Genomic DNA, 43,881 nt, shown 5'->3' on the forward strand with positions numbered 1-43,881 from the left:
TCGGTAATCCCGTACATGTTGACCAGCGCCGGCAGCACGCCCCGCGCTCGCGCACCGTCCGCCCAGCGCGCAATCGATGCCGGGTCCAGACGCTCTCCGCCGAACACCACCGCGCGCAGCGTATCCAGCGTGTTGCCCGGATCCGCTTGCGTCAGCTGCACGAACGCCGACGGCGTCTGGTTCAGCACCGTCACCTTTTCATCGCGCAGCAGCGCATGGAACGCCGCCGGTTCGCGTGCCGTCCAGTGCGGCACGATCACCAGCCGCCCGCCATGCACCAGCGCACCGAAAATCTCCCACACGGAAAAGTCGAACGCGTAGGAATGGAACAGCGTCCATACGTCGCGTTCATCGAAACGGAAGCGCGCCTGCGTCGCGTCGAACAGCCGCGCGACGTTCGCATGCGTGACGCCTACGCCCTTCGGCACCCCGGTCGATCCCGACGTGTAGATCACATACGCCAGTTGTTCGGGGTGCGGCCGCGCGCATTCGCCCTCGTCCGCGTGCTGATGCGATGTGCCGCGCAACGCGGCCGCGTCGAGCGTCGGCCGTTGCGCGAACAGCGCCGCGTGCTGCGCGAGACTGTCCGCGTCCGTCACGATCGATTTCAGCTCGGCATCCGCGAGGATGTGCGCGAGCCGTTCCGGCGGATACGACGGATCGAGCGGCACATACGCCGCGCCCGCGCGCAGCACGCCGAGCAGCGACGCGACCAGCGCCGCCGAACGCTGCATCGACACGCCCACGCGCGTTTCCGCCGTCACGCCATGCCGCCGCAACTGCGCCGCGATCGCGCGCGACCACGCGTCGAGCTGCGCATACGTCACCGGCTCGCCGCCGTCGCTGATCGCGACCGCGTCGCCGTCGCGCGCGGCCTGCGCGGCGAAACGGGCCGCCACGTCGAGCGGCGCGGGCCATGCGGCCGCCGCGCCGCGCGCGCCTTCGTCGCGCGTGTCGGGCAGTTCGAACGATGCCAGCAGCGCATGAGGCGCAACGCTCCACTGATCGAGCAGCCCGACGAAATTGCGCGCGAGCCGCTCGATCGTCGCCGCCTCGAACACGTCGCTCGCATAGGTGAAGGTGAGGTCGAGGCCCGCCTCGGCGGTCTCGGCGATGTTCAGCATCAGGTCGAACTGCGCCTCGCCGTTGTCGACTTCCTGCACGGTCACGCGCAGAGCGTCGCCGAACGCCCGCTCCAGCGCATGGCGCTGCTGCTGGTTGACGAGCACCTGGAACAGCGGAGTCTGCGTGAGATCGCGCTCCGGCTGCACCGCCTTGACCACGCTCGCGAACGGCACGTCCTGATGCGCGTGCGCGGCGAGCAGCCGCTCGCGCACCGCGTCGATCAGCGCATCCGCGCGCATCGCGCCGCGCGGCTCGGTACGGATCACGACCGTGTTCACGAAAAAGCCGACCACGTCGGCCGCGCCCGGCAGGTCGCGGCCCGCCAGCGGCACGCCGACGCGGACGTCGCGCTGGCCCGCGTAGCGGTACAGCAGCGTGTTGAAGGCGGCGAGCATCGTCATGAACAGCGTCGCATGGCGCGTGCTCGACAGGGTCCGCAGCGCGGTCGCGGTCGCGGCGCTCACCGGCGCGTGCAGCCGGGCACCGGGCGCGCGGCGCGCACCGGTACGGATCCGGTCGAACGGCAGCGCGAGCGGCTCGCCCGGGTCGCCGTCGCCCGCCAGCGCGTCGCGCCAGTAGGCCAGCTGTCCGGCTTCGCGCTCGGGCGTCAGATGCGCGGCGTGGCTCGCCATCAGCCGTCGATAGGCGGCGATCGCCGCCGTGCGGCCGGCGTCCGCCGGCTGCGCGCCGGCCACCCGGTCGCGATACAGCCGGGAGAAATCGGCGAACAGCAGACCGACCGAACCGTCGTCGCTGACGATGTGATGCAGCACCAGATGCAGCACGTGCCGGTCGGCGGCGACGCGGATCAGCGTCGCGCGCACCGGCGGCTCGGCCGTCAGGTCGAACGGCTCGCGCACCCGCTCGGCCAGCCGCGCGACGAGCGCGGCTTCGCCGCCGTCGCCCGCGACGTCCCGCAGATCGAGCACGCGCATCGCGCTGCGGCTCGCGAGATCGATGCGTTGATACGGCACGCCGCCGTCCTCGCCGAAACGCATCCGCAAGGCCGGATGCAGGTCGCCCAGGTCGGCGAACGCATCGCGCAGCGCATCGACATCGAGGCGGCCGTCGAAGCGCAGCGCGCCGTTGACGTGATAGGCGGCGCTATGCGGATCGAGCTTCCACAGGAACCACAGGCGTTCCTGCGGTGCCGACAACGGCATCGGCGCAGCCGGATCCGTGACGGCCTCCGGCTCGGTGCGCGCGGAAGTAGCGGCCGCGTCGAGCGGCGCGACGTTCAGCGTCGCGGCGAAATCCGCGAGCACCGGGTGTTCGAATACCGCGCGCAGCGCGGGCGCATGGCCAAAGGCCGTGCGGACCGCCGAAATCACGCGCACGGCCAGCAGCGAATGGCCGCCGAGCTGGAAGAAGTCGTCATGCGCGCCGACCCGCTCGGCGCCCAGCACGTCCTGCCAGATCGCCGCCAGCCGCGTTTGCGCCGGGCCTTGCGGCGCGACGAACGCCGCGCGGCCGGCTGCCGCCTGCTCAGGCGCGGGCAGCGCGCGGCGATCCAGCTTGCCGTTCGGCGTCAACGGGAATCGCGCCAGCTCCACATACGACGACGGCACCATGTGCGACGGCAACCGCTCGCTCAGCCAGCCCTGCCACCGCGCCCCATTCCCTTCTCCCGGCTCGCCCGCCGGCACCACATACGCCGCCAGCCGCTTGTCGCCTTCCGCACCCTCCACCACCAGCACCGCCGCATCCCGCACTTCCGGATGCGCCAACAGCGCCGCCTGGATTTCACCCAGCTCGATCCGGAACCCCCGGATCTTTACCTGGTGGTCGTTGCGGCCCAGGTATTCCAGATCCCCATCCGTCAGACGCCGCGCCAGATCCCCCGAACGGTACAGCCTCGAGCCCGGTTCGCCGAACGGATTCGGCACGAACCGCTCCGCCGTCAGCCCCGGTCGGCCCAGATAGCCGCGCGCCAGCCCCGCCCCGCCCACATACATCTCGCCCACCGCGCCCACCGGCACCCGGTTCAAATCGCCGTCCAGCACCTGCAGCGTCAGGTCGTCCAGCGGTGCGCCGATCACGCTGCGCGCTTCGCGCAGCGCCGCTTCGTCCAGATCCCGGTGCGTCACGTGCACCGTCGTCTCGGTAATCCCGTACATGTTGACCAGCGCCGGCAGCACGCCCCGCGCTCGCGCACCGTCCGCCCAGCGCGCAATCGACGCCGGGTCCAGACGCTCTCCGCCGAACACCACCGCGCGCAGCGTATCCAGCGTGTTGTCCGGATCCGCTTGCGTCAGCTGCACGAACGCCGACGGCGTCTGGTTCAGCACCGTCACCCTTTCATCGCGCAGCAGCGCATGGAACGCCGCCGGTTCGCGTGCCGTCCAGTGCGGCACGATCACCAGCCGCCCGCCATGCACCAGCGCACCGAAAATCTCCCACACGGAAAAGTCGAACGCGTAGGAATGGAACAGCGTCCATACGTCGCGTTCATCGAAACGGAAGCGCGCCTGCGTCGCGTCGAACAGCCGCGCGACGTTCGCATGCGTGACGCCCACGCCCTTCGGCACCCCGGTCGATCCCGACGTGTAGATCACATACGCCAGTTGTTCGGGGTGCGGATCGGCAAATGCGTTCTCGATCGCGTCATCCGGCGCGGCACCCTCCGTACCGAACGGCTCGGCATCGAGCAGCGCGACACCCGGCAACAGCGCCGCGAAGCGCGCGCGCTCCGCGTTCGTCACGATGAGCGCATCGAGCCCCGCGTCGAGCGCGATGCCGCGCAGGCGGTCGTCCGGATACGCGGGATCGAGCGGCACATAGGCCGCGCCCGCGCGCAGCACGCCGAGCACGGCCGTCACGAGGGCCGGCGTGCGGGACATCGCGATGCCGACGCGACGCTCGCCGCGCGCCGTCAGCGCGGCCCGGCAGGCGTTCGCCACGCGCGCGGACGCGCGATCCAGCTGGCGGTAGGTCAACGACGCGGCCGCGCCGTCGTCGCCGGTGAACGACACCGCGGTCGCATCGGGCCGCGCGGCGACCTGCGCGGCGATTCGGGCGGTGACGGACGCGAAGCGGAACGAAGCGGCCGCGCCGGCCGTCGGCGCATCATCGCCGGCGAGATCGCGCAAGCACGCGTGCGGCGTATCGAGCGCGGCCGCGAGCCGGTCGATGACGCGATCGAAGTAGTCGGCGACGCGCACGATCCCGCGCTCGGCGAGCCGCGCGGCGTCCCAGCGCCATTCGAGCGCGAGCCCTTCGGCGCCGGTATCCAGGTGACGCGGCGCGACGACGAGCGTGAGCGGCAGATGCGTGCGGTTGTACGCGGCGATCGAGCGCACGCCGAGCGCATCGCGACTCGCGCCGAGCGCTTCGTCGAGCGGGAAGTTCTCGAACACGACCAGGCTGTCGAACAACGCGTCGCCGCTCAGGCCCGCCCACTGCTGAAGGCTCGCGAGCGGCGTATGCTCGACTTCGCGCAGTTCCGCGTTGCGGTTCTGCAGCGCGCCGAGCCAGGCCGCGAGCGGCGTGCCGGACGCGACGTCGACCCATAGCGGCAGGCTGTTGATGAACAGGCCGACCGTCGTCTGCGCGTCCGGCAGTTCGACCGGCCGCCCCGACACGGTCGTGCCGAACACCACCTGCCGGCGTCCCGACAGATGCGCGAGCACGAGCGCCCACGCGCCCTGCACCACGGTATTGAGCGTCACTTGCGCGTGCTGCGCGGCGCGCGTCAAGCGGGCGTGCCGCGCCGCGTCGAACGCTCGCGCGACGACGCCCTCGACGGACGCGCCCGCCGCCGCGTGCGGCGGGAAGTCGCCGCCGAGCGCGTCGGCGAGCCGCGCGGGCTCGTCGAGCGTCGCCAGACGCGCGCGCCAGAACGCGCCGGTATCCGGCTGCCGGCGCAGCCAGTGCACGTAATCCGCATAGCGGGCGCCCGGCGTGGCGTCGGCCGCGCGGCCCGCGGTCAGCTCGCCGTAGGCGCGCGCGACGTCGGTCGCGACCTGCGCGGTGCTCCAGCCGTCCGTCAGCGCGTGATGGTGGGTCCACAGCACGTCGTGCGCGCCGTCGGGGCGCGCGAACACGTCGATCCGCATCAGCGGCGCGACGGCCGGATCGAACCCGCGCGCGACGATCGCGTCGCGCGCGGCGGCAAATCCGGCCTCGTAGGACGAAGCGTCCGCCGCCGCGTCATGCACGTCGAACGGCACGCGCGCATGCCGTTCGACGACCTGCAGCGGTTCGCCGCCCGCGGGCCAGACGAAGCGGGTGCGGAGAATCGGATGCCGCGCGACGACCGCGTCCCACGCGGCGCGCATCGCGTCGAGCCGCAGTGCGCCGATGGTCAGCCGCAGCTGCGAGATATAGAGTCCGGGATCGTTGTCGAGCATGCCGTGGAACAGCAGGCCCTGCTGCATCGGTGTCGCCGGGTAGACCGCGTCCGCCGTGTCGCGCGTGACGCCGGCCTGCGCGAACCACGCCGCGTCGTCGGGCGACGCCGGCGCGAGATCTTGCGGCGCGCTCGCCGCCGCACGCGCATCGCCTACGGCGGCCGATGCCGATGCGGAAGCCGGCGCGCAAGCCGAAGCCGGCGCGGCGCTCGCCAGAGCCACCCGCACCGCCGCCTCGATGGTCGGATGCTCGAACATCTGCTTCGGCGTCAGCTTGAGCCCGGCGCGGCGCGCCTTCGTGATGATTTTCAGGCTATGGATCGAGTCGCCGCCGAGCGCGAAGAAGTTGTCGGTCACGCCGATCGCTTCGCGCCCCAGCACCACCTGCCAGATCTCCGCGAGCGTGCGCTCCGCGTCGTTGCGCGGCGCGACATGGGCGGCCGCGTCCACCGCGCCGGCGGGCTCCGGCAGCGCGGCCCGGTCGACCTTGCCGTTCGCCGTCAGCGGCAGCGCGTCCAGTACCTGCAGCGCCGCCGGCACCATATAGTCCGGCAGATCGGCCGCGAGACGCGCGCGCAGCGCATCGGCATCGAGCGGCACGGAGCCGGTCACATACGCCAGCAGCCGCAGCGGCCCCGCTTCGCCGTCCGCGCGGGCGATCACCACCGCGTCGCGCACGCCGGCTTCCGCACGCAGCCGCGCGGCGATCTCCTCGGGCTCGACCCGGTAGCCGCGAATCTTCACCTGGTCGTCGAGCCGGCCGAGAAACGTGAATTCGCCGTTCGGCAAACGGCGGCTCCGGTCGCCGGTCCGGTAAAGCCGCGCGCCGTGCCCGTCCGGGTCCGGCACGAAGCGTTCGGCAGTCAGCGACGGCCGGTTCAGATAGCCGTCGGCGACGCTCGCGCCGCCGATGCACAGTTCGCCCGTCGCGCCCTTCGGCGCCGGGTTGCCGTCCGCGTCGACGATCCGCGCGTGAACGTGCGCGAGCGGCGTGCCGAGCGGCAGCGTCGCGCCGCGGCTTTCGCCGCCGTCGCGGGTCAGCACGCCGACCGCCGTTTCGGTCGGCCCGTAGTGATTGATCAGCCGGCACTCGGGGCGCAGCTGCGCGATCCGCTCGGCGAGCCGGGTCGGCGCGGGCTCGCCGCCGATCAGCAGGCAGCGGCGCGGCAGCACCGCGTCGGGCGCCTGCGCCTGCAGCAGCGCATCGAGGTGGCTCGGCACGATCTTCAGCAGATCGACCGCGTGCGTGCTCATGTACGCGCCGAACGCATCCGGATCGGTCGCGACCTGCGCGTCGATCAGATGCAGCGTCCAGCCGTGCCACAGCGCGCCGAACAGCGACGTGTGGCCGAGGTCGGCGGCGGGCGTCGACAGGTAGGCCGCGCTGCCGATGTCCGCCGGCAGCCGTTCGCCGACGCCGCGCAGGTAGGCGCTCAGCGCGCCGTGACTCAGCACGACGCCTTTCGGGCGGCCGCTCGATCCCGACGTGTAGATCACGTACGCGGGCCAGACGAAGATGCCGTCGTCCGGCCCCGGCATCGGGTCCGCGCCGTGCCCGCCGTCCGCCGAACGGGTCGCTTGCGGGTCGACGACCGGCACGCCGGCCGGCAGCCAGTCGAGCGCGTCGGCGGCGAGCACCGCCCGCGCGCCGCAGTCTTGCGCCTGCCAGCCGAGCCGCGCGGCCGGCAATGCGGGATCGAGCGGCACATAGCAGGCGCGCAGCCGCCAGGCCGCGAGGATGCCCGCGACCAGCGACGCGCTGCGCGGCAACGCGAGCGCGACGCGCTCGCCGGGACGCACGCCTTGCGCGGCGAGCGCCGCCGCGAGCCGGCCGGACCACGCCCACAGCGCGCCCCAGGCCAGCGGGCCGTCGGCATCGACCAGCGCGGTCGCGGCGGGCTTCTGGATGGCGAACCGGGCAACGCGCGCGGGCAGGAAATCGGTGTCGAAATGAGTGACTTGCATGATGTCTGTAATCCGAATGCCGGGAGTCATGCCCGCGGCGGCGTGCCGGCCGCGGGCGCGAGACGGTCGGGCGCGGGCGCGTTCAGTACGCGTCCACGCCCGCGACGGACAGGCCGTCCGTGGTCTCTTCGTCGTAATCCTGCAGGCCGTATGCGCCGATCGCGCGCTCGGGATCCGCGACGATCTGCTCGAGCAGATCGACGTAATGGCGCGCGAACTGCGCGACGAACGCGTCGTCGTACAGCGCGCGCGCGTACATGAACACGCAGTCGAGGCCGTCGGCACCGCGGCGCAGCACGTCGAGCGCAAGCTCGAAGCGGGCGTCGCTCGCATCGGCGTCGACCAGCGCGCAGCGCGCGCCGTCGAGGTCGAGCGCGGTATCGAATTCGTCGTGCAGCACGAACTTGATCTGCGCGAGCGAATGCCCCGCTCCGCGCCGCTCGAGCGGCAGCTCGGCGACGACGCGCTCGAACGGCACGTCGCTGTTCGCCTGCGCATCGATGCTGTCCGCGCGCACCTGGCCCAGCAGCGCGGCGAAGCTTTGCGTGCCCTTCACTTGCGCGCGCATCGCGAGCGTGTTGACGAAAAAGCCGATCAGCCCTTCCGTCTCGAGCCGGTCGCGCCCGGCGACGGGCACCGCGACGACCACGTCCTGCGCGCCGCTGTAGCGGTACAGCAGCGCGTCGAGCGCGGCCAGCAGCACCATGAACAAGGTCGCGTGCCCGGTCCGCGCGAGCGCGTCGAGCCGTGCCGCGAGCGGCGCCGGAATGCGGATTCCCACCCGGGCGGCCAGCGGATCGTACGGCGTCGCGCGATCGTGCTCGGTCGGCAGATCGAGCGGCCCGTCGAGGCCGTCAAGCCGCTCGCGCCAGTAGCCGAGCTGTGCGTCGAGCGCGGCCTGGCCCGTGCCGGAAAAGCGTTCGCGCTGCCACGCGGCGTAGTCCCCGTACTGCACCGGCAGCGCCGGTAGCACGGGCGCTTCGCCGCGCCGCGCCGCGCGGTAGCCGGCCGCGAATTCGCGCAGCAGCACGTTGATCGACCAGCCGTCGGACACGATGTGATGCATCACGAAGTGCAGCAGATGCCGCTGCGGCGCGCGCGCGAACAGCGTCGCGCGAAACAGCGGGCCCTGCATCAGATCGAACGGCGCGCGCGCCCGCGCACGCAGCTGCGCCGCCAGTTCGCCGGGCGCCGCGTCGCGCAGCGTCACGGTCTCCCAGTGCCATGCATCGGCCGCGCGTTCGGCGGGCAGGATCACCTGGCGCGGCGCATCGTCGATGTCCGCGAAGCGGGTGCGCAGCATGTCGTGGCGGCGCACCAGCTGATCGAGCGCGCGCTGCGCGGCGGCCGCATCGAACGGGCCGTCCAGTTCGAGCGCGCCGGACACGTTGTACGCGGCGCTGTCCGGATCGACGCGCCACAGCACCCACAGACGTTCCTGCGGCAGCGACAGCGGCGCCTCGCGCAGGCCGCGCCGGGTCAACGCCGGCTGCCGCGCTGCCGCGCGCGCGGGCTGCGCCCACCACGCATCGAGCGCCGCGGCCAGGCCGCGCAGCGTCGGATGGCTGAACAGCAGCCCGAGCGGCACGTCGCGCTCGAACTGCGCGCGCAGCCGCGACGCGACCTTCAGCGCGAGCAGTGACCGGCCGCCGAGCGCGAAGAAATCGTCGGCGCTCGACGGCGGCGCGATGTCCAGTACGTCGCGCCAGATCTCGGCGACCGCCTGCTCGGTCGGCGTCGCCGGCGCGCCGCCCGCCTCGGCCGCCGCGTCGCGGCCGCCCTCAGCCGGTATGCCCGCAGCCGGTATGCCCGCCTCGCGCACCGCGAACGGTACGACCGTGCCGTCGCGCCAGGCGCTCACGCAGGCGCTGCGCTGCAGCTTGCCGCTCGACGTGCGCGGCAGATCGCCGGGTTCGAGCAGCAGGATCAGCGCGGTTTCATACTGGAAGGCTTCGCCGAGCGCATCGGCGATCGCCGCGAAAATCTCGGCCGGCTCGATGCGCCGCGCCTTGCCGCGCGGCACTTCGGCCGCGATCCCGATCCCTTCCGAACCGTCGGCCGTCTCGACCGGGAACGCCGCGATCCGCCCGCGCCGCAGCCACTCGACCCGGTCGGCCAGCACCGCTTCGAGATCCTGCGGATACACGTTCTCGCCGCGCAGCACGATCATGTCCTTGCGCCGCCCGCAGACGAACAGCCGGCCCGCGTCGGCGAAACCGAGATCGCCCGTGCGCAGCCAGCGGCCCGGAAAGCCGGGCGCGTCCGCCAGAAACACGGCGGCGCTCGCCTCCGGATTGCGCCAGTAGCCGCCCGCGATGCTCGGGCCGCTGCACCAGATCTCGCCGACCCGGCCGTCGGCCAGCCGCTCGCGCGAGCCCGGATCGACGATCGCGAACGCATGCTGCGACGGCGCCGCGCCGCACGCCACCACCGCCTTCGACTCGTCGCCCGCCGCCCGCACCGCCACCGGCTCGGCGCCCGCCAGCGCGGCCACAGCGAAGCGCGTCTCGGGCGCGCCCGCGCTCACCTCGACACCCGTGACATACAGCGTCGCTTCCGCGAGCCCATAGCACGGAAAAATCGACGCCGGCGCGAAGCCATGCGGCGCGAAACGGGCGCCGAACGCGTCGAGCGTCGTCTGGCGAATCGGCTCGGAGCCGCAGAACGCCACCCGCAGCGAACTCAGGTCGAGGCCGTCGAGCTGCGCATCGCGCACCCGGTCCGCACACAGGCGGAACGCGAAATCGGGACCGCCGGTCACGTTCGCCCGCTCGCGGGCGACGCCCTCGAGCCAACGAGCCGGCCGTTCGAGAAAATGCAGCGGCGAGATCAGCGTGACGTGAAAGCCGCACAGCACCGGCATCAGCAGGCCGCCGATCAGTCCCATGTCGTGATAGAGCGGCAGCCACGAGAACATCCGGTCGTCGGCGCGGCAGCCCATGCCGCGCGACATCGCGTCGACGTTCGCGCACAGGTTCGCGTGGCTCACCATCACGCCCTTCGGCGCGGACGTCGACCCCGACGTGTACTGCAGGAACGCCACCGCGTCCGGATCGCCGCGTTCGACGCAGAATTGCGCCGCGTCGCCGGCATCGGGCGACAGCAGCGCGATGTCGCCGAGCGCGTCGCCGAGCGGCGAACCGTCGAGCATCGGGCGCGATTCGTCGGGCAGCACCGCGATCCGCGCCGCGCAGTCGTCCGCCATCCGGCGCAGCCGCTCGACGTGCGCGCTGTGCCGCGCTTCCGGCGGATACGCGGGCACCGCGATCATTCCCGCGTACTGGCAGGCGAAGAACGACACGATGTAATCGAGCCCGGTGGGCAGCATCAGCAGCACGCGGTCGTTCGGGCCGCCCCGCGCGCGCAGGGCGGCGGCCAGACGGCGCGCCCGCGCATCGAGCGCGGCATAGCTCAGCGCGTGCACCTCGTGCTCGCCGTCCGCGAGAAAACGCACCGCGACGTGGTGCGGCCGCTGCGCGACATGCAGCCGCATGACCGCGATCAGATCGTTCGCGGGCGTTTGCGGGGCAAGCGCCGCTTCATTGACATCCGTGCCGGCGCCGGCCCGGCGCTGCACCTCGATTACAGACATCCTTCTCTCCTGAGAGTCGCCGCCCGGTGAACCCGCGGCCCGCCTGGCGGGCCCGCGCGGCGCCGCCGGACGGTGTAAACAGCTCGCCGCCGCCGGGTTGGCGACGGGGGTGCAATCCTCTTGATTGCGGGGAAAGAGCGGCGTCCTCTGCGTGACGCCTGCGTGTCCTGACTGCGTGCTTCCGGCGCGCCGCCGATGCGGCGGCGCGCCGCGCGCCGTCCGTTCAATAGGCGAAGCTGATCGGCGTGCCGCCGCGCGGATGCGGCACCGTGCCCATCGGCACGCCGTAGATCGCGCCGAGCATGTCATCCTCGATCAGCTCGGACGCCGTGCCGCTCGCGAGCAGCCGGCCGCTCTTCAGCGCGATCAGGTCGTCGCAGAAGCGCGCCGCCATGTTGACGTCGTGCAGCACCACCACCACGCCGAGGCCGCGCTGCTGGCTCAGGCCGCGCACCAGGTCGAGCACTTCGATCTGGTGCGCGATGTCGAGCGCCGAGATCGGCTCGTCGAGCAGCAGGCATTCGCTGTCCTGTGCGACCAGCATCGCGATCCACGCGCGCTGCCGCTCGCCGCCCGACAGGCTGTCGACCGCGCGATCGGCGAAACGCGCGAGGTCGGTCAACTGCAGCGCCTCGTCCACCTTCGCGCCGTCGACGCCCGTGAAGCGGCCGAGCGCGCCATGCCACGGATAGCGGCCGAGCGCGACCAGCTCGCGCACGGTCATGCCGTTCGCGGCCGGCTGCTGCTGCGGCAGATAGGCCACCTGGCGCGCGAACGCGCGGTTGTCCCAGTCGGCGAGCGCGCGCCCGGAAAAACGCAGCGTGCCGCGCGTCGGCGCCTGCTGGCGCGCGAGCAGCTTGAGCAGTGTCGACTTACCCGAGCCGTTGTGGCCGATCAGGCCGCAGACGCGCTGCCTGGGCAGGTTCAGCGTGAGCGGATGCAGCAGCGTGCGCTCGCCGACGCTGAACGTCACGCCGTCGAGCGCGTACATCGGTTCGCCCGGGCTGACCGGCTGGACAGGCTGGGCCGGCATGGCGGGATTGGCATTCATCGCGGGTAATCTCGGTCGGTCAGTGGGAAACGGGCGCGAGGCCCTCGGGGCGAGGCTGCGCATCGGCGCGGCCGGCGTCGAGCAGATCGCCGCGCCCCTGTTCGACGATCTGGCCGAAGTCGAGCTTGATGAAGCGGTCGGCCAGATGGAAGTAGCGGTCGTCGTGCGTGATCACGAGCACGGTCTTGCCCTTCGCCTTCAGGTCGGGCAGCAGGCGCTTGTAGAACACGTCCTTGAACAGCGGATCCTGGTCGGCGGCCCATTCGTCGAACACGTAGAACGGCCGGTCCTCCAGATACGCGACCAGCAGCGCGAGCCGCTTGCGCTGGCCCTGCGACAGGTTCAGCGTCGAGAACACGCCGTCCTTCACGCTGACCTTGTGGTCGAGCTGCAACGCTTCGAGCAGCTGCCGCGCATGCGCGTCGAGACCCTCGACGCGCATGCCGAGCAGGTTGTCGAACAGGAAGAAATCGCTGAACACGACCGAGAAGTGCTGGCGGTAGATGTCGCGCTCCGCTTCGCCGACCGGCTGCCCGTTCAGCCGCACTTCGCCGCTTTCCGGCACGTACAGGCCCACCAGCATCTTCGCGAGCGTGGTCTTGCCGCTGCCGTTGCCGCCGATCAGGTAGACGAGTTCGCCCGGCCGGAACGTCAGGTCGACCGGGCCGAGCGTGAATACGTCGTTTTCCTTCTCGCGGAAATAACGGTGCGTCGCGCCGGCGAGCGCGATGGTGTCGAACGACGCCGCGTTCGGCGCGTCGAGCGGCGCCTCGAGCGGCAGCTCGGCGTTGACCTGCTCGATGCGCTCCAGCGCGACGCGCGCGGTGCTGACGCTCGGCAGCGCCGACAGCACGGCCTCGATCGGCATGATCATGTAGACGAACACGATCGCGTAGCCGGACATCACGTGCGGATCGACCGAGATGTGCCGCGCGAACACGAACAGCGTGAGGCCGATGAACGCGAACAGGATGAAGTTGCCCCAGCTCGCCGCCGCCGCGTACAGCACGTAGCCGCGCGTGCGCTGCACGCGCACCGCCTCGACGTTGGTCGCGAGCGTGTCGTCGATGAAGGTGCGCTTGCGCGCGCGGTGCAGCTTCAGCTCCTTCGCGCCGTCGAACAGCGCGCGGAAATGCTTGACGAGATCGTCCTCGCGCCGGCGCGAGGCGCGCAGATGGAACATCGCCCGCGTATGCGCGAAGCGGAAGCCGCCCATCCCGAGCAGGATCGTGACGATCGCGACGAGCAGGATCGGCCACGACAGGTAGCCGAGATACAGCAGGCATCCGACGATCACCGCGCTTTGCATCGCGAGCGACGGCAGGCCGACGAAGAACACCACGATCGCATCGAGATCCTGCGTGAGCACCGCGAGCGAGCGCGCCGAACCCTGCCGCTCCAGGTGCGGATACGACGCGTCGCCGATGCGCCGGATCGTGCGCATCCGCAGCGTCGCCTTCGCCTGCTGGCCGAGCCACATGAACAGCGTCTGCGACAGCGTGCGCATCACGAGCACCACGACGCCGACCGCGAGGAACTGCCAGCCGAGCCGCGCGAGCCCCTCGGCGGAGCTGCTCAGCGCCTGGTTGATCAGCGCGAGCAGCGCCGCATTGCCGAACCCGCCGACCAGGCTCGCGATCAACGCGAGCACCAGGATCCATCGCGATTTCTTGACTAGATGCAAAAGTAGGGACATGTATTTCCTTGGAGGATTGCCGACGCGTCAGACGAGCGGACCGGGCATCGATGGTAGCGAATTCGCTCGCTGCCCGTCAGCCTCGGCCCGCCGGTCCGCGCCGCTCATTCGTCGCCGCCGTCCAGGCCGCCGATGCCGCTCGCGCTCAGCCGGTCCGGACCGTGGCGCGCATCGCCGCGCTCGAACACGCCGTGCGGCTCGGCGGGCGCGACCGGCCGCCAGTGCGTCGCCGCGCTCGCACCAGCATGCGCGTGCGCCGCGTCCCGCGAGCTGTGCTGGCCGTCCCAGTGCGCGTGCTTGAGGTGCAGCTGCGGCGGCGCCGCGAGTTCGACCTGCTGCGGCTGCGCGGCGAGCTTCTGGCGCCGCAGGAACGGGCAGCGGTCGTCCGCCGGGGTATTCGCGTCGTCGAGGAAATACTGCTTCCATTCGAGATTGCCCGGATCGCCGTAGAAACCGAGATCCGGGTGCGCGCCGATGTCGTCCCAGGTTTCGAGACGCTTGCGCACCTGGTTGCGCGCTTCGCGGCCGATCACCTTGTTCGTGATCGTGTCGACGAACACCGCGCGCGGCTGGAACAGCAGCACCATGCCCGGCCCCAGGTTGCGGCTGTGGCGCGCGCGGAACGACGGGCAGGCGCACACGACGAACATCTGCAAGCCCGCGTACGAGAACTCCCAGTCTTCGTGCGACGGGTCCGGCTGCTGGTCGGCGAGCGGATCCGGATCGACGTTGTGCAGATGCTGCAGGATGCTCCAGAACAGCTGGTGATACGTGTCGTGCGACAACGGCTCAGGATCCGGCTCGAAGAACACCGCGATGTTGTTCTTGCGGTATTCGGGCAGCGACGCCAGCTCCGCGAAGGTCTGCATCGTCGCCGGCAGGTCGCGGGTGTCGCGGCCGTTGACGAACGCGTAGAACATTTCGCCGCGCCGCTCCGCCATCGTGCCGAAGAAGCACGGATAGCCGGGGTCCATCACCTGCTCGCGCAGCGTCGCGTACGACGCGTCGAGCCATGCCGGCGGGACCACCGCGGCGCCCGTCGCGCGCCCCGCGATGATCCGGCTCTTCCAGTCGCTGGCCTCGAACTGCTCGACGTTTGCCGCGCCGCCGTTACTTGATTCCATCATTCGCTCTCACTATTCTGCCCACCGTTTCGCGCGCGTCGCGCGCACACGCCCCGGCGACCCGTCCGGGGATATCGACACTGCTTTCGTGGGGGAATTCGGCGCCTTCTAGTGAACATCGCGGCGAGGCGCATCGAATCGGACCATCCGGCGGCCGGAATCAGGCCGCGGCCGCCGCGGGCTGCTCGAGCTCCGCGACCAGCGTCTGCACCCAGTCGTCCGGGATGATCGGCTGGTGGTACGTACACTCGCCCGACACCACCGTCGAGCCGTGCAGCCGGCCGTCCGGGATCAGCACCATGTCGCCCTCGTTCATCTTGAGCTGCATGCCGACGTTGCCCCAGAACAGCATTTCGCCTTCCTGGATCGTGACCAGCCGGTGGTCGTTGTGCACGTGGGTGGTCGAGCACATCTCGTGCGGTTCGATGAAGGTCTCGCGATCGATGCCCGGGCATTCCGCGTCGATGCGCGTGCTGATCCGGTGCGCGAACTCGACGTAGCGGCGGATCGACGACAGCCACAGCAGCTGCTCGCCCAGATCCCAGCGGCCGCGCTCGGCCAGCCGTTCGGCCGCGACGACGCCCTGCACGAACTGGCCGTGCGCATTCGCGCCGAGCCCTTCGCCGACGCGCTGCAGCGCCCGCGCGCAGCGCGCGGCCAGCTCCGCCTTGTGAGCGGACGGGTCGGACGGGCGGCGGCCCGCCGGCTGCAGATGCGAGCACGCGCGCTCGAGCGCGAGGCCGAATGCGAGCCACTCGGCTTCCGCGCCGAAAGCCGCGCCGATCAGGCCGAACGCGCGGTCGGGACGGCGCGCGAGCGCGTACAGCAGATTGCATTTCGCCATGCTGGTCGGCAGATAGAACTGCCAGTACGCGTGCTGGCGGCGCGTCACGCCGCTCGCGGCCGCGACCCGTTCGAGGAGCGGGTCGTCCGGCAGCGGGCCGCGCAGCGTCGGCCGCTCGTCCGGCGGCAACATGTCGAAGAAGCCGCTGGCGGCGGCCTGCGCGAACGCGCGGCGCTTCGACACGGCGAGCGCCCAGCGCTGGACCATGATGAAGCGCAGCCCTTCTTCCAGATAGTCGTTGCGCATCAGCCGCGCGAAGGTCGCGTCCCAGAACGCCAGTTCGTCGTCGACGAGGCGCGCGAGCCGCGCGCTCACCGCGTCGACGCTTTCCGCCGCCTCGACGTCCTTGGCCAGGAATTCGAACGCGTACGCTTCGAGGAACGGGGCGATCTGCGCGCCGAGCACTTTCGTGCCGTCGTCGTAGAACGTCGCGAACTGCTGCCAGTCGGCGCCGTCGCCGCTGCGCGGCAGGCGCGCGACGTCCAGCTCGTAGATCGACAGCAGCGTGCGGTTCGACGCGAGCGCGGGCAGGCGGCTCACGTTGTGCTGCTGCACCGGCTTCATGAACTTCAGGAATTCGAAGTCCTCCGGGCGCAGCGGGCGGCGATGGAAATCGTCGTCCAGCAGCAGCTCGTCGACGGTCGCGCTGCGGAACGGCTGCGCGGCCGAGAACTGCTTGATCAGCGCGACGTGTTGCTCGCTGAGACCGTGGAACGGGGTGAAATCGAATAGCTGGGGCAAGGCTTGAGTCATGATCGGGAGGTCCTTATCCGGGTTGCCTGGATTGCCTGGGAATGGGGTGTTGCCTGAGTTACGGCTCGGCATGCGCGACGCCGGACGCCGTGGCGCCGGCACGCGCGCCGGACGCGCCCGTCATCGCCACGAGTACGCGCCGCCGGCCCGCGAACGGTGCGCGGCCGTGCGACATCAGCACGTTGTCGAGCATCATCAGGTCCGCGTCCCGCCACGGGAACGACAGCATCGTGTCCCGGTACGCGGCGCGGATTTCGTCGAGCATGCCGGTGTCGATCGGCGCGCCGTCGCCGAAATAGGTGTTGCGCGGCAGCCGGTCCTCGTCGACCACCTCGAGCAGCGTTTCGCGCAGCGCGTCCGGCAGGTTGGTCACGTGGAACAGATGCGCCTGGTTGAACCAGACGGTTTCGCCCGTCGCCGGGTGCCGCAGTTCCGACTGGCAGATCTGCCGCGTGCGCAGCGCATCGCCGTCGTCGAGCCATTCGTAGTCGATGTCGTGCGCGCGGCAATAGCGCTCGACCTCCGCGCGTTCGGTCGTGCCGAACACCTGCTCCCACGGCAGATCGAGCCCGTTGCCGTAGTTGCGCACGTACATCACCCGCCGCTCGGCGAATTGCCGGCGCAGCGCGGGCGACAGCCGCTGGTGGACGAGCCGGCTGTCGGCGACGGGCGTCGCGCCGCCCTGCTCCGCCGCGACGTCGCAGTAGAACCAGATCGTCGCGGGCCAGCGCAGCGTGTACGACTGCTCGTTGTGCTGGTCGATCCACTGGTCGGCCGGGTACTCGGTCGACGAATACACGCCCTTCTCGATCCGGCTGCGCGGCGTCGAGCCGAACTCGTACTTGAGCGGCTCGCCGAAGTGCGAGACGACCCGGTCGAAGCCGCCCGGGCCGAGCGCGTCGAAGCCGCGCAGCAGCACGCCGCCGTGCAGCCGGGCCGCCGCCGCGAGGCGCGCGTCGAGCGCGGCCAGGCAAGCGCCGTCGAGCGCCTGCGGGTCCGTGGCGGTGAACACCGCCAGGCGGGTGCCGTTGCGCTCCAGCGTGCTTTCGGCGAATCCCGTGTGATGCAGGGTCGATGAAGTCATGCGACATCCTTGGGCGGGGCCGCATCGGCTGCGGACGCGGCCCGCGCGCGATCGAGCGCCTGGACGAGCGTGTCGAGCACGGGTTGCGGCGCGTCGTCGAGATAGAAGTGGCCGCCGGCGAAGCGATGCACGGTGCACGGCCCGCGCGTTTCGGCCGACCAGGCGGCGACGTCGTCGCCGTTCGCCGTGGCCGGATCGTCGCGGCCGACGAACACGTCGATCGGGCAGGCGAGCGGCGCATGGCCGGGCGCGGCGGCGCGCGCCGCCAGATGCGCGGGATGCACGCCGCACAGATGAAAATCCGCGCGCAGCATCGGCAGCATCAGGTCGATGAAATCCAGGTCGTCGAGCAGCGCATCGGGCGTGCCGCCGCGGGTGCGCAGCCGCGCCACCATCTGCTCGGGCGTGCACGCGAGCCAATGCGTTTCGAGCGCCCGGCGCGTGGGCGACACGGTGGCCGATGCGCCGAACCATATCGGCGCGCGGCCGGCGCGGCGCCGCAGCGCATGGATCAGCTCGAGTCCGACCAGCGCGCCCATGCTATGGCCGAACACGGCGAACGGCGCGCCGTCCCGAATGCAGCCGAGCGCGTCGGCCGTCAGTTGGTCGATCAGCGCCGGCCAGGCGTCCAGCGCGGGCGCCGCGCGGCGGATGCCGCGTCCCGGCAATTCCAGCAGCTGCGGCCGGATCGACGGCGGCATCCGGCGCGTCCATTCGCGATACAGCGACACGTTACCGCCCGCATGGGCCAGACAGATCAAGGTGACAGGCCGGCCGCCGCCGGCCGGGCGATTCGCAACGTTCATGTTCAGGCCGCCGGCGATCCCGTGCCGGCGGCGCCCGCCTGCGCGTCGCCCGCGGCCATTGCCTTGCGCAGGCTCGCCGGACGCATGTCGGTCCAGACTTCGTCGATCCACTTCAGGCATTCGTCGCGTTTGCCGAACTTGCCCGCCGCGCGCCAACCGGCGGGAATCGCCTTGTAATCCGGCCAGATCGAGTACTGCTCTTCGTCGTTGATCACCACGACGAAGGTGGTGTTTTCGTCACCCCAGCTCATTTGCTCGCTCCGAAATAAAAATGACAATAAGTCCTATTCAATGATGAAGCGACAGTCGTCCCTTGCGGAAGACTGGCACGGCCCGGAAAACTTTCAATGTGTCAGTATTGAAGCGGAATTTAATCCGTTCAAATGAGAATCATTGTTGTTTCCGGGCGAATCTAAAACTGCACGCCACTTTGTGTCAAGAAATTTCACCTTTTAAGCAGGTGAAAATAAAAACGAAATATATTTGTATGTTTTTTGAAATACCAAAGCGGCCGACGCGATTAGCGGCGACAGCTTTTTGTAATAAATCAGCAAGCTTTCCATCTGACAGAATTAGCGGAGATTCGCGACAGAGGGATGACGATTGGCGGGAATCCGCAAATAATCAGCCGGTATAGACGGTCCTCAATAATGGGTAATGAGAATCGTTTGCAATATCGAGCGAATTGATGAATGATTCGGCCTGAGATTCGGGCGCGGCGCGACGCACGGCCGCGTGCCGTCGCGCACTCGGCGCTCGCCCGGAGCGTTTCGCCCGCCTCCCCGGTCCGTCTATCCGTTTCGCTCTGTGAAGTCCATCGATGAAATCTGCCGCCGACTCATCCGTCCAGCCTGCGATCGAGCCGGCCACCTGCCCGGTATTCGAACCGTATCCGCTCACGTCCCGCGATCTCGATACGCTGCGCCCGCCCGGTCCGGGCGAACTGCTGCTGTGGCGGTTCCGCTCCGAATGGCAGCTGATTTCGCGCGATGCCGGTCACCAGCGGCTGTCCCAGGCCGAATTGAAGCGGATGCGCACCCATCCGCACGCGGCGTTCGGCAAACGCTTCGCGGTGGGGCGCGCGGTGCTGCGCAGCCTGCTCGCGCCGATGACGGGCGAGGCGCCGGAGCGGATCGCGCTGATCGACGATGCCGGCGGACGTGTACGCTGTGCCGGCAATCCGCAGGCTCGCGCGCTCGACATCGCCGTCGATTACGCGGGGATCTGGATTCTGATCGGCATCGCGTCGTGCCCGCTCGGCATCGGCACCGAAGCGCCGCGCTCGATCGATCGCGCGATCGCGGCCACCCGGGCGGCGGCGCGGCGCGCGGCGCTCGCGATGGCGGCCGGCGAGCCGCCGCCGGTCGATGCCGCGCGGCTGGAACAGGAAGGCCCGGCGCTGTGGGTCGACCTGCCGCCGACCGGTTCGTGGCATCTGCTCGATATTCCGATGGCGGGAGAGCTATGCGCAACCGTCGCAGCGGCCGCGCGGGTCACGCGCATCACCGCGTTCGGCTGGCGGCATACGCATGCGCTGGCGCCAACGTCCGCGGCGCCGTTTCGGCAGGCTTCCGGCCGAGGTTTCTGACCGGATCGCCGCCCGCGTGGGCTCGGATGCGGCGAGTCACGCTCGTCACGCATCGCGTTGCCGCACGCCGCCCGGAGCCTCCCGACAGGCTGGCACGCCGCGCCCCGCCTTCCCGAAGCCATCGACATTCGCGACGACCTGCCCACCCCCGCGCGCTTCAGCCGGGCGTCACCCGGTGAAATCGTTCAGCCGCGCGAGCAGCATGCGCGCCTGCTCGACCCGGTCATCGCCGGTCGGTCTGAACGGAAACCGCAGCGGATTCAGGAGGCGCTTGAGGTGCGCGCGGCTGCTGCGCGCATACGCCGGATCGTAATGCGCGTCGATGAGCGCTTCGAACAATGCGCGACGCTCGCCCGCGTCGAGCAGTGCGTGCCAGTCGGCGATCCGCGCGCGGCCGTGCAATTCGGTCAGCCGGGCGAGCTGCGCCGCGAACGACGCGGGATCGTCGAACAGATGCGCGTATTCGTCGAGCAGCAGCGCGACCCGTTCGGTGCGCGCCGTTTCGACGTTCACGCAGGTCGTGTCGCGCATCCCCGCGAGAACCGCGCTCGGCAGCGTGATGCTGCCGATGCGCCGGCTTTCCGCCTCGACGAACACCGGCCGCGCGGGATCGAACGCCCGCAGCGCGCCGACCAGCGCCGTGTCGAACGCCTTCTGCGACGGCTGCGGCGCGTCCGGCAGCGCGCCCAGCACCGAGCCGCGGTGGGCGGCGAGCCCTTCGAGGTCCAGCGTCTGCGCGCCCGCCGCCGCGAGGGCGCCGATCAGCCGGGTCTTGCCGCTGCCCGTCGGACCGGCCAGCACGATGAAGCGAAAGGCCGGCGGCAGCGTGTCCAGCGCCGCGACGATCGAGCGCCGGTAATGCTTGTAGCCGCCTTCGAGCTGCCGCGCGCGCCAGCCGATCAGGTTGAACCACGAGGTCATCGATTTCGAGCGCGCGCCGCCGCGCCAGCAGTAGATCAGCGGCCGCCAGTTGAGCGGCCGGTCCGCGAACAGCGTGTCCAGATGCCGCGCGATGTTGCGCGCGACCATCGCCGCGCCGACACGGGTCGCCTCGTGCGGCGACACCTGCTTGTACATCGTGCCGACGATCGCGCGCTCCTCGTTGTCGAGCACCGGCGCATTGAGTGCGCCCGGAATGTGGTCCTCCGCGTATTCGAGCGGCGTGCGCACGTCGACGATCTCGTCGAATTCGGACAGTTGGTCGAGGGAGGCGAGCTGTGGATTCAAGGCGGAGGCCGGCGCAAGGGCCGGATCGAAGACGGCGAAGGGGGCGATTATCCCATGCCGGTGCGTGCCCTCCGGGCATACGGCAATTCGAACGCGGCGCGCGCGGCGAGTCTTCGCGGCACGCACGGATCGCGCGAACGTACTCGAATCCAACCCGATCCGGTTGCCCTGCGCTCAGAGGAGCGTTCCGCAGCGCCGATGTCCGTGATGTCCGCCCGCGCGATATACGGCTCGTTGAGCCGACCGCCCGATCTGTCCTCGCCGCACCGCGGCCCGGTTCCTCCCGGCCGTCACCGGGCTAGCGTCCTGCGCGGCCAAGCGAGCGCCGGGAAATCAATATCTTCCGGCGACGAAATCCCCGAACGAGACATGCCCGAGTGCTTGAGGTTCGTTCGGCGCGGGATAGTCGAAGAGCGAGAGCACCGACGCATCGTCCCTGAACGGGGTCTTCTGCCGATGGTTGTAGGCGATCGTGAACCGCAGATCCGCCGCCTCGGCAACGGCGCCCAGGAGGTTGAAGTTCGTGAAGTCGTTCCTGAACGGGCGCCATTCGTCGAGGGCGTAGTAGGAACGCTTGAGTTCCACGATCTCGACGGGGCCGTTGTCGTCGATCCTGACGAGATCGATGTCGGAAACCGTGATCGCGCCCAGATTGTCCCGCTGCCAGTTCTGATACGCGCTGCTCGACGCATCGTTGATGCTTTTCCCGCAGGCGCCGCCCCTCACCGGAAGGCCGAACGACTGGAACTCGGCTTTCAGCGCCGAGAGCGAGATCGTCTTGGCCGGACCCGCGAGGTTGTCGGCATAGCGCACATCGCCGATCAGCGCGCCGTCCTCGTCGTCGAACGAGATCCGGGCGACCGGCAGCGCCGCGTGCCCGGCGATGGTTTCGAACACTCGCATCGCCGTCGGATCGGGCTTCCACGAACGTCCATGGGCCAGCACCATGACGCGCGGAATCGCCGCGCCGTCGCCATAGACAAGCATCCATGCATTTCCCGACACCCATGAGAACGGGTGCTGCCCGGTATGTTCGAGGCCTTGGTAGACCGCATTCGACTGGTAGTACGCCACGCTTGAAGATCCTGTGAGATGAAGACGGCTCACTGTATCAAGCCGTGTGTCGCGCCTCAAAGGAATCCGCGGGATGTCCGGGACAATTTGGCCGTTTCGGAGAGGTCATGGGCCGTTGCGCCGGTCATGCCCGCCGGCTTCGGCCGGTTGGCCGAAGCCGCCCATACGCGGTTGCGAGGCGCTCGCGGGCCTCGGCGACTCGCCGCCTGCGAGCGCCTCGCCGGAACGGAACCGGCGGCGCAATCGCATTGCCCCGCGCGAAACAACCGGACCTGGCAGCAGCCAGAGCGCGGCCGCTTTCGCACGACGGCCCGCGCCGTCTGCTACGCGAAGCCGAACAATCGAGCCGGCGTATCGGCCAGCACGACGCGCTGTTCGTCCGGATCCGGCAGCAGCGCATGGATCAACCGGTACGCATCGTCGTAGTTCGTCCGACGCTCGAACTGCGTGTGCGGCCAGTCGCTGCCCCACATCAGCCGGTCCAGCCCGAGCGCGTCCTTCAGCCGCGGCGTCGCCGCGCGCGCGACGGCTTCGCCGACGCCGTTCGGACCGTTGCGATAGGCGCCCGACAGTTTCACCCACACGCGCCGCGACGGCCCGAGCGTCAGCAGATAGCGAAACCCGGGATCGTCGATGCCGAGCGCCGGATCGGGCCGGCCGAAGTGATCGACAACGACCTTCAGCTGCGCGTCGAGCAGCGGGCCCACGACCTGAGGCAGGCGCCGCGCCTCGCAGTGCACCTCGACCTGCCAGCCGAGCGCGGCCAGCTTCGGCAGCAGCGCCTGCCAGGCGGCGCTGCGATAGTCGGGGTCCGGCGCGTTGAACAGGTTCAGACGAATCCCGACGATGCCGCCGCGCGCGAGCGCATCGAGCTGGGCCGCATCGGTCGCGGCCGGGTCGATCACCGCGACGCCGCGCAACCGGCCGGGCTGCGCGGCGAGCGCGTTCAGCAGGTAACGGTTGTCGGTGCCGAGGAAACTCACCTGGATCAGCACGCCGTGCGAGATGCCGTGGGCGTCCAGCTGCGCGAGATAGGCCTGCAGCGGCGCGTCGTAGTCCGGCGCATAGCGCCGCTGCTGCGCGAGCGGCAGGTCGTGCGCGAACACGTGCGCATGGGTGTCGATCGCCGTGATCTTCGGGCCGCGCGGCGAGATCGCGCAGCCGCCTAGGGCGGTCATCGTCAGCATTCCCAGAAATCCTTGATTGAAGGCGCGGCGGGACCAGCCGCCGCCGAGGGGTCTACCCGTCATTCGATTGTCTCCGTCATTATGTGATGGCCGGCGGGGCGGCGCCTGTGTCGCGCCGTCCGTCCGCGCGGCCCCGCCGGGTTCGGCCCGTGTCAATGCCGCGCCGGCTGGCCGGCCGGCGCGCCCTCGCCCTGCAGCTCGGGCAGGCTTTCCGCGAGGGCGCGGCCGCGCGTTTCCGGCAGCATCAGCACCGCGAGCGCAACGATGGCGTACGCGATGCCGGCGTCGATGCCGATCGCGAAGCCGAGCGAGGTGGTCGCCGACAGATGGCCGACCATCACCGGAAAAGCCGCCGATGCGACGCGGCCGAAGTTGTAGCAGAACCCGACGCCCGTGCCCCGCATCCCGCGCGGATACAGCTCGTTGAACAGCGCGCCCATGCTCGCCGGAATGCCCGCCGCGAAGAACCCGAGCGGGAAGCCGAGCACCAGCATCGCGTGGTTCGACAGCGGCGCGAACAGATAGAGCGTCACGGTCGCGACGCAGCAGACCGAGAACAGCAGGATCGTGCCGCGGCGCCCGATCCGGTCGAGCAGGTGCGCGCTCGCGATGCAGCCGAAGAAGAACGCGACGATGATCACCGCGAGATAGCCGCCCGTGCCGAGCACGGACAGGTGCCGTTCGGTCTTGAGGTAGGTCGGCAGCCAGGTCATCAGCGCGTAGTAGCCACCGTGCGCGCCGACGCCGAGCAGCGCGCCGATCAGCGTCATCCGCAGCATCTGCGGCGCGAAGATGCCGACCAGCGGCGCGGCCGGTTCGCCCGCCGGCGCGGCGGCGCGGCGCGGCGCCTCGGGTTCCTCGACGTTGCGGCGCACGTACAGGATCAGCAGCGCCGGCAGGATGCCGACCGCGAACATCGCCCGCCACGCGGTGTCGGGCGGCATCAGCAGGAAACTCGCCGTGTACAGCAGCACGGCGGCGCCCCACCCCACGGCCCACGCGCTCTGCACGGTGCCCATCGCCTTGCCGCGATGCTCGGCGCGGATCGACTCGGCCATCAGCACCGCGCCCGCCGCCCATTCGCCGCCGAAGCCGAAGCCCTGCAGTGTTTTCAACACGAGGAACTGCGGGTAGTTCTGCGCGAACGCGCAGGCGAACGTGAAAATCGAGAAGAACGCGACCGTGATCTGCAGCGTACGGACCCGGCCGATCCGGTCGGCGAGCGCGCCCGCGACCCAGCCGCCGAGCGCGGACGCGACCAGCGTCGCGCCGCTGACGAAGCCGGCCTGGGTCTTGTCGATCGCCCATTCGGCAATGATCGCGGGAATCACGAGGCTGAACATCTGCACATCGAGCGCGTCGAGCGCCCAGCCGCCGAAACACGCCCAGAAGGTGCGTTTCTCTGCCGGCGAAACGGCCTTGAACCAGTTGAACATCGGGGTCTCCTCCAGGAATGGTTGTCGTATCGGCGCGCCGCGCTCAGCGGATCTCGACCTGGTACAGGAACTCGCTCGCCGGCCCGCGCGTGCGGCGCCATTCGAGCGGGCGGCGGTCGTAGCCGTACGCGAGGCGCTCGATCACGACCACCGGCGTGCCGGCTTCGATCCGCAAGAGCCGCGCGTGCATCGGATCGACGACGTCGACCGTCAGCGTCTCGCTGGCCGACGCGATCACCTGATTGCAGTGCGCTTCGTAGACGGGGTACAGCAGATCGCCGATCTCGGCCGTCTCGAGCGCCGCGAAGGCGGCGAACGGCTCGAACGGCAGCCAGATCTCCTCGGCGAGGATCGGCGTGTCGTCGATCAGGCGCAGCCGCGACATCCGGATCACCCGCGCGCCGGGCTCGATCTGCAAGGTCGTCGCAACGGCGCTCGGCGCGTCGGTGACTTCGCGCATCAGGATCCGGCTCGCCGGAATGCGCCGCTCGCCGCGCCGGCTCTGGAACCGGAAGAAGCGAAACAGCGAGCCGTCGAAGCTCGCGCGCCGCACGAACGTGCCGCGCCCCTGGAAGCGTTCGAGCAGCCCGTCCGCGACCAGCACGTCGACCGCCTTGCGCACGGTGCCGACCGCGACGCCGTAGGTGCGCGCCAGTTCCTGTTCGGTGGGGATCGCCTCGCCCGGACGCCAGCGGTGATCGGCAATCTGGGTGGCCAGTTCGTCGCGCAGGCGTTGGTAGCGCGGCAGGCGGTCGTCGGCTTGCATGAGGTGAAGTCCATTGGTTATCTAGTCATATATATGATTGTATGAGTGACGAGACGATACCATCGGGAAAGACCCTGCATTCAGACGAAAGCCCGTCGGCGACGCATGAATCTATTTGAGTTTTTCTATTTAAATCATTGATTTAAGCTATATTTTTAATGTTTTTATTAAAGTTGATTTCATCGGTGCGGAATCGTACCGGCTCACGCTAACCGCACGGCACACGGCTCGGATCGGGGCAAACGCGCGAAGGGCATGGACATTGAAGCGGCCGGCGCAAACCGCTAAGGTGGATGCGAACAGAACCGGACCGCGCCGAAATCGCGGCATCGGCGGCCCATCGGCGGGCCGTCGCCTCACCAGGAGCATGACCGCATGCATTACCAGCTGACCTACGAACTCGTCGACGACTACCTGACGCGTCGCGGCGCATTCCGCGCCGAGCACCTCGCGCTCGCGCAGGCCGCGACCGAACGCGGCGAGCTGCTGCTCGCGGGCGCGCTCGCCGAGCCGGCCGACCAGGCCGTGCTGATCTTCCAGGGCGATTCGCCCGCCGTCGCGGAATCGTTCGCGCGCGCCGATCCCTACGTGCTGAACGGGCTCGTGACGCGCTGGCGGGTGCGCCCGTGGACCGTGGTGGTCGGCCGGCACGCGCCCCGCGCGTGACCCTGCGCGCCGCGCGCGGCTACAGCCAACCGGCCTTCTTGAAGCGCCACCACAGCGTGAGGTCGGTGACGAGCATCAGCCCGAGGCACGCGTAGAAGCCGTACTCCCAGCGCAGTTCGGGCATGTTGTTGAAGTTCATCCCGTAGATCCCGGCGATCATCGTCGGGATCGCGAACAGCGCGGCGAACGAGCCGAGCCGCTTCGTCACCTCGTTCTCCGCGAGCGAGATCATCCCCAGGTTCACCTGGATCGCGGTGACCACCATTTCGCGGCGCCCTTCTATCGTCTTCACGATCCGCTGCAGATGGTCGTAGACGTCGCGAAAATAATGCTCCATGCCGTTGCAGATCTGCGGCGTCCGTCCGCCGAACAGCTTCGACAGCGGCTCGATCAGCGGCGCCGTATGCTGGTACAGCGTCACGAGCCGGCGCTTCAGCGAGTACAGATCCTCGATGATCGCGCGAGAGGCGGCGAGATTCGCCTTCGCGAAAATCCGGTCCTCCAGTTCCTCCAGTTCGGTGCCCAGCGCCTCGAGCGTCGGGAAATAGCGGTCCACGATCTGGTCCATCAGCGCATAGAACACGAACGCCGAGCCCTCCTTCAGCAGATGCGGCTCGCGCTCGCAGCGCGCCCGCACGTCCTGGAAGCCGGTCTGCGTATGGTTGCGGATCGACAGCACGTAGTTCGGTCCGACGAACACGTTGACCTCGCCGAGCACGAACTCGTCCTGCTCGTCGATCTCGACGGTATGCAGCACCGCGAACAGCGAATCGCCGTACTCCTCGATCTTCGGACGCTGGTGGCCCTTGCGGGCGTCTTCGATCGCCAGCTCGTGCAGGCCGAACTCGTCGCCCATGCGCTCGATCTCCTCGGGCGAAGGATCCTTCAGCGCGACCCAGACGAAGCACTCGGGCTTCGCGACGTAGTCGCTGATGTGGTCGATATCGATGTCGGCCAGCTTGCGGCCGTCCTGGTATGCAGCACAGTTGATCAGCATTGTGGTGAAGGGCTCGGGTCATGTTCCGGACGTAGTTTACCGGGTCCGCGCAAACCCGCCGCCCGCTTCTCTTGCACCGGCCGCCGTTATTGGTCATGATCGGGCTGCATGCGCCGCGCCCTCGGCACCGGGGCCGCCGCGATCGATTCGAGGCGCCCGCGCGCGTCGGGCGCCTCGCTCCGCACACACGGTCAAGGAGACTGCTATGTGGTATTTCTCGTGGATACTCGGCATCGGTGTGGCGCTCGGATTCGGCATCATCAACGTGATGTGGCTCGAGGCGAACGGCGTCTTCCCGCGCGACCCCGACGCGCCGGCCGCGCCCGCGGAGAGCCCGCGTCCGTGACCCATCTGGTGTTCTTCTGCGGCCACGCCGGCACCGGCAAGACCTCGCTCGCGAAGCGGCTCATCGGGCCGCTGATGCGCGCGACCGGCAAGGCCTTCTGCCTGCTCGACAAGGACACGCTGTACGGCCGCTACAGTTCGGCGGCGATGGGTGCGCTGACCCAGGATCCGAACGACCGGGACAGCCCGCTCTACCTCCAGCACCTGCGCGACCCCGAATACCAGGGGCTGCTCGACACCGCCCGCGAAAATCTCGAACTCGGCATCAGCGTGATCGTCGTCGGTCCGCTGTCGCGCGAGATCCGCGACCGGCGGCTGCTCAACCGCCAATGGCTCGGCATCGGGCTCGAGGTCGATCTGAGGGTGGTCTGGGTGCATACGTCGGAAGACACCGCGCACGCGCGCATCGTCGCGCGCGACAATCCGAACGACGCGTACAAGCTCGCGCACTGGGAGGAATACCGGCAGCGGCGTTTCGTGCCGGCCGGCGACGAATGCAAAGGGTTGCTGATGTTCGACAACACCGCGCCGTCGGCGGCGGACGTCGACGCGCTGCTGCATGCGCTAGTGCCGCCGGCTCAGGGCGCGATGGTGCCGCCCTTGCCCGCGTGATTGTGTTGATGGCGCCGAGCGGCGGTGTGCCGCCGTCCCGGCGCGGTTTCTCAGGTTCGGCCCTGCCTGGTTGACGCGCCGGCCGGGTCAGGCCAGCGCATGCATCCGTTCGAGCGTGCCGCCCTCGTACAGCTTGCCGAAGCGGTTCTCGAGGAACGCGTACAGCGGCACTTGCTCCTGGCGCACGAAACCGCTTTGCGGCAGCTTCTGTTCGCGGAACAGATCGAGGACCGCGCACATCGCGCCCGCCGTCGTGATCTGGATCGCGCTCATCGGCATCCCGCAGATTTCCTTCGCGAAGATCTTGCGCGTGAATACGTCCTGCACCAGTTGGCCGTTCTTCACTCCCGTCACCGTCACGAACACCAGCACCACGTCCTGCTTGGTCGACGGCACCGCGCGGCGCATGATCGATTTCAACGTGTCGCGGTCGCTCGACAGGCGCAGATCCTCGAGCAGGAACTGGATCAGGTCTCGATGGCCCGGGTAGCGCACCGACTTGTAGTCGAGCGTCTCGACCTTGCCCGACAGCGTCTCGCACAGCGTACCGAGGCCGCCCGACGTGTTGAACGCCTCGTACTCGGTGCCGTCCAGCGAGAAATGCTCGAGACCTTCGAGCGGCTGCACCCATTGCTGGCGGCCGTCGCGGATCGCTTCGCACGGCTGGCAGTATTCGTTGATGAGCCCGTCGACGCTCCACGTCAGGTTGTATTTGAGCGCGTTGGTCGGATACTCAGGCAGCGCGCCGACGCGCATCTTCACGTCGCGGACTTCGCTGAAGCCGTTCACCAGTTCGTGCGCGGCGATGCCGATGAAGCCCGGCGCGAGGCCGCACTGCGGCATGAACGCGTGGTCCGCGCCTTCGGCGAGGCTGCGGATCGCATGCGTCGCGCGCACGTCTTCGGTCAGGTCGAAATAGTGCACGCCGGCGGCCTTGGCGGCGGCCGCGACATTCACGGCCAGGTAGTACGGCAGCGCATTGACGAGCGCGTCGAAGCCCTTTACCGCCTCGCGGATCGCGCTGGCATCGGCGGAATCGACGCGCCGCGTGTCGATCCCCTCGTTCGACAGCTTCGCCAGCGCGTCAGGATCGCGGTCGAATGCGACCACTTCGTAGTCGCCCGTTTCGCGCAGCAGGTGGGCGATGGTGTGGCCGATGAGGCCCGCGCCGACGATCGCGATTTTCATGATGTGCTCTCCTGACAGGTGGGTTTGTTGTAAACGGCGTATAGCCTTCCCGGAGAGTTTAAGAGGGTGCAAAAACAGTTTATAGAGGGAAAATGATGCGAAATGACTTCGGATTTCGACGATCCGTCGAAGATTTTCGACCATTCGACGTAAACGCGCTATAAAGGCGCCGATCGCGGGAAAGCGGCCGGGCGCCCGGGTGCCGACCGCTAGGCGGGTTGCGCGGGCGCGTCGGCGCCCAGGAAGGATTCGATCGCGGCCGCCAGCGCCAGCGGCGTTTCGTCCATCGGATAGTGGCCGGCGTTCGCGATCACCTCGACGCTCGCCTCCGCATAGCGGGTCAGATAGGTCGCGCGCATCAGCGCCGGGGTCATCACCGGATCATGCTCGCCGATCAGCACCTTCACGCGCTGCCGCCGGTCGAGTTCGGCGCTGAAGTCGGTATCGGCCCACGCGTGGAAATACGCGGCGAATGCGCGCGGGTCCGAGTGCGTCCACGAATACGCGGCCATCCGTTCGAGCCAGGCGCGCGGCAGCCGGCCGCCGGTGCTGCGATCGATGATCGCCTCGCGCAGCGCACGCTGCCCGGCCGCCGCCTCGAACATCGCGCGGGTCGGCGCATCGAAGGCGACCCCGCCGCACGGCACCGGCGTGATCGCGACCAGCGCCCGCACCCGCGCCGGCGCGAGCGCGGCCACCCGCTCGATCGCGAGGCCGCCCATCGAATGCCCGATCAGGCTGAAGCGCGGCCAATCCAGCGCATCGGCGAGCGCGAGGGCATCCGCGGCGATCTCGTCGATCGTGAACGCGCCGCCGACGCCGCGCCGCGCGCCGTAGCCGCGGTAGTTCATGAACACATAGCTGAACCGGTCCTGCGACAGCGCGGCTTCCATCGGCTCGAACGCGTGCGCGTCGCCGAACCAGCCGTGCAGCACCAGGACCGAGTGCGGCCCCGTTCCGACGCGACGATAGAGAGCGGTCATTTGACTTCCCCCGTGAAGAAACGGACGTGACCCACCGTTGACATCATCTTGCGCAACCCGGCAAGCGCCGGGTGTCGAGGGGTCGGCGGCGGCCCGGCCGGTCAGCCGCCGATCGTGCCGCGATCGATCTTGCGCGACAGGATGATCGACGTGGTCGTACGCTCGACGCCTTCGAGCGCGCCGATCTGGTCGAGCAGGTCGTTGAGCCGTTCTGGCGAATCGGCGCGCAGCCACGCGACATAATCGTATTCGCCGCTCACCGCGCACAGCAGCTGGACTTCCGGCATCCGGTCGAGCCGCTTCAGCACGTCCTTGCCGTACTTCGGCGCGAGGATGATGCCGACGTACGCATAGATGCTGGCATCGAGCACATCCTGGCCGAGCCGCACGCTGTAGCCCGCGATGACCTGGGTGCGTTCGAGCCGCGCGAGCCGGGCGAGCACGGTAGTGCGCGCGACGTCGAGCTGGCGCGCGAGATCGGCGACGCTCGCGCGCGCATTCGCCTGCAGCAGCGCGACCAGGCTGCGGTCGAGTTCGTCGAGCTGGTCGAGACGGGGTGGGCGCATGACGTGGACGGAAATGAGAATGCCGCGATGATAGCGTCGAACGGCTAGGCGCCCAACCGCTCGACGACGAAATCGACGAAGCTGGTCAGCTTCGGCGTCGCGCGGCGATCGCGCGGATACAGCAGATGCACGATCGACGGCTTCGGCATGTACGCGTCGAGCACCGGCACCAGCGCGCCGCTCGCGATCTCCTTGGCGAGCAGCGCCTCGGGCTGCATGACGATTCCGAAGCCCTGCAGCGCCGCCTCGCGCAGCGCCTGCCCGCTGTTCGCCCGGAACCGGCCGCGCGGCACCGCGGTCGCGTCGGGCGACGGATCGAAGCGCCAGCCGCCCTCCTTGCCCCGATGCAGCAGGCCGAGGCATTCGTGCCGCGCGAGATCGGCCGGCGTGCGCGGCGTGCCGGCCCGCGCGAGATACGCCGGCGACGCGCACGCGCAGACCCGGTACGGCGCGAGCGGCCTCGCGACGAGCCCCGAATCCGCCAGCGGGCCGATCCGGATCGCCGCGTCGAAGCCCTCCTCCACCAGATCGACCATCCGGTTCGACAGATCGAGCTCGAGCGCCACCTCGGGACACGCGTCGAGATACGCGGTGACCGCGGGCGCGAACACCTCGACGCCGTAAGTCAGCGGCGCCGTCACCTTCAGCACGCCGCGCGGCGCGGCCGCCATCGCCTCCGCGAGCGAGTCGGCGCTCCGGACGTCGCTCAGGACCTGCCGGCAGCGTTCGTAATATTCGCGGCCGATTTCGGTCAGGCTCTGGGTGCGGGTCGTGCGGGTCAGCAGCCGCGTGCCCAGCCGGGTCTCCAGCGCCTTCACGTGCTTGCCCGCCATCGCGGCCGAGATGCCGTGGCGCTCGGCCGCGGCCGTCAGGCTGCCCGCTTCCACGACGCTTACAAAAACTTCCATGCTGACGAGTTGATCCACCGGCGTTTTTCCATTCGTTTCGGTTGTAAGCAGATGTCGCATCGCTGCAAATTCATCCGATACCGTGATACTAATAGCGCGCGGCCCAATCAAGCGTGCTGCCGTCTCGGCGGCATCACCCCGCACGGATTCGTCCGACGACCACACTGGAGTTCCAATGAAAAAACTCTCGCTGACAATTGCCGCCGCACTCGCGCTGTCGAGCGCGCTGGTCCATGCACAGACGCCCGCCGCCGCTCCCGCCGCCGAACCGGCCGCGGCCTCTCAAGGCGCCGCGCGCCACGAGGCGCGCATCGAGGAGCGCATCACCTACCTGCACAACCAGCTCAAAATCACGCCGGAGCAGGAGCCGCAATGGAAGACGTTCGCCGACACGATGCGCGATAACGGCGCCGCGATGGGCCGGCTGTACCGCGCACGGATGGAAAACAAGAACGTGTCCGCGCTCGACGACATGAAGCAGTACGCGGAACTCTCGCAAACGAACGCCGACGGCGCGAAGAAGCTGGCCGACACGTTCGCGCCGCTCTACGACGCGTTCCCGCCCGAGCAGAAGGCGATTGCCGACGCCACGTTCCGCAAGTGGCTGCAAGGCGGCCCAACCAAGGCCCGCGCGCACAAGAAGGCCGGCAAGGCCGACAGCAAGGCGGCGGCACCGGCGGCCGACGCGGCCAGCGCGCCCGCCGCGCAGTAATACACACCACCCGCCCGTTCCGGCAGTGTCCGGCTCGGGCGGGCGCGGTTCACCGCCCCGCGCCCTTCCCGCTTTCGTCCCGCGCTACGGCGTCGCCACCAGACGTTCGATCATCGCGCGCACCGCCATCATCTGCACCCCCGATTTCCACGCGTAGTTCTGCCCGGTATAGGCGAACCAGTCCCAGCATCCCTGCGGGTTGTAGGGCACGTTCGAGGCCGCCACCTGCGGATACAGCACGATGATGCCGTTCGTATCCGCCCAGTTGTCGTAGGTCGTTTCGTCGCGCACCACGGCCGCCGGCTGCGTGCAGCCGTGGAATACCACGTGCACCTTGCAGGACGTGCCGGTGCCGCACCCCTGCGGCACATACGCGTACGCGTCGTTCGTCATGCCGCTCGAAGCCGGCGCGAATTCCCGCTGGTTGAACGTGACGATCCGCCCGGACAGCTTCGCCGCCGGCGGCACCAGGGCCCCGTAGATCGTCGAGAGGATCGCGCCCGCCTGGTCGTAGGGCGCCGCGCCGACACGGCAGTGATTCACGTAAGGCGGCCCGTTGGTATCGCACGCATTGCCTTGCGCCGGCGTGATGAACGCGTGTCCGGCGGGCAGGTTCTTCACGTACGCGAGATTCGCGTCGGGCACGCCCGCGAGCCGGAAGAACGCCGCGGCCGCATCGACGGCGGACGTCAGCACGATCGTGTCGCGCGTGCCGCTGAACAGGTAGATCCGGGCGCGCTTCAGGTTCGCGAGCGCGTCGATCTGGCCGTTCGCCGCGAAGCCCTGCGCCGCGCCCAGCATCAGCGCCGGATTCGGCGGCGCGTAAGGCACGAGTCCCATGCAGATGCCGGCATAGGACAGGTTGCCCGCCACGCAGTAGTACGGACCGCCGGCAATCACGCCGGCGCCCTTCACCGACGCCGAATACGCGACCTGATACTGCACCGCCATGAAGGCGCCCGACGACAGCCCCGACACCGACACCTGGGCCGGATCGGCGCCGAGCGCGGGCAGCGGCGCGGCCGTCTGCGCGCGAACGCCCGGCGGCGCCGCGAGCGCGGCGAACAGCGCCAGAGCGGCAAGCTTACTGAGCGGGGTCTGCATGGGGGTCTCCTGGTCTCGATCGGGCGGCCGGGCGCCGCCGCTCATCTTCGCCGCGGCATGCCTCGGCGCGCAAGCTGCCGGTTCAAGCAGATGCATGCGCGACGATTTCGAGATAAAGTGCTGGGCTTTTCTTCCCTGCCCCCGTCATGATCGAACTGAGCAACCTCGACCTGCGCGCCGATCCGGCCGCGCAACGCGTCGTCAAGAACGAAACGGTTCAGGTCGAATTCGCCGCCGCCGCGGGCGAGCTGATGAGCCTCGAAGGCCCGAACCGCTATGCCGCGGGCGACGCGCTCGTGACCGGCTCGACCGGCGACCGCTGGGTGGTGTCGCGCGAACGCTTCGACGCGAAGTATCTGAGCGCCGACGCATCGCTCGCGCACGGCGCGGCGGGCGCGTACCGGAACCGTCCCGCCGTGGTGCTCGCGAAGCGGATGGACGCGCCGTTCTCGATCGCCCGTTCGACCGACGGCGACGTGCTGCGCGGCGTCGCGGGCGACTGGGTGATGCAATACGCGCCCGGCGACTACGGCGTCGTGCAGGCGCAGCGCTTCGCCCAGGTGTACCGCGTCGCGACGGATTGACGCGGGCGCCTCTACCGGACGCACGTGACGAAACGGCCCGCCAGGTCGACAACCTGGCGGGCCGTTTTGCGTGAAGCGCGGGCCGTCACGCGCTCACGCGAATTCCTCGTCGAGCGCGAGTTCCGCTTCGCGCGGCACGGTCTGGCCGTCCGCATGCCGTTCCTCGAACGAGCCCAGCAGCGCCTCGACGTACGCGCGCAGCACCGCGTGGCTGCGCGCGCGCTGCATCGGCTTGAGCGCCAGGTAGCGCTGCAGCGCGGCGGGGGCGATCCGCACATCGAGCGTCATCCTGCGCGGCGCCGCGCCGAAGCGCATGCCGAGCCACTGCACGCTCAGGAACCGCCCGGTGTCATCGCTGCGTTCGGCGAAGCGCGTCTGCTCGGGGAACAAATCGCAGATCACGTGCGCGAGATCGCCGAACTCCGCACTGGCGCACTCGTAGTGGTAGTCGTCCATCGCGGGCGCCCGTTCAGGCCGCGGCGGCGGCCGGGCGGCAGTTGCGCGCCAGCCAGACGACGAACAGCGCCGTCATCAGCACGTAGAGCCCTTCCATCCATTCGAACGGCATCGCGCCGATGTTGTAGAGGATCGACGGCAGATCGCCGAGCGGATGCACGACGATCAGCAGCGGCAGGATCCAGCGCTTGCCGGTGCGCACGCCGCGCCACATCAGCACCGACAGCAGCACCTGGAACACGAACGCCGCCACCCGCTCCAGCACCGTCACCGCGATCGATTGCACGGACATCGTCGCGAGCATCACCTGGATGCGCAGTGCCAGATCGGCGGGCATCGTCGCCAGTTGCTCGCTCAATTGCCCGCGATTCGCGAGCCATGCCAGGTAGACCCACTGGCCGAGCACCAGCACGCCGACGAACCACGCCTGCGCGCCGCCGTGCCCGATGCCGTAGCCGAGGCCCCGGCCGTCGCCGCCGGACCGACCGTAGCGCCGGTCCAGGAAACGCATCCCGAGATAGCGGCCGACCTCCTCGAACACCGCGGCCGTCACCGCGCCGAATACGAGGAAGGTCGTGGGTTTCGCCAGCCACAGCATGGTCGACGGATGGCCGAGCAGCAGGCCGTAGAAGCCGCGCTCCAGCAAGGTGGCGAACAGCGTGAACACGGCGATGCCGATGATCGCGTCGCGCTTGTTGAGCGCCATCGGCTTGCGGAGGAATCGATACAGGCCGATCGGCAGCAACGCCACGATCAACGTGGCGATGATGAGCGCCGCCAGCGTGCCGGGAGCAACAGTCATTGACAAAATCCTTGGTCGAAAACGCACGCACCGGCCGGTGCGTGCCCCGCATGATACTCAGCTTGCGGTCGACGCGCGCACAATCAGCTCGCCCGGCAGCAGCGATTCGCGCACGGCGCCGCTCGCGCCGTCGATCCGCTCGTGGACGAATTCCACCGCCCGATAGCCGATTTCATAGGTCGGCTGGCGAATCGTGGTGATGCCGATCAGCTCCGCCCATTCGGGATCGTCGATCGACAGCAGCGCGGCTTTCTGCTGCCATGCGGCCCCGTGCCGCCCGCGCAAATGGCGGGCGATCGCGAGCGCGACGGGCGCGTTCGCGGCGAACAGCGCCGCACGGCCCCCCGCGTCCGACGCGGCATCGATCTGCGCGTCGATCTCGGCGAGCGCGCGCTGCACCGCGTCGGGGTCGGACAGATCGAGCACGATCGTCGCGGGCACCGGGCCGCCGCGCTCGGCCAGCGCCGCGCGGAACGACGCTTCGCGCAGCCGCCGCGAACTGACCTGCGCGAACGGCTGCACGACGAAGTGCACCGACAGGTAGCCTTGCGCGAACAGATGCTGCAGGCCGACCTGGATCGCGGCCGCGTTGTCGAGGCCGATCAGGTCCGCCTCGAAGCCCTCGACCGTGCGGTCGACCAGCACGGTCGGAATCCCGCCGCCGCGCAGCGGCTTCAGGACCTCCTCCTCGGCGCCGAGCGCGTTGACGATCATCCCTTCCACGCGGTACGTGGTCAGCAGTTGCAGATAGCGCCGCTCCATCTCGATCTCGTTCGCCGCGTGGCAGATCAGCGGCATGTAGCCGAGCGCGTGGCACGCGGCCTCGACGCCCTGCAGCACTTCGACCGTGTACGGGTTGGTGAGATCGGCCGCGAGCAGGCCGAGGAGACGGTTGCGGCCGCGCTTCAGGCCGCGCGCCATCTGGTTGGGACGGTAGTTGAGCCGCGCGATCGCCGTTTCGATCCGCGTGCGCAGATCGGCGGACAGCACGTTGGTTTCGCCGTTCAGGTAGCGCGATACGCTGGTCTTGCCTGTGCCGGCTTCGCGGGCGACATCGCTGATCGTCGCCGGACGCTGCGTCATAGTAGGGGAATCAGTCACCGTGTAGCGCCTCGTGACACATGGCCTGCGCCGCCTCGTGAGCAGACAGGCGATTGTTGTTGGATAGAAAGGCCAACTGACGATCTTCGCCGCCAATCGAGCCCGGCCCATTGCACACCCTGAATTGCTTGCGGCCGCGCGTCGGATCGCACGGTTTTGCCGCAATCAGCGCGCTGATCATAACGCACCGCATTCAGCCGCACCACGACGGCCGCCTCTAGCGCGGCCCGCGATGGCAGACCGAAGGCGGCGTAATCGGAATGAATGGAACGCGCGCCCGTGCGCCGGTTTCGACGCACGCGAGCGTACCGGAAGAAACGTTCCGCGACAGAGCGACTGTGCAGAATGGACGGAGCCGATGGCCGGATTCGAACCGGCGATCCAGCGCGCATCGTCACCGGCATGCAAGCCCGCTCGCGACCCCGGCGCGGCACTGCCCGGGTGAAACGTCGGCCTGCTCGCCGGCGCGGCGCGAATCCGCTCCCCGCGTCTGCGCGCCGCGTTGTCGCGATCCGCGGGCCCAGCCGGCCCGCAGGATGTCGACGTGCATCGTCTTGCCGTTCATCGAGTCTCCCGCATGGAAACATGACACGCGCATCCGGCATCGCCGCATGCGCGTGAACCCAGCGGATTCTACCGATCGAATGCCGAAAAGCGAGCAAATTCCGCGTATTTGGCCAGACACTGTGGCGCTGGCCACAGAATGTCCGCGCACGCGGAAACGATCAGGCCCCGCGTTGCTCGCGCTGCAACGCGTCGCGGTTGACGATGTTCGTCGTCAGCGTTCCGTCCAGCGCGGCGATCAGGTTTTCGGCCGCGCACCGCGCCATCGCGTGACGCGTCTCGTGAGTCGCCGAGCCGATGTGCGGCAGCGCGACGACGTTCGGCAGCGACAGCAGCGGCGAATCGGCGGGCAGCGGCTCGCGTTCGAACACGTCCAGCCCCGCTGCGCGGAGCGTGCCGGCGCGCAACGCGTCGACCAGTGCGGCCTCGTCGACGACCGGCCCGCGCGACGCGTTGATCAGGATCGCGCCGCGCTTCATTTTCGCGAGTTCGGGCGCGCCGATCAGGTGCCGCGTATCGGGCGTCAACGGCACCTGCACGCAGACGAAATCGGCGCTCGCAAGCAGCGCGTCGAGCGCGACGCGGCGCGCGCCGTACTGCGCTTGCGCGTCGGGATTCGCGCTGCGGCTCGCGTACAGCACCTGCATCCGGAACCCGAGCGCCGCGCGCCGCGCGACCGCCGCGCCGATCCGGCCGAGCCCGACGATGCCGAGCGTCTTGCCCTGCACGTCGGTCCCGTAGTACTGCTCGCCGATGCTCTGCCGCCACTCGCCCGCCTTCACGAATTCCGCCAGCTCGACGACGCGCCGCGCGCTCGACAGGATCAGCGCGAACACCGTGTCGGCCGTCGATTCGGTCAGCACGTCCGGCGTGTGCGCGAGCACGATCCCGCGCCGCGTCAGGTCGGCGACGTCGAAGTTGTCGAAGCCGACCGAGATCGTCGACCACGCGCGCAGGCGCGGTGCCCGGTCGAGGATCGCCGGCGTGATCCTGACGCTCGCGCCGAGCGCGCCGTCGGCCTCGCCGAGCGCGGCGCCGAGCGCATCCGCGCCGTCCACGCGCGCCACGTCGGCATGCTGTTGCAGATACGCGAGGACATCGTCCGGCAGCGGCTTGTAGACGACGATACGGGGCTTCATCGAATCATTTTCCTTGCAACGGGTGAGCGAGCGGCGGCGGATCGTTCGGCTGCGGCTTGACGGACAGCGTCAGCACGACGGCGGCGACGAGCGCGGCGCTCATGAACGCGTACGACGCGACGGGCGAGCCCGTCGCACCGTTCAGATAGCCGACGAAGTACGAGCCGACGAACGAGCCGAGCGCGCCCATGCTGTTGATCAGCGCCATCGCGCCGCCCGCGACGTTCTTCGGCAGCAGTTCCGGCACGATCGCGAAGAACGGGCCGTACGGCGCGTACATCGACGCGCCGGCGACCACGAGCAGCGCGTACGAGATCCAGAAGTGAGTCGAGCCGAGCGCGTACGACGCGGCGAAGGCCGCCGCGCCGATCAGCAGGAACGGCCAGACGAAGCCCTTGCGCGAGCCGAGCTTGTCGGACGCCCATGAGGCGGCGAGCATCGCGATCGTCGCCGCGAGATACGGCAGCGCGGACAGCCAGCCCGTCTCGACCATGCCGAGCGACGAGCCGTTCTTCACGATCGACGGCAGCCACAGCACGAAGCCGTACACGCCGATGCTCCAGCAGAAGTACTGCGCGCACAACTTGATCACGGCCGGCGAGCGAAACGCCTCGCGATAGTTGCGCATCGGCTTGATCCCGACCTGCTCGGCGGCGAGCGCCGCGTCGAGGTCGCGCTTTTCCTGGTCCGTCAGCCAGGTCGACTGGGCCGGCTTGTCCTGCACGAGGAACCACCAGCAGAACGCCCACAGGATCGCCGGCACGCCTTCCGCGACGAACATGTGCCGCCAGCCGAATTCGTGCACGAGATAGCCGGATACCACCGACATCCACAGCACGGTGACCGGATTGCCGAGAATCAGGAAGGTGTTTGCGCGCGAGCGTTCGCGCTTCGTGAACCAGTTGCTGATATAGATCAGCATCGCGGGCATCACCGCCGCTTCGACCACGCCGAGCATGAAGCGGATCGCCATCAGCGACGGGATGTTGCTCACGATCCCGGTGAGCGCCGCGCAGCCGCCCCACAGGATCAGGCTCCAGAACACCAGCTTCTTCACGCTGCGGCGTTCCGCGTAGATCGCGCCGGGAATCTGGAAGAAGAAATAGCCGAGGAAGAACAGCGCGCCGATCAGCGACGACAGCCCCTTGCTGATCCCGAGATCCTGGTTGATCCCGGCGGCGGCGGCGAAACCGTAGTTGGCGCGGTCGAGATAGGCCAGGCTGTACGTGATGAAAACGATCGGCATGATCGTCCACCAGCGGCGAAAAGCGAGGGTTGCGGGCATTTTTTGGGGTCTCCTGATAGTGGCGCCGAAGGTGGTCGCGATTGTGCCCTTGCCGATCGACGGCAGGCCTCTTATTGCGCGAGCGGTTCCTCTAGCCGATGCGGCCGATTGGCGACATTTTCGCAGCGATCGAGCGCGTCGCGGGTCGGCAGGCCTTCGGAATCGCCGATCACCTGGATCGCCAGCGCGCCGATGCGATTGCCGCGTGCGACCGCGGCGTCGATGCCGCGGCCTTCGAGCAGCGCGCTGACGACGCCGACCGCGAAGCCGTCGCCCGCGCCCACCGTGTCGACCACGCGCTCGACCCGTTCGCCGGCGACGGTGCCGGAGCGGCCGTCGGCCGTCCGAAAATAGGCGCCCGCCGCGCCGAGCTTGATGACGACGCCGCGCGCGCCCTGCTCGAGATAGAACCGCGCGATGTCGGCGGGCGTGTCGCGGCCCGTCATCTGGCGTCCTTCGGACAGGCCCGGCAGCACCCAGTCGGCCAGCGCGGCGAGTGCGTTGAGCGTGCGCGCCATCACGTCCGGAGACGGCCACAGCGACGGCCGCAGGTTCGGATCGAACGAGATCGTGTTGCCCGCCGCCCGCATCTCGCGGGCGAGATGGAACGCCAGTTCGCACGACGACGCGGAGATCGCGGGCGCGACGCCCGTCAAGTGGAGGTGCTTCGCGCCGAGCACGTAGTCGGGGACGTAATCGGCCAGCGACAGGCGGCTTGCGGCCGAACCCGCGCGGAAATACTCGACGGTCGGATCGCTGCCGTCGTCGTTGCGCGACTTCAGCTGGAAGCCCGTCGGATAGCGCTCGTCGAACGTCACGCACGAGGCGTCGATGCCTTCGCGCGCGAGCGTGTCGAGGACGTAGCGGCCGAAGGAGTCGCGGCCGATCCGGCTCATCCAGCCGACCTTGAAGCCGAGCCGCGCGAGGCCGATCGCGACGTTCAGGTCCGCGCCGGCGATGCGTTTGGTGAAGTGCGCGGCGTCGGCGAGCGGGCCGGGCTCCGTGGCGACGAACATCGCCATCGCCTCGCCGTACGTCACGACATCGAGATGTTTCTGCATGATCGGTATTCCTCCGGATCGGCTGGCCGCCGCGGGCGATGCTGGCACGCAGCTTAGCCGACTAATGCAAGGGTTGTCAGGCCGCTTCGAGCCAGGCGACGCGGCGGCGCGCGTCGGCGGCGAAATCGGCCGCGTCGAGCGGGAATTCGATGCCGCGCGGCACGTCGCGCGGCAGCGCCGCGAGGACCGGCATGCACAGCGGATCGTGTGGCGCGGGCGCCGTCACGAAACGCCGCGCGCCCTCGCCCGCCACCGCCTTGCAATGGATGTATTCGACGTGTCCGGCCAGCGCGCGCGCCGCATCGAGCGGCGCTTCGCCCCGCCATGCCCAGTTGCCGATGTCGAACGTCATGCCCAGCAAGTCCGGCTCGCGGCTCGCACGCAATGCCGCGAACAACCCGGTGAACTGCGCGAGCGCTCCGCCCTGCGCCAGTTGGCCGTTCTCGACCAGGATGCGGGCGCGGGCCGGTGCGCTCAGCGCGGCAATCTCGTCGAAGCACGGCTCCGACGCGTAACCGCCCAGCTGGAACTTCACGTAGCGCGCGCCGAGCGCGTCGGCCTCCGCGAGCGCCGCCGCCAGTGCATCGCGGTTCAATGCGCCGGTGTCGGTGTACAGCGTGTCGGGCGTGGAATACACGGCCCACAGTCCCGCCGCCGCGAGCGCCGCGCCCAGTTCGCCGAGCGCCCGGGCGCTCGCCTCGTGCTCCGACGCGAACAGTTCGCGCCGCACCTCGAAACCCGCCGCGCCCGCCCGAGCCGCTTCCGCAACGAACGCGCGATGCCCGTCGCGACGGATCGCCTCCATCCCGAAAGCGCTCGCCACGATGACGATGTCAGCCATTTTTTTCTCTCTCCGGTTGAATGGAACCGGTTCCATTTATATGAAAACGAATGTTGCGCCCGGGCAGCCGCCCGGGCCATAGAGGAAATCCCTAGGGAACGATACCGCTGCGAACGCGTGCGGCGAGGTGGCCCGCCCTCGAACAGCCGGGATTCAAGCGGGAAGCGGCGCGAGGCTCAGGTCGAGGAACCGCGCCGCCGCCCGCGACGGCGCGGCGCCGTGCGGCACCAGGATCGAGAAATGCCGCGTGAGCGGCTGCGGATCGAACGACAGCTTCACCAGCGCCGCGTCGTCGTGATTCAGCGACATGGCCGACACGAAGCCGATCCCCATCCCGGCGCGCACCGCTTCCTTCACCGCCTCGACGCCCGCGATCTCGAGCACGACGCGCATCGGCGCGGCGGCCTTCGCGAACGCACGCTCGACCAATTGACGCACCCCCGACCCCTCCTCGCGCAGCACCAGCGGATGCTTGCTCAGCTCGGCGAGCGACGCGCGCCGGCGCGCGCCCGCCCGTCCCTGCGCGAGCGGATGCGTGACCGGCACGATCGCGACGATCTCGTCCTCGCGCCACGGATGCACCGACGTGCCCGGCGGCAGCGCATCGCCGGGCGGTCCCTCGATCAGCGCGATGTCGAGCGAACCCAGCGCGCCGACCACGTCGGCCGTGTTGCCGCTCATCGTATGGATCGACACCCCGGGCGCCAGCGGCTGAAACGCGGCGATCAGGTACGGCAGCAGGTAGCTCGCGGGCGTGGTGCTCGCGCCGATCCGCAACGTGCCGTGCTCGAGGCCGCGCACCGCGTCGCGATACGCGCGCGCCTGCGCATAGGTGTCGCGCAGCTGCGCCGCGTAGTACGCGAGCTGCTCGCCGACGGGCGTCAGCCGCACGCCGCGGCCGTCGCGCTGGTAGAGCGGCTCGCCGAACTCTTCCTGCAGCTGGCGCAACTGCCCGGATACGGCTGGCTGCGACAAATGCAGCGCCAGCGCGGCGCGGCTGATGTTCCGATGGTCGGCAACCGCGGCGAAAGTTATCAGCTGATCGGGGGTCATGGGTCTTAAATATCAGAATTCCCGATATATTACGTCACAAATCACAATTTTTCATATCGATATATGCAAATTAGGATAAGGGCTATCGATTGACCGAACCAGGCCCGCTGCCATGTCTACCGCCCCTACCCCTCATTTGAACGCCGCCGCCGCGCCCTCGATGCGCGGCCAGTTGAACGGCATCCTGTTCGTCGCGCTGTTCGCCGGCGCGGTCACGAGCCTTTCCGAGCTGCCCGCGATCGGCGGGCTCGGCCTCAGCCCGCTGATCGTCGGCATCATTGCCGGCGCGCTCTACGGCAACGCGCTGCGCGACGGCATGCCGGCCAGTTGGGCCGCCGGGGTCAACTTTTCCGCCCGCATGCTGCTGCGCATCGCGGTCGCGTTCTTCGGGCTGCGCGTGAGCCTGCAGGAAATCGCGCAGGTCGGACTGCCGGGTCTCACCGTGTCGGTGCTGGTGGTCGCGAGCACCCTCGCCGTGGGCACCTGGGCCGGCATGAAGCTGATGAAGCTCGATCGCGACACCGCGCTGCTGACCGCGGCCGGCAGCGCGATCTGCGGCGCGGCGGCCGTGCTCGCGTTCGAGTCCACGCTGCAGTCGAAGCCGCATCAGAGCGCGATGGCGGTGGGCAGCGTCGTGCTGTTCGGCACGCTGTCGATGTTCGCGTACCCGCTCGCCTACCACGCCGGCCTGCTGAATCTCGATCCGACCGGACTCGGCCTGTTCTTCGGCGGCACGATCCACGAGGTCGCGCAGGTCGTCGGCGCGGCGAGCGACATCAGCCCGCAGGTCACGCACATCGCGACCATCGTCAAGATGACCCGCGTGATGCTGCTGGTGCCCGTGCTGCTGATCCTCGGCGCATGGCTCGCCCGCTCGGCGCGGCACGCCGGCGGCCAGGGCAAGCGCAAGATCGCGGTGCCCTGGTTCGCGCTCGGCTTCCTCGCGCTCGTCGTCGTCAACTCGATGAACGTGCTGCCGCACGACGCGATCCACACGCTCAACGTGCTCGACACCTTCGCGCTGACGATGGCGATGACCGCGCTCGGCATCGAAACCCGGATGTCGCAGATCCGCGAGGCCGGCCCCCGCGCGCTGACGACCGGCCTGATCCTCTACGTGTGGCTGATCGTCGGCGGCTACGGCATCACGTGGGCGGTGCAGCATTGGCTCGGCTGAGCGCCCCTTCGCCCTGATTTGCGCGCCGCGCCCGCCGGGTTCATCCGGCGGGCGCGGCGCGGTGCGATTC

The 43,881-nt window shown here is 69.4% G+C and carries 37 protein-coding genes; 7 read left to right on the plus strand and 30 right to left on the minus strand.

Annotated elements, in window-relative coordinates:
• The 9 genes from RZR99_RS05050 to RZR99_RS05090 all read right to left on the minus strand — a co-directional run.
• Positions 1-7,439 (minus strand): non-ribosomal peptide synthetase (locus RZR99_RS05050; RefSeq protein ID WP_323118645.1); only part of this gene is annotated, 7,439 nt, incomplete at its 3' end.
• Positions 7,440-7,521: 82 nt separating this feature from the next.
• Positions 7,522-11,031 carry a condensation domain-containing protein gene (locus tag RZR99_RS05055; protein WP_323118646.1) on the minus strand — a complete coding sequence of 1,170 codons (3,510 nt, stop codon included), beginning with the start codon at positions 11,029-11,031 and terminating at the stop codon, positions 7,522-7,524.
• 223 nt (positions 11,032-11,254) lie between these two features.
• Positions 11,255-12,082: an ATP-binding cassette domain-containing protein gene (locus RZR99_RS05060; protein ID WP_323118647.1), complete on the minus strand. Its 828-nt coding sequence runs from the start codon at positions 12,080-12,082 to the stop codon at positions 11,255-11,257.
• A 19-nt stretch (positions 12,083-12,101) separates the two neighbouring features.
• Entirely contained in the window at positions 12,102-13,778 is a 1,677-nt protein-coding gene (locus RZR99_RS05065) for a cyclic peptide export ABC transporter (RefSeq protein ID WP_323118648.1), read from the minus strand.
• Between the two features lie 104 nt (positions 13,779-13,882).
• Positions 13,883-14,902 (minus strand): YqcI/YcgG family protein, encoded by a 1,020-nt coding sequence (locus tag RZR99_RS05070; RefSeq protein ID WP_323118940.1) that lies wholly within the window; start codon positions 14,900-14,902, stop codon positions 13,883-13,885.
• A 160-nt stretch (positions 14,903-15,062) separates the two neighbouring features.
• Positions 15,063-16,499, minus strand: coding sequence for a cupin domain-containing protein (locus RZR99_RS05075; protein ID WP_323118649.1), 1,437 nt, complete (start codon positions 16,497-16,499; stop codon positions 15,063-15,065).
• Between the two features lie 58 nt (positions 16,500-16,557).
• The gene (locus tag RZR99_RS05080; protein ID WP_323118650.1) at positions 16,558-17,583 is read right to left on the minus strand and encodes a TauD/TfdA family dioxygenase; all 1,026 of its coding nucleotides are present in this window, start codon (positions 17,581-17,583) and stop codon (positions 16,558-16,560) included.
• On the minus strand, positions 17,580-18,389 hold the full coding sequence (locus RZR99_RS05085; protein ID WP_323118651.1) for a thioesterase II family protein: 810 nt from the start codon (positions 18,387-18,389) through the stop codon (positions 17,580-17,582). Before RZR99_RS05085 ends, RZR99_RS05080 begins: the two co-directional genes overlap by 4 nt.
• 2 nt (positions 18,390-18,391) lie before the next feature.
• Entirely contained in the window at positions 18,392-18,640 is a 249-nt protein-coding gene (locus RZR99_RS05090) for an MbtH family protein (protein WP_323118652.1), read from the minus strand.
• A 569-nt stretch (positions 18,641-19,209) separates the two neighbouring features.
• Between RZR99_RS05090 and RZR99_RS05095 the strand changes: the two genes are divergently transcribed.
• A complete protein-coding gene (locus tag RZR99_RS05095) occupies positions 19,210-19,977 on the plus strand; it encodes a hypothetical protein (protein WP_323118653.1) in 768 nt (255 codons plus the stop codon).
• A gap of 168 nt (positions 19,978-20,145) precedes the next feature.
• Here RZR99_RS05095 and mnmH read toward each other — a convergent pair whose 3' ends face one another.
• From mnmH to RZR99_RS05120, 5 genes are all read right to left on the minus strand, one after another.
• On the minus strand, positions 20,146-21,204 hold the full coding sequence (gene mnmH / locus RZR99_RS05100; RefSeq protein ID WP_323118654.1) for a tRNA 2-selenouridine(34) synthase MnmH: 1,059 nt from the start codon (positions 21,202-21,204) through the stop codon (positions 20,146-20,148).
• Positions 21,205-21,537: 333 nt separating this feature from the next.
• Complete coding sequence (locus RZR99_RS05105; protein WP_323118655.1) at positions 21,538-22,278, minus strand: hypothetical protein; 741 nt, start codon at positions 22,276-22,278, stop codon at positions 21,538-21,540.
• A 323-nt stretch (positions 22,279-22,601) separates the two neighbouring features.
• A complete protein-coding gene (locus RZR99_RS05110; RefSeq protein WP_323118941.1) occupies positions 22,602-23,465 on the minus strand; it encodes an amidohydrolase family protein in 864 nt (287 codons plus the stop codon).
• A 152-nt stretch (positions 23,466-23,617) separates the two neighbouring features.
• Positions 23,618-24,901: an MFS transporter gene (locus RZR99_RS05115; RefSeq protein ID WP_323118656.1), complete on the minus strand. Its 1,284-nt coding sequence runs from the start codon at positions 24,899-24,901 to the stop codon at positions 23,618-23,620.
• Between the two features lie 43 nt (positions 24,902-24,944).
• Positions 24,945-25,667 (minus strand): GntR family transcriptional regulator, encoded by a 723-nt coding sequence (locus tag RZR99_RS05120; RefSeq protein WP_323118657.1) that lies wholly within the window; start codon positions 25,665-25,667, stop codon positions 24,945-24,947.
• Positions 25,668-26,042: 375 nt separating this feature from the next.
• Between RZR99_RS05120 and RZR99_RS05125 the strand changes: the two genes are divergently transcribed.
• Positions 26,043-26,333: a YciI-like protein gene (locus RZR99_RS05125; RefSeq protein WP_323118658.1), complete on the plus strand. Its 291-nt coding sequence runs from the start codon at positions 26,043-26,045 to the stop codon at positions 26,331-26,333.
• Between the two features lie 19 nt (positions 26,334-26,352).
• Here RZR99_RS05125 and corA read toward each other — a convergent pair whose 3' ends face one another.
• On the minus strand, positions 26,353-27,330 hold the full coding sequence (corA, locus tag RZR99_RS05130; protein ID WP_323118659.1) for a magnesium/cobalt transporter CorA: 978 nt from the start codon (positions 27,328-27,330) through the stop codon (positions 26,353-26,355).
• A gap of 205 nt (positions 27,331-27,535) precedes the next feature.
• Between corA and cydX the strand changes: the two genes are divergently transcribed.
• On the plus strand, positions 27,536-27,676 hold the full coding sequence (cydX, locus tag RZR99_RS05135) for a cytochrome bd-I oxidase subunit CydX (RefSeq protein WP_323118660.1): 141 nt from the start codon (positions 27,536-27,538) through the stop codon (positions 27,674-27,676).
• Positions 27,673-28,287, plus strand: a complete 615-nt coding sequence (locus tag RZR99_RS05140) for an AAA family ATPase (protein WP_323118661.1) — start codon at positions 27,673-27,675, stop codon at positions 28,285-28,287. Before cydX ends, RZR99_RS05140 begins: the two co-directional genes overlap by 4 nt.
• An 87-nt stretch (positions 28,288-28,374) precedes the next feature.
• Here RZR99_RS05140 and RZR99_RS05145 read toward each other — a convergent pair whose 3' ends face one another.
• The 4 genes from RZR99_RS05145 to RZR99_RS05160 form a co-directional block, all read right to left on the minus strand.
• Positions 28,375-29,475, minus strand: coding sequence for a saccharopine dehydrogenase family protein (locus tag RZR99_RS05145; protein ID WP_323118662.1), 1,101 nt, complete (start codon positions 29,473-29,475; stop codon positions 28,375-28,377).
• A 209-nt stretch (positions 29,476-29,684) separates the two neighbouring features.
• Positions 29,685-30,458 (minus strand): alpha/beta fold hydrolase, encoded by a 774-nt coding sequence (locus RZR99_RS05150; RefSeq protein WP_323118663.1) that lies wholly within the window; start codon positions 30,456-30,458, stop codon positions 29,685-29,687.
• A gap of 101 nt (positions 30,459-30,559) precedes the next feature.
• On the minus strand, positions 30,560-31,024 hold the full coding sequence (locus RZR99_RS05155; protein WP_323118664.1) for an Lrp/AsnC family transcriptional regulator: 465 nt from the start codon (positions 31,022-31,024) through the stop codon (positions 30,560-30,562).
• Positions 31,025-31,068: 44 nt separating this feature from the next.
• Positions 31,069-31,950 (minus strand): LysR family transcriptional regulator, encoded by an 882-nt coding sequence (locus RZR99_RS05160; RefSeq protein WP_323118665.1) that lies wholly within the window; start codon positions 31,948-31,950, stop codon positions 31,069-31,071.
• 157 nt (positions 31,951-32,107) lie between these two features.
• On the opposite strand from RZR99_RS05160, the gene RZR99_RS05165 reads away from it, so the two are divergent.
• Complete coding sequence (locus RZR99_RS05165) at positions 32,108-32,644, plus strand: Spy/CpxP family protein refolding chaperone (protein WP_323118666.1); 537 nt, start codon at positions 32,108-32,110, stop codon at positions 32,642-32,644.
• Between the two features lie 84 nt (positions 32,645-32,728).
• Here RZR99_RS05165 and RZR99_RS05170 read toward each other — a convergent pair whose 3' ends face one another.
• The gene (locus tag RZR99_RS05170) at positions 32,729-33,748 is read right to left on the minus strand and encodes an extracellular catalytic domain type 2 short-chain-length polyhydroxyalkanoate depolymerase (RefSeq protein ID WP_323118667.1); all 1,020 of its coding nucleotides are present in this window, start codon (positions 33,746-33,748) and stop codon (positions 32,729-32,731) included.
• A gap of 146 nt (positions 33,749-33,894) precedes the next feature.
• Here RZR99_RS05170 and RZR99_RS05175 point away from each other — a divergent pair, with 146 nt between their 5' ends.
• The gene (locus tag RZR99_RS05175; RefSeq protein WP_323118668.1) at positions 33,895-34,332 is read left to right on the plus strand and encodes a PGDYG domain-containing protein; all 438 of its coding nucleotides are present in this window, start codon (positions 33,895-33,897) and stop codon (positions 34,330-34,332) included.
• Between the two features lie 93 nt (positions 34,333-34,425).
• On the opposite strand, the gene RZR99_RS05180 is transcribed toward RZR99_RS05175, so the two are convergent.
• From RZR99_RS05180 to RZR99_RS05225, 10 genes are all read right to left on the minus strand, one after another.
• On the minus strand, positions 34,426-34,788 hold the full coding sequence (locus tag RZR99_RS05180; protein WP_323118669.1) for a DUF3022 domain-containing protein: 363 nt from the start codon (positions 34,786-34,788) through the stop codon (positions 34,426-34,428).
• Positions 34,789-34,801: 13 nt separating this feature from the next.
• A complete protein-coding gene (locus tag RZR99_RS05185) occupies positions 34,802-35,590 on the minus strand; it encodes a YhfC family intramembrane metalloprotease (RefSeq protein WP_323118670.1) in 789 nt (262 codons plus the stop codon).
• 57 nt (positions 35,591-35,647) lie between these two features.
• Positions 35,648-36,673, minus strand: coding sequence for a LacI family DNA-binding transcriptional regulator (locus tag RZR99_RS05190; RefSeq protein ID WP_407655410.1), 1,026 nt, complete (start codon positions 36,671-36,673; stop codon positions 35,648-35,650).
• 10 nt (positions 36,674-36,683) lie between these two features.
• The gene (locus RZR99_RS05195) at positions 36,684-36,872 is read right to left on the minus strand and encodes a hypothetical protein (RefSeq protein WP_323118672.1); all 189 of its coding nucleotides are present in this window, start codon (positions 36,870-36,872) and stop codon (positions 36,684-36,686) included.
• 213 nt (positions 36,873-37,085) lie between these two features.
• Positions 37,086-37,256, minus strand: coding sequence for a hypothetical protein (locus tag RZR99_RS05200; protein ID WP_323118673.1), 171 nt, complete (start codon positions 37,254-37,256; stop codon positions 37,086-37,088).
• A 160-nt stretch (positions 37,257-37,416) separates the two neighbouring features.
• Positions 37,417-38,394, minus strand: coding sequence for an NAD(P)-dependent oxidoreductase (locus tag RZR99_RS05205; RefSeq protein ID WP_323118674.1), 978 nt, complete (start codon positions 38,392-38,394; stop codon positions 37,417-37,419).
• A gap of 4 nt (positions 38,395-38,398) precedes the next feature.
• Complete coding sequence (locus RZR99_RS05210) at positions 38,399-39,679, minus strand: MFS transporter (RefSeq protein WP_323118675.1); 1,281 nt, start codon at positions 39,677-39,679, stop codon at positions 38,399-38,401.
• 71 nt (positions 39,680-39,750) lie between these two features.
• Positions 39,751-40,740 (minus strand): sugar kinase, encoded by a 990-nt coding sequence (locus tag RZR99_RS05215; protein ID WP_323118676.1) that lies wholly within the window; start codon positions 40,738-40,740, stop codon positions 39,751-39,753.
• A 76-nt stretch (positions 40,741-40,816) separates the two neighbouring features.
• On the minus strand, positions 40,817-41,581 hold the full coding sequence (locus RZR99_RS05220) for a sugar phosphate isomerase/epimerase (protein ID WP_323118677.1): 765 nt from the start codon (positions 41,579-41,581) through the stop codon (positions 40,817-40,819).
• Between the two features lie 153 nt (positions 41,582-41,734).
• A complete protein-coding gene (locus tag RZR99_RS05225; RefSeq protein WP_323118678.1) occupies positions 41,735-42,634 on the minus strand; it encodes a LysR family transcriptional regulator in 900 nt (299 codons plus the stop codon).
• 112 nt (positions 42,635-42,746) lie between these two features.
• On the opposite strand from RZR99_RS05225, the gene RZR99_RS05230 reads away from it, so the two are divergent.
• Entirely contained in the window at positions 42,747-43,811 is a 1,065-nt protein-coding gene (locus RZR99_RS05230; protein ID WP_323118679.1) for a YeiH family protein, read from the plus strand.
• Positions 43,812-43,881 lie beyond the last annotated feature (70 nt).

This window comes from Burkholderia alba, from assembly GCF_034721475.1.
Lineage (GTDB): Bacteria > Pseudomonadota > Gammaproteobacteria > Burkholderiales > Burkholderiaceae > Burkholderia > Burkholderia alba.

Coding starts and splice junctions, on each gene's coding strand:
- RZR99_RS05180 (WP_323118669.1), bottom strand. CDS start 34,788: ATGGACGACTACCACTACGAGTGCGCCAGTGCGGAGTTCGGCGATCTC.
- RZR99_RS05125 (WP_323118658.1), top strand. CDS start 26,043: ATGCATTACCAGCTGACCTACGAACTCGTCGACGACTACCTGACGCGT.
- RZR99_RS05115 (WP_323118656.1), bottom strand. CDS start 24,901: ATGTTCAACTGGTTCAAGGCCGTTTCGCCGGCAGAGAAACGCACCTTC.
- RZR99_RS05195 (WP_323118672.1), bottom strand. CDS start 36,872: ATGATCAGCGCGCTGATTGCGGCAAAACCGTGCGATCCGACGCGCGGC.
- corA (WP_323118659.1), bottom strand. CDS start 27,330: ATGCTGATCAACTGTGCTGCATACCAGGACGGCCGCAAGCTGGCCGAC.
- RZR99_RS05055 (WP_323118646.1), bottom strand. CDS start 11,031: ATGTCTGTAATCGAGGTGCAGCGCCGGGCCGGCGCCGGCACGGATGTC.
- RZR99_RS05075 (WP_323118649.1), bottom strand. CDS start 16,499: ATGACTCAAGCCTTGCCCCAGCTATTCGATTTCACCCCGTTCCACGGT.
- RZR99_RS05150 (WP_323118663.1), bottom strand. CDS start 30,458: ATGACCGCTCTCTATCGTCGCGTCGGAACGGGGCCGCACTCGGTCCTG.
- RZR99_RS05155 (WP_323118664.1), bottom strand. CDS start 31,024: ATGCGCCCACCCCGTCTCGACCAGCTCGACGAACTCGACCGCAGCCTG.
- RZR99_RS05080 (WP_323118650.1), bottom strand. CDS start 17,583: ATGACTTCATCGACCCTGCATCACACGGGATTCGCCGAAAGCACGCTG.
- RZR99_RS05095 (WP_323118653.1), top strand. CDS start 19,210: ATGAAATCTGCCGCCGACTCATCCGTCCAGCCTGCGATCGAGCCGGCC.
- RZR99_RS05210 (WP_323118675.1), bottom strand. CDS start 39,679: ATGCCCGCAACCCTCGCTTTTCGCCGCTGGTGGACGATCATGCCGATC.
- RZR99_RS05120 (WP_323118657.1), bottom strand. CDS start 25,667: ATGCAAGCCGACGACCGCCTGCCGCGCTACCAACGCCTGCGCGACGAA.
- RZR99_RS05090 (WP_323118652.1), bottom strand. CDS start 18,640: ATGAGCTGGGGTGACGAAAACACCACCTTCGTCGTGGTGATCAACGAC.
- RZR99_RS05190 (WP_407655410.1), bottom strand. CDS start 36,673: ATGACGCAGCGTCCGGCGACGATCAGCGATGTCGCCCGCGAAGCCGGC.
- RZR99_RS05145 (WP_323118662.1), bottom strand. CDS start 29,475: ATGAAAATCGCGATCGTCGGCGCGGGCCTCATCGGCCACACCATCGCC.
- RZR99_RS05185 (WP_323118670.1), bottom strand. CDS start 35,590: ATGACTGTTGCTCCCGGCACGCTGGCGGCGCTCATCATCGCCACGTTG.
- cydX (WP_323118660.1), top strand. CDS start 27,536: ATGTGGTATTTCTCGTGGATACTCGGCATCGGTGTGGCGCTCGGATTC.
- RZR99_RS05220 (WP_323118677.1), bottom strand. CDS start 41,581: ATGGCTGACATCGTCATCGTGGCGAGCGCTTTCGGGATGGAGGCGATC.
- RZR99_RS05205 (WP_323118674.1), bottom strand. CDS start 38,394: ATGAAGCCCCGTATCGTCGTCTACAAGCCGCTGCCGGACGATGTCCTC.
- RZR99_RS05225 (WP_323118678.1), bottom strand. CDS start 42,634: ATGACCCCCGATCAGCTGATAACTTTCGCCGCGGTTGCCGACCATCGG.
- RZR99_RS05175 (WP_323118668.1), top strand. CDS start 33,895: ATGATCGAACTGAGCAACCTCGACCTGCGCGCCGATCCGGCCGCGCAA.
- RZR99_RS05060 (WP_323118647.1), bottom strand. CDS start 12,082: ATGAATGCCAATCCCGCCATGCCGGCCCAGCCTGTCCAGCCGGTCAGC.
- RZR99_RS05070 (WP_323118940.1), bottom strand. CDS start 14,902: ATGGAATCAAGTAACGGCGGCGCGGCAAACGTCGAGCAGTTCGAGGCC.
- RZR99_RS05110 (WP_323118941.1), bottom strand. CDS start 23,465: ATGCTGACGATGACCGCCCTAGGCGGCTGCGCGATCTCGCCGCGCGGC.
- RZR99_RS05170 (WP_323118667.1), bottom strand. CDS start 33,748: ATGCAGACCCCGCTCAGTAAGCTTGCCGCTCTGGCGCTGTTCGCCGCG.
- RZR99_RS05215 (WP_323118676.1), bottom strand. CDS start 40,740: ATGCAGAAACATCTCGATGTCGTGACGTACGGCGAGGCGATGGCGATG.
- RZR99_RS05165 (WP_323118666.1), top strand. CDS start 32,108: ATGAAAAAACTCTCGCTGACAATTGCCGCCGCACTCGCGCTGTCGAGC.
- RZR99_RS05200 (WP_323118673.1), bottom strand. CDS start 37,256: ATGAACGGCAAGACGATGCACGTCGACATCCTGCGGGCCGGCTGGGCC.
- RZR99_RS05085 (WP_323118651.1), bottom strand. CDS start 18,389: ATGAACGTTGCGAATCGCCCGGCCGGCGGCGGCCGGCCTGTCACCTTG.
- RZR99_RS05065 (WP_323118648.1), bottom strand. CDS start 13,778: ATGTCCCTACTTTTGCATCTAGTCAAGAAATCGCGATGGATCCTGGTG.
- RZR99_RS05230 (WP_323118679.1), top strand. CDS start 42,747: ATGTCTACCGCCCCTACCCCTCATTTGAACGCCGCCGCCGCGCCCTCG.